Consider the following 57,671-nt stretch of genomic DNA (forward strand, 5'->3'; position numbering starts at 1 on the left):
TTAAGAAGTTCAATATGAGCTGCTTCGAGTTCTTCCTGGGAATAGGTCGCTTTAATGCGAGTAATTTTGGCAGAATTGAGCAAGCGTTTGGTGTGCTCTTTAAGCTTAAAAATAGCCAGACCATTGTCCGTCATGTACGCACGAGTGCCTTCAAAAACACCATTACCATAGTGAAGTGTATGGGTCAAAATATGTATTTTTGCATCATCCCATGCAACGAGTTTGCCGTCCATCCAAATGTATTTTGCTTTATCCATTTTCTACCTTCTTAAAAGTCGTTTTCTAAAGAGATACTATGGTAGCCAAAAATTGATTAAAGATAGTTTTAGTATGAAAAGTTGCGTTATACTTCAATTTGAATACGTCTTCAAAGCAAAGCTCTAAAGACTACGTTAACACTGGGCTCTCAAAGACAGAGTGCCCACGCACCCTTGGTGCTTTGAATCACAAAAGAAGGAGTAAAATTATGAAAGCAAAGCTCTATTTTGGTTCTACATGTAAGGATAAAAAAGAGTGCAAAGAGGTGTGTTCACCGTATGATGGACGCGTGGTTTCAAGCTTTTGCCTTTGCGATGCAACCGATGCCAAAGAAGTTTTAGAAATAGCACGTACGGCAGCTTTACATGTAAAACAGATTCCACTGCATCAGCGCACCAATTGGCTGTTGGATGTGGCGCAAAAGCTGGAAATTGAGCGTGAGCGAATAGCGCTTTGTATCACCGATGAGGTGGGAAAACCGATTGCTTTTTCACGCGTTGAGGTCGATCGCTGCATCGAGACGATTAAACTCTCCGCCAATGCGATGTTACATGTAAACGGCGAAACGTTTGATACCACTGCAATGCCCAGTGGTAAAAAGAGTTTATCCTTTTATAAACGCGAACCTGTAGGCGTGGTGTTAGCGATTACACCGTTTAATTTTCCGCTCAATTTAGTCGCGCACAAAATCGCCCCAGCATTGGTTGCGGGTAATGCCGTCATCTTGAAACCGACTTCACAAGCGCCACGAACGGCGTATGAACTGGTCAAACTTTTCATCGAAAGTCCGTATGCGCCAAAAGATGCGCTCAGTCTCCTTTACAGTGGTGAAGGAGTGAATGAAACACTGATCACCAGCGAAATTCCTCGCGTCATCAGTTTTACAGGCAGTGTGAGCGTTGGACGTGAGATCACGCAAAAAGCGGGGATCAAAAAAGTGGCTTTGGAGCTGGGTGGGAATGCCGCGACGTATATTGATGCTTCAGCTGATCTTGTCCTTGCGGCTAAACGATGTGCGGTGGGTGCATTTATTAATTCGGGGCAAGTATGTATTTCATTGCAACGTATTTACGTGCATGAAAGCATTTATGAATCGTTTGCACAAGCGCTGGTTAACGAGAGCAAAAGTTTACATGTAGGCTCACCGTATGATGAAAAAACTTTCATTGGACCGATGGTCAATGAAGTTGCGGTGCTCAAGGCAAAACGATGGATTCAAAGTGCCATAGACGAGGGGGCAAAACCTTTGTGTGGTTTTACATATAAAGCTCTTTTGTTTGAGCCAACGATTATGGCAGATGTAAGTGAAGCAATGGCGATTGTGTGTGAAGAGGTTTTTGCGCCGATTGTTTCACTCATTAAAGTGAAGGATTACGAAGAGGCAAAAACCAAAATGAACGCTTCAGATTATGGACTTCAATATTCCATTTTTTGTAATGATCTCTCCATAGTTCAAAGAGCAATTGATGAGCTTGAAGCGGGTGGTATTGTTATCAATGACATTCCCACATTGCGGTTTGATCTTCAGCCTTATGGTGGCATCAAACAAAGTGGCGTTGGAAAAGAAGGTCCTTATTTTGCGCTTTTGGATGACTATACTCAGATCAAATCTGTGGTAATATGCTAAAAAATATCAACAAAGGAATTTAGATGATAAAAATAGGTGATAAAGCCCCCGCTCTTAGTCTTCCCAATCAAGACAATGTAGAAATATCCCTGCGAGATTTAGAGGGCAAATGGATCGTGCTTTACTTCTACCCTAAAGACAGTACGCCTGGATGTACCACTGAGGCGTGTGATTTTACAGCAGCACTTCCAAGTTTTGAAGGTTTAAATGCTGTTGTTTTAGGTATTAGTCCTGATAGTACAGCATCGCATCAAAAGTTCATTGCCAAACAAAAACTAGAGATAACACTGCTCTCTGATGTGAGCACTGAAGTAGCGCAAAATTACGGTGTGTGGCAGTTGAAAAAGTTTTGTGGTAAAGAGTATATGGGCATTGTGCGCTCAACCTTTTTAATCGACCCAAGTGGTAAAATCGCTAAATTGTGGTCAAATGTTAAAGTCAAAGATCACGCCAGTGAAGTGAAAAAAGTTTTGGAAACATTGAGTTAAATAACAATAGTGGAGCGTTCTAGACAATATAGTTTTGAACGCTCCCTTCAGCTATGTTGATTTCGATATTGTTAATGTGCAGTTTGATTTGCTTATTGGTTGAGCTTCTTCGTAATATGGCTCTAATTCTTGCTTTTAGCTCTACCATAGAAAAAGGTTTTGCAAGATAATCATCTGCTCCAGCATCTAATCCTATGACCTTGTCTTCAAGTTCATATTTAGCGGTAAGAATAAGTACGTGCACAGATGGAATTTTTCCCTTTCGGATTTTTTCTAAAATATCAATCCCATCCATATCGGGTAAATTTAAATCTAACAATACAAGATCAAATACATCTTCAGTATATTTTTGCAATGCCATTTTGCCAGTTTGCGCTGTTACAACTGTGAAGCAATCCTGTTTTAAACTGTCTGTTAAATTTTTTAGAAGCTCAATATCATCCTCTATTATTAAGATTTTCATAGTTAATTTCTAACAGTGATTTCACATCCTACCCACTCATCACGAATAGCATCGCTGGCTTTAGGCTCATTTTGTATCAATCTTGCAGGTGCTATTTTATGCTTTGTAATCATTGTTTGTATGATAGTATCAGAGCGTTTAAGTGCTAGATTTTGAAGTGCTTCTGGCGCTATGATAATGTTCTCAGCAATTTTTGAAATCAAATTATCATTGACAGCACCAATATCCAAATTTTCATCTTTATAGGATTTTAGAAGTTTATTGTAATCATCACTAGAGTATTTTTGAATAAAGAGTTTTTTGATGGCTTTGCTATAACTATCATCTTCTTTACTCTTTTTAGGAGTCATTGCTTCTATGTGCAGTTACATTTTGCTCTTGAAGTGCTTTGGTATCAAGCGTTTCGTTGAAACTTGGAGTAACGATAAGATTGAGCTCACTTCTTTTTTTCCAAAATTTGTTGGTATTGCGCCATCTTTTCCTCTTCTGAGTCAATAAGCGCATATTCTCCTGCTGCAAAATCAATACTTTTAAGATTTTCAGTTTCGATGCCGAGGATAGAGCCTAAGAGTTTAAATGGAGAGGTTGCAATACTTCCGATGAGATTTCCAATGGCTTTCCACACAATGCTTCCATAACGAAATTCAGGGTCATTAAGATCACCACTGACGGGAAGATCAATGTCAATTTGCCCTTTAGAATCTTTTAAAATAGCAATGGCAAGTCCTAGAGGAAGATTGGTCGCATCTGCGCTTTCAATTTTATCACCCAGTGTGAGCGAATCTAGGTTAATCTTATTGGCGCCTTCCATCAATCCCTTTTTAATCTTATAGTTTAGATCCATAGAGAGTTTTCCCTCTTTGATCGCATAGCCTACAAATTTTCCAGAGTAGGGAGAAAGAGAAGGCATATCAATGTTTTTAAAGAGGATTTTGAGATTGGCTCTATTTTTTAAATCAAAAGGTAAAACTGATCCATCAATTTTTGCGTAGCCATATTTGTCAACTTTCCCTTCCAATTTTAGCACAGAAGGCTTGGTGTTTTTGGTATCGAGTGTTGACATTGATCCATTTAGACGGTCGGCAAAAGTCGCAAAAGGAAGCAGTAAAGAGGCATCTTTAAAATGGGTAGTTCCTCGTTTAAGTACGATATTCCCAATGAAGATAGCCATAGCTTCATTTTTTGTTGGTGATGTTTTTTTCATTTTAGAAGGTGCTTTTGATTGAGTTGACGAGGTTTTCAAGAGATTGGAAAAATTGGTCGTGCCATCTTTTTTGATATCAAGATTGATATAGGGTTTATCCAGGGCGATATTTTGAATACTTAATGTTGCAGGAGAAAGCGTGTAGGAAAAATTGGAAAAATTGAGTGTTTCCCAAGCAACAAGAGAATTTCTAAATTTATCTGCAAGTGAAAATTTAGAGACAGTTGCATCACCTTCAATTTTGAAAGTTGTTTGTTTGTCAAAAGAAGCTTTAATCTTAGAATTGAGTGATAATGCGCCATCTTGAATAAGAGTAGTTGTATAAAGTGCAATATAGGGTTGCGCTTTTTCTAAAGAGAGTTTATTAGCATTAATGGCTATATCTAACGAAGCAGTTGCGGGAATAAAAGTTCCTTTGAAGTTTAAAGTAGCAGTCGTATCCAGGGTACTGTTAAAATCATAGGTAATAGGATTGTTCATATCTTGCGTGATATTTTGAGCGGTTAATTTTAAGGGAGCAAAATGAGCAGGTGCACTTTTCACATTTTGATCACGCACATCAACAGTTGCCTCCTTAACTTCTAATGTTTTAAGGGCAAATTTCCAAGTGTTATTGGTCTCTTGTTTGGCGGATGATTGTACTTTTACTTGAGTTGATGGGCTTTTAGGCGTAAAAAGACGTACTAAATTAAGCGTGTAATCTTTTTCCAATTGAATATCTACAAAAGGCTTGGTAATCGTGGCTTTTTCGATGCTAATATTGGAGGTTTGCAAGTCAAAATCAATGGTTTCAAGATTAAAGGAAGGTACTTCAATAACGGGTTTATTCTCATTATCTACCAAGCGGACACTGTCTAAGGAGGCAGAAGCTTTTTCCAATGAAACAAGTGGTTTTTCTTTGCTAAGATCAATGGAAAAAGGAACTCTAAGTGAAAGTTCTCCTTGTGTAAGTGTTACTGGAATGGTTGGTAATGCGTATTTCCAAAAGTTTGAGAGAGGGAGATGCACAATATTGAGCTCGCCGTAAAACTTGAGTGGTTCAAAAGAAGCGCTACTTGCAATGGAGATTTTTTCTTCGTTTTGAAACATTACTTTAAGAGCATGAATGCTAAGGTCATCTTTATAAAAACTGAGGTTGTTGACCGTGTAATTTATAGGGCCTATGTCAAATTTAAAAGGAATGTTTGGACGTTCATCTGTAAATGTGGATTGAGCATTTTGGATTTCAACATGTTCAATGATAAAAGGCATGACAAGACTATTGTCGTGCGTAGTAAGGTTGTCATCCGTGCTGCTCTTTGGAAAAATACTTAAAAGTGCTAGGTTACCATTAGGGTCAATTTTTAGATCAACAAAAGGCTTGTCGAGGAGCAATGATTTGATAAAAAACTCTTTTTTGAACAAAGAGGTTGGCTCATAATTAACATACAAATGCTCTAAAGATACAACACTACTTCCATTGGTATCATGGAGCGCTAAATTATTTACATGTAATTCAAACGTGAAAGGGTTAAAGAGTACTTTTTCAATTGAAATTGAAAGACCCAGTTTTTCTTGAAGAAGAGTAGGTAGCTTTGTTTGTGCCCACCATGGAAGGATAATGAAACCGCTCAGTGTATAGAATGCGGGAAGAAAAATTAACCAGAATAGAACACTTTTAAGACACTTTTTTAGCATCATACACTCCTTTTTAAGGGCTTATTTATTATACAATAAATTGAAACATTTCTATTTAAAATCCATATTAGTTTTATAAGGATAGATGGATTATATGTTACCTATGTTATACTTTTTGAAAATTTTTACTCTATAAAGAAATACTATGCTCGTTCATATTTGTTGCTCCGTAGATAGCCACTTTTTTTTGCAAAGACTTCAAAAAAGTTATCCTGATGAGGCGTTAATTGGCTTTTTTTATGATCCTAATATTCATCCTTTCAGTGAGTATAAATTAAGGCTTTTGGATGTCAAACGTAGTTGTGACAAGTTAGGAATTGCCTTACATGTAGGCGATTACAATTACGAAGGGTGGCTTGAAGCGGTTCGAGGTCTTGAAAATGAGCCAGAAAAAGGCAAACGTTGTTCAGTGTGTTTTGATAACAGGTTAGAAGAAACTGCACAAAAAGCACTAGAAATAGGTGAAAAAACAATAACAACAACATTACTAACAAGTCCTAAAAAATCACTAGAACAGTTAGAAAAAGCTTTACGTGTCATTGCTCAGAAATATGAACTTGAAATCGTTACACCTGATTTTAGAAAAGGTGGTGGTACACAAGAACAGTTTACACAAGCAAAAGAGGCAATGCTATACCACCAAAATTATTGTGGTTGCCTGTTCGCTTTGGGTGTGCAAAGAGAGCAACAACAAAAATGGGCAGATGAATTGAGTTCACCTCTACGCCCTCAAATACTTCCTGCTTCTATTGAGGAACGTATTGTTTTGTATGAAAAAGTGATAGAGCTTGAAGCAAATGAGACTCCTTTTAAATTGGTGCGTGAAAAGTTTTTAAACTATAGATTGCTTCGCGCATGGGTAAAGAATAGTGACAAAAAGATTATTCCTAGTTATGTCTTATTTTACTCTACATGTAAAAAAGAGTTTACTAAAACAAATGTAGAGTTTGTAGCACAAGGCGTTGGATTTTTAGCAAAAGAAGAAGCACATTTTATTTCGCTTAAAACGTTTAATACGCTAGCCAATACAGACTATCAAACACTCAAAGAGATGCTACAAAATCCCCCAACGGTAGAAATAGAAATAGCTTTTAGAAACACCTACCTAAAGTCGATAGTTGCTTCATTAACTCCACTTGTTGTATTGGATGAGGTTAAAATGGACTCTTATGAACTCTTCATTCAGAGCAAAACCTATCAAGACATTAGAGAAAATTTAGTATTAATTGGCTAAAATATTAGAATTTTGTTAGAAGGTTTCAAAGATGTTAATTGATGTTGTAGAGATTCAAAAAATACTTCCCCATCGCTTTCCTTTTTTACTCGTGGATAGAATTACCGCACTTACGCCAGGCGAGTCTATTGAAGGATTTAAAAATATTACAATAGGCGAACAGATTTTTCAAGGACATTTCCCAGATCATCCCATTTACCCGGGTGTTATGATTATTGAAGGTATGGCACAAGCGGGTGGCGTTCTTGCGTTTAAAAGCATGGATGAAGAGAAGCAAGAAGATACGAAAGAAAAAGTGGTTTATTTTATGAGTATTGATAATGCGAAATTTAGAAGCCCTGTAAAGCCTGGAGATCAGTTAGTGTACAAACTTAATGTTCTAAAACACAGAGGTAATATCTGGGTTTTAGATGCCAAAGCTTATGTTGACGACAAGCTTGTCGCGGAAGCAGAGCTTAAAGCTATGATAGTGGACAAATAACATGCCAAACATTCATCCAACTGCCATTGTTGAAGAGGGAGCGAGTTTAGCAGACGATGTAAAAATCGGAGCTTATGCTTTTGTATCCAAAGATACCATACTTAAAAGTGGTGTTGAGGTGATGCAAGGAGCACAAATCTATGGTGTAACTAAAGTTGGCGAGGATACAAAAATTTGTCCTTATGCCGTTATTGGTATGCCACCACAGGATATTGGGTATAAACCAGAAGATGATGTACGCGTTGAGATAGGTCGTAATGTCATGATCCGTGAATTTGTAACGATTAATGCAGGAACCAAAAAAGGTGGCGGTGTTACACGCATTGGTAATAATTGTTTTATCATGATTTACTGCCATATCGCACATGATTGTCAAGTTGGCAATAATGTTATTATGGCCAACAATGCGACACTCGCAGGCCATGTACACATAGGTTCTTTCACTGTCATTGGTGGTATGACTCCGATTCATCAGTTTGTCCATATTGGAGAAGGTGTCATGATCGGAGGAGCAAGTGCTATTAGCCAAGATATCCCACCTTTTTGTTTAGCAGAAGGAAATCGTGCGGTTGTTCGAGGCCTTAACAGCGTTGGGTTAAAACGTCGTTTTGAGCGAGAAGATATTACCGCCATTCAAAGTGCGTATAAACAACTTTTTAGAAGTGAAAACGCTATTAAAGAGACAGCGGCTAAATTATTAGTGAGCGAAACAAACGAAAAAGTGTTGCAAATGTGCAACTTTATTATGGAATCCACACGAGGTATTCCATTCGAGAGGAAAAATAATGGTCAATAGAGAGTGTAGTTTTTGTGGCACCAAAGAGAGTAATGACACCCGTTTAATCGCAGGCGATGATGTTTTTATCTGCGAACATTGTGTTATTTCTGCCCATAAAATCTTTTTTGGAGAAATTCCAGAGCCTTCTGTGAGTAGTAGTGAAGAGGCTTTTGATCAAGAACTTTTAGCTCCAAAAGAGTTAAAAAAAGTGCTTGATGATTTTGTCATTGGGCAAGACCAAGCTAAAAAGATTTTTTCAGTCGGTGTGTATAACCACTATAAGAGAATTTTCAAGCAAAGTACCATTCAAGATGATACCGAAATTTCTAAATCTAACATTTTACTCATTGGACCAACAGGTAGTGGTAAAACATTGATGGCTCAAACTTTGGCGCGTTTTTTGGATGTACCAATCGCAATCTCAGATGCAACCAGTTTAACCGAAGCGGGTTATGTGGGCGAAGATGTTGAAAATATTCTCACAAAATTGCTTCAATGTGCCAATGGAGATATTAAGAAAGCGGAACAAGGTATTGTCTTTATCGATGAGATTGACAAAATTGCGCGTATGAGTGAGAATCGCTCGATTACCAGAGATGTTTCAGGTGAAGGCGTTCAACAAGCACTGCTTAAAATTATCGAAGGTAGCATTGTTAACATTCCACCAAAGGGTGGGCGAAAACACCCAAATCAAGATTTTATTCAGATTGATACCACCAACATTTTATTTGTCTGTGCCGGAGCCTTTGATGGCTTGGAAGAGATTATTAAACGTCGTATCGGTAAAAATGTCCTTGGCTTTGAGCAAGAAAAACGTACAAAAAGCCAAGATGCAGGACTTTTTGATCTTGCAGAACCGGATGATTTAGTCCATTATGGGTTGATTCCAGAGCTGATTGGACGTTTACATGTAACGGCAAAGCTTTCACCGATTACTAAAGAAGATATGGTGCGTATTTTGACAGAACCTAAAAATGCGATTTACAAACAATATCGAAAACTTTTTGCGATTGATAATGTTGAGCTCTCTTTCGAAAAAGAGGCATTGGATTCTGTAGCTGAGCTTGCGATCAAACGTAAGACGGGAGCGAGAGGACTTCGAAGTATTATCGAAGATATTATGGTTGATGTGATGTATGAACTTCCAGAACTAAGTGGCTATGAAGTGGTGATTACAAAAGATGTAGTGACAAAAGGTGAAAAACCACTTTATATCAAAAAAGATAAAAAAAGTGCGTAAAAAAGGAATAGAGAGATGATTTTGGACAAGATAATAGGATTCTTCTCAAGTGATATGAGTATCGACCTTGGAACGGCGAATACCTTGGTATTGGTCAAAGGTAAAGGTATTATTATCAATGAGCCTTCCGTCGTCGCTGTACAACGCAACCGCTATGGTAAACAAAATATCTTAGCAGTGGGTAAAGAGGCAAAAAATATGGTGGGTAAGACGCCAGGTGACATTGAAGCGATCCGCCCAATGCGTGATGGCGTTATCGCTGATTTTGATATGACGGAGAAAATGATTCGTTATTTCATTGAAAAGGCGCATCGAAGAAAAAGCTTTTTACGACCACGTATCATCATCTGCGTTCCTTATGGTTTGACACAAGTAGAACGTAAAGCAGTACGTGAATCTGCAATGAGCGCAGGGGCACGTGAAGTTTTCCTCATCGAAGAGCCTATGGCAGCAGCCATTGGTGCAGGACTCCCTGTCCGTGAGCCACAAGGAAGTTTGGTTGTTGACATCGGCGGTGGTACAACTGAAATCGGCGTTGTATCTTTAGGAGGGTTGGTTATCAGTAAATCCATTCGCGTTGCGGGTGATAAGATTGATATGGCTATTGTCGATTACGTTAAGAAAAAATATAACTTATTAATTGGTGAGCGAACGGGGGAAGAGATCAAAATTGCCATTGGTACAGCTGTTCCTATGGATGAGCCTATCTCTATGGTGGTTAAAGGGCGCGATCAAGTGAGCGGACTTTTGAGCCGTATTGAACTGACCAGTGAAGATGTAAGAGATGCCATTAAAGAACCACTCAAAGAAATTGCCGACGCGCTTAAAGATGTCCTTGAAGTGATGCCTCCAGACCTTGCAGGGGATATTGTTGAAAACGGTGTAGTTTTAACCGGTGGTGGAGCTTTGATTCGAGGCTTCGATAAATACCTTTCAGACATCGTGAAGTTACCTGTTTTTGTTGCCGATGAACCACTTTTAGCGGTTGCAAAAGGTACAGGAAAAGCACTCGAAGAGATTGAACTTTTACAACAATTGTCGAATGAGTAAATTTAAAATCATTATTTTGCTTTGCATCTTTGTGTTTGTATCGTTTCGGTACAGCACAGATGCAAGGCACATTATAGGTGGCATTAATACAAAAATTCTTGCTTCTTATGGTGATATGAAAATGCAAATTGAAGCTAAGATCAATGAACATTTTGCTCAACAAGAAGAGATTCAGCGATTACGTACCGAAAATCAATCATTACAAAAATCAGCCGTTCTTTCCATTGCTTTTGCAAGTAAACTGAGCGATATGCTTAAGGAACACAATGTTACAGCATACAATCCTCGTGTGAGTATGATTCAATCCATTGGGTATACCAATTTGAATGATTATGGCAAAGTATGGTTAAAGTTCGATGACTTTAATCAAAGTAAAATTTATGGACTCTTACAACAAGGATACGCAGCAGGCATTGTTGTCTCGAACGATGGGCACCCTCAAGGGTTACTTTTAAGTGATCCAAAATCCATATTTGCTGTCTATATTGGAAATCAAAAAATGCAAGGTATTGCGCAAGGTAACCGCAAAGAAGTGCTAGTCAAATATATTTCTCAGTGGTTACAGCCACAAGTGGGAGATGAAGTTATCACCAGCGGGCTGGATGGAATTTTCTTTGAAGGTATAAAAGTGGGAGTTGTGACGGAAGTCATTGATGAAGAGTCTTCAAAAACGGTGGTCGTAAAACCCTATGCAGCACCACATGTACCAGCGTATATGCATGTCATTATGCAAAACTAGTCTTGAATCCACTGCCTTTGAGGCATTGGGTTGAATACTACATGTAGATTAAAGGAAAGAGATGCCAAAACGTCAAGATATTAAAACCATATTATTAATCGGATCAGGTCCTATTGTAATCGGACAGGCATGTGAATTTGACTATTCAGGAACGCAAGCAGCAAAAACTTTAAAAGAGCTTGGATACAGAGTTGTGCTTGTTAACTCCAATCCAGCGACCATTATGACAGACCCTGAATTTGCAGATCGCACTTATATTGAACCTATTACACCTGAAGTGATTGCCCGTATTATTGAAAAAGAGAGAGTCGATGCTATTCTTCCAACGATGGGTGGACAAACGGCACTGAATGTCGCAATGACGATGCATGACCAAGGAATGCTCAAAGATATTATATTTTTAGGTGCCAATCCCGCAGCGATTAAAAAAGGTGAAGACAGGCAAGCTTTTAAAGAAGCGATGCTTAAAATTGGGATGGATTTACCAATCAGTGCCTATGCCTATAATTTAGAAGATGCGTATGCGGCAGCAGATAAAATTGGATTCCCACTGATTATTCGTGCCTCTTATACCTTAGCAGGTGGTGGTAGCGGTGTTGCCTATAACATTGATGAGTTCAAAGAACTTGCCATGGCAGGGCTTGATGCCAGCCCGATTAATGAGATTTTGATTGAAGAGTCTCTGCTGGGTTGGAAAGAGTACGAGATGGAAGTCATCCGTGATCATGCCGATAACTGCATCATCGTCTGCTCCATCGAGAACTTTGATCCGATGGGTGTTCACACGGGGGATTCCATTACCATTGCACCAGCTCTAACGTTGACTGATAAAGAGTACCAACGTATGCGAAATGCTTCATTTGCGATTCTTCGTGAAATTGGTGTGGATACGGGTGGTAGTAATGTTCAGTTTTCCATCTGTCCGCAAACAGGAAGAATGACCGTTATTGAGATGAATCCTCGAGTCAGTCGTAGTTCCGCCCTTGCATCTAAAGCGACAGGTTACCCGATTGCCAAAGTGGCAACGCTTTTAGCGGTTGGCTTTACACTGGATGAGATTAAAAATGACATTACAGGAACGGCGGCAAGCTTTGAGCCAGTCATTGACTACATCGTGACGAAGATTCCTCGTTTTACGTTTGAAAAATTTCCATTGGCAGATTCAACGCTGACCACTTCAATGAAGAGTGTGGGCGAGGTTATGGCGATTGGTCGTACGTTTAAAGAGTCATTCCAAAAAGCGCTTTGCTCTCTTGAAACCAATTTAAGTGGATTTGAGAGCCTTAAAGTAGACGAAGATAAACTCAAAAATGAGATCAGAAGACCAAACTGCGATAGAGTGCTCTATGTAGGTGAAGCATTCCGTCGAGGTTATAGCGTTGAAGATGTATTTAATCTAAGTAAAATTGATCCATGGTTCTTAGGTCAAATTAAAGAAATTATTGATTTTGAGACAAAAATTGATATGTTTATTCTCAACGATGAAGAACTGTTACGTAAAGCTAAAACAATGGGTTTCTCAGACAAAATGATCGCAAAACTGATCAACAAAGAAGACAACTTAGAGCTCACAACCAATGACATTTATTTTGCACGTAACAAACTCGGCATCGACTTTGAATACAATGAAGTTGACACGTGTGCGGCGGAATTTAAAGCTCTGACACCGTACCTTTACTCCACGACCAATGTGACCAAATTACCTTTACATGTAAAAGAGAAAGAGACACAGAAAAAAGTCATGATCATCGGTGGAGGACCAAACAGAATTGGTCAAGGCATTGAGTTTGACTACTGTTGTGTTCACGCGGCATATGCCTTAAATGACATGGGTGTTAAAACCATTATGTACAACTGTAACCCGGAAACCGTTTCGACTGACTATGATACGAGCGATATTCTCTACTTTGAACCGATTGATTTTGAACATGTTAGAAGTGTGGTGGAAAAAGAGAATCCAGATGGCGTTATCGTTCATTTTGGTGGACAAACACCTCTTAAATTGGCTAAAAAACTCACTGTTATGGGTGCAAAAATCATTGGCACAACAGCACGTGTGATCGATATGGCAGAAGATAGAGAAAAATTTTCGAAATTTATCACTGAAAATAATATCAAACAACCTCATAATGCAACCGCAACGAGTGAAGAAGAGGCGATTGAAAAAGCAAAAGAGATTGGATACCCTGTTCTTGTGCGCCCAAGCTACGTTCTAGGCGGGCGTGCAATGCGTATCGTTTACAATGAGAGTGAACTACGTACCTATATGAATGAAGCGGTGAGCGTGAGCCATAATTCACCTGTATTAATTGACCAATTCTTAGATCGTGCTATTGAAATGGATGTTGATGCTATTTGTGATGGCAAAGAGGTTTATATCGGCGGTATTATGCAACACATCGAAGAAGCTGGAATTCACAGTGGAGATAGTGCTTGTTCATTGCCTTCTATCAGCCTTAGCGATGCACTTTTAAGTAAAATTGAATCCCAAACCAAGCAAATTGCGCTAAACCTTGGTGTTGTAGGTTTGATGAACATTCAATACGCGATCTACCAAGATGATGTTTATATGATCGAAGTCAATCCTCGTGCTAGTCGTACTGTCCCCTTTGTCAGCAAAGCGACGGGTATTCCAATGGCAAAAGTGGCAACACGTGTTATGTTCCAAGGAAACCTTCGAGAAGCACTTTCTTTTTATGACAAATTTGATGTGGTGCGTGAAGGCAATGGCATCTTAAAACCTAAAAAATTTGATCATGTTGCAGTGAAAGAAGCGGTATTCCCATTCAATAAACTTCAAGGCGCTGACCTTATCTTAGGACCTGAGATGAAATCAACCGGTGAAGTTATGGGCATTAGCCGCAACTTCCCTGCTTCATTTGCTAAAAGCCAAATCGCTTCAGCGAACGTACTACCCAAAAGCGGTTCAGTCTTTATCTCGTTGGTAGACATCGACAAATCCTTTGCCAAAGAGATCGGGACGAAATTTGAAGCGCTTGGCTTTAAGGTCATCGCAACAGGTGGAACGCACAAAGCCTTGCAAGAAGCAGGTGTGAATGCAGAGTTTGTTTATAAAATCTCTGAAGGTCGCCCTAATATCGAAGATAAACTCAAAAATGGTGACATTGCCCTTGTGATTAACACGAGCGATAATAAATCCAGCAAAGACGATGCAAAGAAAATTCGCCAAGCCGTGCTTCGCTTTAAAATCCCTTACTTTACCACTGTCTCTGCGGCATCTGCTGCAACAACAGCGATAGAGTACATTCAAGACAAAAGTGCGCTTGAACCACGTGCTTTACAAGATTATTTAAACTAGAAAATCATGAACCCCAACCTTGTTTATCTTGCGCAAACAGAGACAACGGTGGGGTTCCTTTCCCAAAATGCTGAAGCACTCGCTCGCACAAAAAACCGCCCCAAAGGTAAACCTTTTCTCATTAGTGTTGATTCACTGAACACCCTTCGTTCCTTTACCAGAGTTCCCAAACATCATAAAAACCGTGTTCGAAGAACTCAAAAAACAACCTTTGTTTACCCATGTGGATTAGCAATTCGTGTGGTTAAGGACGAAGAGCATTTGCAGTTTTTGAAAAAATTTAAATGGAGCTACTCCACCTCGTCTAACCCTAGTGGAAAGGGCTTTGATGAAGCATTTGCAATCGAAAAAGCGGATGTCATTGTTTTTACATGTAAAGGTTTTTTTGAAGATAAACCCTCAACTATTTACAAACTTGGAAAACGAAAACTAAGGAAATTACGGTAATGAATCTGCAAAAACTCCAAGAGGCAGAAGCCTATTTTTTGGAACTCTATCCACAAGGTTTTGAAGATGTAGGACTTTTACCCATCATCAAACGACACAATACCGCCAAAATCGGCGAGCAAGTTCGTGAGCTATTTGCCAAAGAGAATTTCACACAGCCTGAAATTATTTGTGAAAACTTCGCCAAAATTGTCTCAAAATCGACCCTTATATCACTCTTTGAAAAACCAAAAGTCAGAGATATGATCAAGTCGATGCGCATGGAGCGAAGAGACATGTTTTCTATCGGTCTGTATGAAATGCTTTTCGGTGACAAAAAAGAGGGCTTTGACATCGTGGTAGAGATATTGTCCTTTTACACCTTAGCAAAATGGTCGATCGTAACGCTCATTCCTTATTATTTTTACAGAGATAAAGAGTTTTTCATCAAACCTACAACTACCAAAAATATCCTCTCTTTTTTTGAGATCGAAGGGTTAGTCTACAAACCACGACCAAGTTATGAATTTTACGTGCAGTATACAAAAATCTTAGAGCGTATGAGAGCAAAAGTCAGTGAGAAGATAAGCCCTCATGACAATGCTGGATTTACAGGCTTTTTGATGATGGCGATGGAAGAGTGATTGTTTGATGCTACTTTTAATACTTTTATTATTTATAAGTGTAAAGTTTTGATCAATTCAAATACATATACTGTTGAGCTTTCTTTTCCTTGTTCTTGCATATGAACAACATACAAATTATTATCATTTAACAGTTTAATTGTATGACAGTTCAATAATAATTTAATTTTTCCCATCCAAATTAGTATATTTGTTTCATAGTATTTATAGTCAATTTTATGACCTAAGGGATTTTCAGCATGTAATATTTTTCCGCAAGCATCATACGCTTTAATGAAATCTTCTTTATTTAAATAACCCTCTTTAATATTAATTAAATCATTCTCAACACCTTCTAAATCACTTGGTTTTTCATAAATTGGGTTTGGATAAAAATCAGGGTTAAGTCTTTCAATATCTTTCAAAATTAGCTTAGCATTCCACATTTTTTTTAAATTTTGCACTTGTCTTAAAAATATTTTTTGATTAGCGACAAGTGAACTTAAAGCAATAAGTTCTAATATTTTTCTAATTTGTAAACACATTAATTCAATATTAACAGCTTGATACATTGCATTTCTTTCACCATTTAGAAATGCATAAACTACATTGGTCCTTCTTTTTATTTCATTCATAACGCTTGCATATTTTTCTCGCTCTTTATCCTTCATCGTTATCCTCAATAAGTACAGAAAAATTATATAGAATGACTTAATTATTTTTTAATCTAAATAGATCTTTTACCTTTACATGTAAATTCTACATTTTCCCCGTAATCTTCCGAATCGCAAGCGAAGCAAGCGTCAAACCGAACGAAGCCGTTACACACATTAAACTTCCCATCTCTTTACAAATCGGTTTTTCATCGGAAAATACCGTTAAAAATGAGCCTTGAAATCCCGTTTTTTTGAGTCCTTCGCGAAAGCTTTTTGCTAATGCATCGCCATAGGTGTCCCAAATAGGGGCGTAATGAATTTTAGTAGGGTCGATTTTTTTAGCGCCACCTGCGGAGCTGAGCAGTTTGGTGTGGGCTTTGTGGGCTACGGCGATTTTGGCTTCCATATCATCGATAGCGTCGATAACGATGTCATAGGGTTCAAAGTTAAAACTCTCAACCCATTCAGGGGTGACTTTTGCCTCAATAGGGGTGACGCCTTTATAAAGGCTTGCCATATGCAAAACTTTGACTTCTCCCACGGCTTCTGAGCCCAGTTGTCTGTTTTGATTGGTTACGTCGTAGCGGTCAAAATCGACGATGGTGATGTCGCTAATGCCCGTGCGGTATAAGGCATCTAAACATGGACTTCCGACTCCACCAATACCTAAAAGAAGGACTTTTGCCTTTTGGAGTTTTTTAAAGTCTTCACCAAAAACTCTTCTGACACGTGAGTAACGATCTTCCATTATTGTATCCATTGTTTTAAATTTTCAAGTTCATCATGAGCGGTCATGTCGAGTTTGATTGGGGTGATGGAGACATAGCCTTCATCAATGGCACTGAGGTCACAGTCATCTATTTCACCTTTTTTCCACTCCAGCGTATGAACACCAAGCCAGTAGTACTCTTCACCTCGTGGATTGCGGTGCAGATGCGCGTCATTGCCGTACATGCGATACCCTGCACGGGTGATCTTATAGCCCTTGCACTCTTCAGGTTTGAGGGCTGGGATATTGACATTTAAAAAGCGACGTTCCGCGAGAGGGAAAGAGCCCTCTAAGATGCGTTTGGCAAGGTCGTACACGGTTTGCTCTGCAAGATCATAGCCGTGCGTGAGTTCAATGTTTTGAGGTCCACCCGTGTAAACTTGCGAGATCGCAATGGCAGGAACACCATGCAAGGCTGCTTCCATTGCCGCACTCGCTGTGCCACTGTACGTGATGTCTTCGCCTAAATTGGAACCTTTGTTGATGCCACTCACGACCAAATCAGGTTTTGAATCACCTTCAAAAAGAGCGTTGAGTGAGAGATAAATACAATCCGTGGGTGTGCCATCATCGAGTTTGTAAAAATCATCGCCAATCGCAACAAAGCGAAGGGGTCGTGTGAGTGTGAGTGAGTGTCCGCAGGCGGATTTTTCAGAAGTAGGTGCTACAATGGTGACTTGTCCTAAAGGGCGAAGTGCACGAGCAAGAGCGTGAAGTCCTGTGCTTTCAAAGCCGTCGTCATTGGTAATTAAAATACGTTTCATTGAAATGCCTATTTTTTATTTACATTATAACGAAAGAGGCTTATAGTAGACTTCCTTTTTAGCTCATAAACGAAGTCTATTTTTAAGAGATTTTTGTATAGACTTCGTTTTAAAGAATAGACTTTTTTGATAACCTACTATAAAAGGTACGATTTTGAAATTACTTGTTTCCGCTCTAGAGCCATCCGCCAATTTACACTTAGAACCTATTTTAAGTGCGCTGGAGCAGTGTGAATTGTATGGTATCTTTGATGAGCGTTTTGGAAAGCCGTTGCTACCAAGCAAAGCTTTTTCAATTATGGGGTTTTTAGATGCATTGCCCAAAATTCGTAAAGCCAAAAGAGCCATTAAGGTGATGGCACGAATGAGCTTTTTTGTGGATAAAGTGCTACTTATCGACTCGCCAGCGTTCAATATTCCTTTGGCAAAAGCCATTAAAACGATCAATCCCAATGTCGAAATTATCTACTATATCTTGCCACAAGTCTGGGCATGGAAGCCTAAACGTGTTGCAAAAGTGGAAAAATATTGTGATGTACTGGCGTCTATTTTGCCTTTTGAACAGCAATTTTATACGAAGGCAACCTATGTTGGGAATCCTCTGTTGGATGAAATTCCACTTTTTAAACTCAGAGCGGAAGAGACTGGGGTGATCGCCTTTTTGCCCGGTAGTCGCAAAAGTGAGATCCGAAGTCTCTTTCCTATCTATAAAGAGGTTGCTTCTCGCATAGAAGGCAAAGAGAAGTTACTGGTGATTCCTCCACATTTTGACTATCGTGAAATTGTGGATATTTATGGTGATATTCATGACTTTAAAATTTGTCGCAATACCTATGAAGCGTTTGAAAAAAGTGAGTTTGCATTTGTATGTTCTGGAACGGCAACGCTGGAAGCGGCACTTGTCGGTGTGCCTTTTGTATTGGCGTATAAAGCAAAAGCGTTTGATTATTGGGTTGCTCAGCAATTTGTAAAACTCAAACATGTAGGACTTGCCAATATTATTTTCGATTTTGAAAAGATGGAACCGTTACATGTAGAGTTATTACAAGAAGATGTTTTTGCCGATAATCTACTCAAAGCCTATGAAAATATGGACAAAGAGGCATTTTTTAACCATGCCAAAAAACTTCGAACAATGCTAAGCCACGGTAGTCAGAGAGGCAATGATAAGCATAATGAAGGTATAATGTAAAGATATAAGGAGTTAAAAATGAGTACTAAAGAGCCGATGACCGAATACGGTTATCAAAAATTAACGAATGAATTATCTGACTTAAAAAAACGCCAACGACCTGAAACAGTCATCGAACTTGATATTGCACGAAGTCATGGTGATCTCAAAGAGAACTCAGAATACCATGCTGCGAAAGACCATTTGGCATTTTTAGATGGGCGCATTGGAGAGCTAAGCGATCTTGTCTCTCGTGCACAAGTTATTAATCCGAATTCCTATGAACATGATAAAATCCGTTTTGGCTCAACCATTAAATTAGAAAATACGGAGACGGGCGATGAACTGACCTATACCATCGTTGGGAGCACAGAGAGCAATCCTGATCGTGGGCTTATCTCTTATCATACGCCTTTATCTCAACAGCTTTTAGGGCATGGTGAGGGTGAAGAAGTTACCATTAAGTTACCTTCCGGTCAACAGATTTTTGAGATTTTAGAAGTTATTTATATCGAGATTCAATTCGAGGAATAAAGTATGGCAAAAATAGATGTAGCAATCATTGGTGCAAGCGGTTACACGGGCTTAGAGCTGATGAAAATTTTGATCAATCATCCTCATTTTAACATTACTTACATCGCAACGACGGAAGGTGGAATGAAAGCGACAGAACTACATCCTAGTTTATTGGGTGTTTTTGAGCAAGAGGTGTTAAAAGCCGATGCGAGAGATGTTGCCAAGCATGCCAAACTTGCTTTTTTAGCGCTTCCCCATAAAGCGGCGATGGGTTTTGCGAAGGAGCTTTTAGCGTTACATGTAAAGGTAGTTGACCTTTCAGCGGATTACCGTTTAGAGCTTGAGGCATATGAGGAGCACTACTGTGAACATGAAGATAAAGAAAATTTAAAAGAGGCTGTTTATGGGCTTCCTGAAATCAATCGTGCCAAAATAAAACAAGCGAAGTTGATTGCCAATCCAGGATGTTATCCTACGGCTTCGATTTTGGGGATTTTACCGTTTTTGAATTATCTTAAAAAAGATGCGCCCATCTTTATTGATGCAAAAAGTGGTGTCTCTGGTGCAGGTAAAAAACCAACACCTACAGCACATTTTGTGAGTATCAATGAAAATATCTTTGCGTACAATCCTTTGAAACATCGCCATGAGCCAGAGATCGCTGAGAAATTGCGCTTGGTAAGCGGTCATCCGTTTGAAGTGAATTTTGTACCGCATTTATTGCCTGTAAGTCGTGGTATGTTGGTGAGTTCGTATTTGCAAACGAATGAGATAATTGATGCGAAAGCCGTGCTTCAGGACTTTTATAAAAATGAGCATTTTGTCCGTATTCGTGAAGTGCCTGTCGATATTAAATCAACGGCTGGAACAAACTTTTGCGATATTTTCGTGAGTCAAAAAGGAAAGTCCCTCTTTGTTTCATCCAGCATCGACAATCTTTTACGTGGTGCTTCAGCACAAGCGGTGGTAAATGCCAATTTGATGTGTGGCTTCGAAGAGTCCGCAGGAATTCCTATTATCGCCTATGTCCCCTAATCTTATCATCCAAGAAGGAGCGCTTTTTATTGCTGACGCGCATGACTCAGCTGAGCGCTCTTTCTTTTTTGATTTCCTTTTACATGTAAAACAAGATCCTCCACCTCAACTCTTTTTAATGGGCGATATGTTCGACCTTTTAGTGGGCAGTGTTGACTATGGTGTTAAACAATATCAGCGCTATATTGACCTGATTGATGAGCTTGGAAAATGCTGTGAAGTCTACTATTTTGAGGGCAATCATGACTTTGACCTCTCCAAACTCTTTCACTATGTAAAGGTGATACCGATTGCAGAACAACCTTTTACATGTAAACTTCCTAGTGGCAAAAGCTGTCTTTTATTGCACGGCGATAAATATGGAGGCTTTATTCATCGGTGCTATACAAAGATGATTCGTAACAGAGGTGTCTTAAGCGTCCTAAATGTATTAGATGGATTACTTCAAGGTTTTATCTCTCAAAAGATTCAAAATAACCAGCGCAAAAAAATGTTGTGCAAGCCCATTGGGCATTTTGCAACGCTTATACAACGCAAGCTACATTTTTATCCAAAAGTGGATGTCATTGCAGAGGGACATTACCATCAAAACACTGATTTTATGGTAGTTGGGACACATTATATCAATTTTTCTTCTTTTGCGTGCAATCAAAGCTATTTTAGTGTACAATCTTCGCCAGAGACAGAATTTGCGCAAAAGCAACTAAGGGGCTGCAATGGCTAAAGAAAGTATTTTAAAAGTAGGCTCCAATGAGATGGAGCTGGTGGACTTCCGTATTTTTAAGAAGGAAGCGAACGGTGTTTATGAGGGAATTTATGGTGTTAACGTTGCAAAAGTGCGTGAAATCATCAAAATTCCTAATTTGACGGAACTTCCAGGTGTTCCTGAATACATCGAAGGTATTTTTGATCTTCGTGGTATCGTTATTCCTGTTATTAACCTTGCCAAATGGATGAACATCAAAGAGCCTGATGATGGATCGATTAAACCTCGTATTATCATCACGGAGTTTAGCGACATCTTGATCGGTTTTGTGGTGCATGAAGCCAAACGTATTCGCCGCATCAGCTGGAAAGATATTGAGCCAGCATCATTTGTTGCCGGTATGGGTTCACTGGATAAAAGTCAAATTACGGGTGTAACACGTATTGAAAATGATGAGGTACTTTTGATCTTGGATCTTGAAAGCGTGGTGCAAGCACTCGGTATTTATCAACCTAAAATTGATGTGGAAGACAATGCTATTATCAAAGTAGATGGTACAGCGTTGATTTTGGATGATAGTATGACCGCACGAAAGCTCGTCAGCGATGCGCTTAAAAAGATGGGTATGCGTGTAATCGAAGCGAAAGATGGTTCAGAAGGTTTAGAGCGCTTAAACGATCTTTATACAACCTATGGTGAACATCTAACCGATGAAGTCAAAATTATTATTAGCGATGTTGAAATGCCTCAGATGGATGGATTTCACTTTGCCGCTAGTGTGAAAGAAGATGCAAGGTTTAAAAATATTCCGATTGTCTTTAACTCTTCCATTAGTGACCATTTTAGTGAACTTAGGGGCAAAGAGGCGGGCGGTGAAGCCTATTTAACGAAATTTGATGCAGGTATCTTTTACAAAGAAGTTTCTAAAGTCATCAAATCACACGTGAAAACAGCACAATAGGGGTAGAACGATGGAAGATATTCAAGAAATTTTAGAAGATTTTTTGGTTGAAGCGTTCGAACTTATTGAACAACTTGATCAAAATTTAGTGGAACTAGAGGGAAATCCAGATGATTTGGAACTCCTCAATAGTATTTTTAGGGTCGCACATACGATAAAAGGGTCGTCATCCTTTTTAAATTTCGATATTTTGACTGGCTTAACCCATCACATGGAAGATGTTCTTAACAAAGCACGCCATGGTGACTTAAAACTCACACCAGAAGTTATGGATGTTGTTTTGGAATCTATTGACTTGATGAAAAGCTTGCTTCATGCCATTCGTGATAGTGGCAATGATACTTCCGCAGGTATTGACATTACAGACATTTGTCGCCGTTTAGACATTATCTCTAATGGTGATGTGGCTCCAACAGCCGTTCAAGAACTTGTAGATGAGTCCCCCGTTCCAGAGTCAGAAGAGAATGATAATACAGACTACTCAAAACTCAGCGACAAAGAAGTTGAAGACGAAATCGAACGTCTTTTGAAAATGCGTAAAGAAGAAGATCGTAAGCGAAGAGAAAACAATGGTGCACCAAAAGCAGCAGCTGCTGTTTCGACGCCATCCTTTGAAAGCTTAAAAGATCATGACGAAGACGATGACGCACCCAAAGTTATAGAACCAGTCGTTACAAAACGAGCCACTGCAGAAAATGCACCTGCTAAAAAAGAGTCTGCAAGTTCTATGGAGCAAACCATCAGGGTCGAGGTTAAACGACTGGATCACTTGATGAACTTAATCGGTGAACTTGTTTTGGGTAAAAATAGATTGCTCAAAATTTACGATGATGTTGAAGAACGCTATGAAGGTGAAAAATTCTTAGAAGAGTTAAATCAAGTGGTTTCATCTATTTCCCTTGTTACCACCGATCTTCAAATTGCGGTTATGAAAACAAGAATGCTTCCTATTGCCAAAGTCTTTAACAAATTCCCACGCATGGTACGCGATCTTTCACGAGAGCTTGGAAAACAGATTGAGCTTGAAATTTCAGGTGAAGAGACTGAGCTTGATAAATCCATTGTTGAAGAGATTGGTGATCCTCTTGTTCACATTATTCGTAACTCATGTGATCATGGTATTGAAGATGGGGCGACGAGACGTGCTCAAGGTAAATCGGAGATGGGACTTATTCAGCTCAAAGCGTACAATGAGGGAAATCACATTGTTATTGAAATTACCGATGATGGTAAAGGGCTTGATCCTGATTTACTTCGCACAAAAGCGATTGAAAAAGGCATGATTACTGAACGTGAAGCCGATGCAATGAGTGATAAAGAAGCGTATGCGTTGGTCTTTAGACCATCCTTCTCCACCGCTAAAGTTGTCACCAATGTTTCAGGTCGTGGTGTTGGTATGGATGTTGTTAAAACGAATATTGAAAAACTAAACGGTATCATTGATGTCGATAGTGAAATCGGTCATGGTACGGTTATAAAACTTAAAATTCCTCTAACGTTAGCGATCATTCAAGCCTTGTTGGTCGGTGCACAAGAAGAGTACTACGCCATTCCATTAGCATCGGTTTTAGAGACGGTTCGTATTCCTTTGGATGAAATTTATACGATTGAAGGTAAAAATGTTCTTAGACTTCGTGATGAAGTTCTTTCACTTGTCCGTCTTTCCGACATCTTTGGTGTCAAACAAGTGTATGAAGGTGGCGAGCATACGTATGTCGTTGTCATCGGACTTGCTGAGTCAAAACTGGGTGTTGTTGTGGACACGTTGGTCGGTCAGGAAGAGATTGTTATTAAATCTCTTGGTGATTATCTCCAAGGCATTGAAGGCATTGCCGGTGCAACTATCAGAGGTGATGGACGCGTAACACTCATTGTGGATGTTGCAGCTCTTATGAACCTTGCAAAAGGCATCACCGTTGATATTCGTGCGAGTGCAGAAGCAGTGGTTAAAACAAAAACAGTTCCAAGTGACTACATTGTCTTAGCGGTTGATGATAGTGCCATGGATCGCAATATCATGAAAAAATCGATGGAACCCATTGGCGTTAAAGTCCTTGAAGCCAGCAATGGTCAAGAAGCACTCAATATGCTCAAATCGGCTGAATACAGCATTGATGCGGTCTTAATTGATATTGAAATGCCACGTATGGATGGATATACCCTTGCGGGTGAAATTCGTAAATACTCGAAGTATAAAAACCTTCCATTGATTGCGGTAACATCACGTACATCCAAAGCTGATAGGCTAAGAGGCGTTGAATCAGGCATGAGTGAATACATCACCAAACCATACTCTCCCGAATACCTCGAGAGTGTCGTGCGAAAAAATATAAAACTATAAGTGGGGCAGAGCGATGAACGATAAACTAAATCAAATTCTTCAAAAACAGCAACAACAAGTTGATGAGCCACACAAAAAAGAGGATGATATTATTCAATTGGTTGGATTCATTATAGGTCAAGAAGAGTATGCCGTGCCAATTTTGAGTATTCAAGAGATTATCAAACCGATCGAATACACCAGAGTACCTAGTGTACCGACGTATATTTTGGGTGTTTTTAATCTAAGAGGGAGTGTTATTCCTTTGATTGATCTAAGAAGCAAGTTTAAGATGGATCCTTCAAAAGTAACTGAAGATACACGCTACATAGTCATGAAAGGTTCAGATAACACTGCAGGCTTTGTGATTGATCGTTTGACCGAAGCGATTCGTATTAAAAGTAGCCGCATTGGACCACCACCTGAAACGATTCACGCGGAAAAAGGGATGGTTTATGGAATTGGTATGAGAGATGAGAATATCTTAACCATTCTAAAAGTGGAGCAACTTTTAAAAAGAGATTTTTAAATCAAGAAAGAGGTAGCCAAAAAAGATTTGGCTACCTTTACATGTAATGTTAAGACTGCAATAAATCTGCGACTAACTCAAAATTGTTAGCACTCATCATATGAATTTTTGGATGTACTTTTTTAAGTGCTAAAAAAGCGTTGCGCGAAAGTTCAAATCCTACTTTTTTTTCTTCCTCTTCACTGATTTTTTTAGCCTTTGCTAGCTTTTCCATCCAAAGAGGTGGGACATAAATACCTGGCACATGAGCAGCTAAAAATTGAGCTGTACGTAGTTTTACAATCGGGAAAAATCCTAAAATAAGTTGTGTGTGACTCTGCTCTTTATTAGCGGCTGATTTGGCATCTTTTAGAAGTTCTAAAAGCATGGTTGCATTTTCAACACTGTAAACCGGTTGTGTGATAATTCCTACTGCTCCGTGCTCAATCTTTGTTGCCATTTTTTTCATCAAATTTTTAGGAGTATTGGCGTGTGCATTGCAGACGGCAAAAGGGTAGATAGGTTTAGGCTGTGTTTTAAACGGCTTTCCAGAGTAGTCTATTCCTGCATTAAAACATTGAATAATCTCCAAAAGAAGGGTGCTATTGCCTTCAAAAACACCTTTAACAGCTGGCTGATCACTAGCACTTGCAGGATCTCCTGTGAGGCATAAGATCGTTCGTAAATCATAGGCATTTGCCCCTAAAAGATCAGATTGCAAAGCAACTTTATTGCGATCTCTCATGCTCATCGTAGTAATGACAGGTTTCGTAAAACGAGTTTGAAGTTTAAGTGCACCGAAAAAAGCATTAAATTTAAGCCGCGCGAGAGGGTTATCTGTAGTACTAAAACCATCTACTTTTTTATCCAGTCCAAACTGAGCTATCTTTTCAATAATAGGTTCGAATGTCGGCTCGTGCATAGGTGTTGTTTCAAGTGTTAAGAACGTGTCGTATTTGAGTTTTTCAATAAAAGAATCAATCATTTTTTTTCCATAGGTATGAGCTTTTGTGTATTATAACTTAAACAGGGTGCAAAATACTACACTAGTTTACAATCCATTAATCTCTCTGGAGTACAATTTTTCTTTGAAACAGCCATCTTTTACAAAGAAAAAGGTTTGTTTTAAAATTTAAAAGAGGAGTATTCCTGTGAAAAAAATAGTGCTTATGCTAGGTGGTTTATCGATTTTAGGAGCAACGATGTTTGCTGATACCGCTACTGACTTGAAAGCTGATAAACAGAAATTAGCAGCAGATAATCAACAAATCAAAGTGGATGAAAAACAACTCAAAACGGATAAAGTGAATAAGAACAAAGAAGCCATTGAAACAGATAAACAAAAATTGGCGACGGATAAACAACAAAAACAGACAGACAAAGCAAAATTAGAAGCGGATAAAGCTCAAAAAAAAGCAGAGAAAGCTTCCGCTAAACCACCTGTAAGTAATTAATATACACTCAAGGCTAGTTTATCACTAGCCTCCCCCTCTTTCCTTCTCCTCCCCTATAAACTTCACTAAGCAAGATATTGCTATAATTGACCAAAGATAATACATTACAAAAGGATAATCGTGAAGTTGTGCGTTTTCGATTTTGACTCGACACTGATGAATGGCGAAACCATTGATTTTTTGGCAAAAGAGCACGGTGTTGAGAAAGAAGTCTCGATGATAACGGAAGCTGCCATGCGAGGAGAGCTTGATTTTTTTGAGAGTTTAACTACCCGTGTTGGGCTTTTAAAAGGTATGAATGCAAGAAAAGCTGAAGAAATTTGTGCGTCATTGCCGCTGATGAATGGTGCTAAAGAGGCGATTGTGGGGCTGAAAGCAAAAGGGTATACTGTAGTTGTTTTTAGCGGGGGCTTTCGTATTGCAACGACACCAGCAAAGGCAATATTAGGATTTGATGCGGATTTTGCCAATGTGCTACATGCTCGCGATGGTCATTTAAGTGGTCTTGTGGGTGGTGATATGATGTTTGGTTTTTCAAAAGGTGATATGCTAAAACGCGTGCAAAATCTTTTACATGTAAACTATGAAAATACCATTGCAGTAGGGGATGGGGCGAACGATATCTCCATGTTTGAGTGTGCGGCCAAAAAAGTGGCATTTTGTGCCAAACCCATTTTAAAAAATGCGGCCAACGTTGTGATCGATGAGAAAGATATGCGTCATCTTCTCCAATTTATTTAAAAGAGTGAACTAATGTATAAGAATGATATTAAATTTTCGTTATGGTGTGATTTTGTTGAGCGAAGTTTTTTAGAGGGTGAATTTGGTGATTTGATTGAGAAAAAGATTGTTAATGCGGCCACCAGTAATCCTTCAATTTTTAAGTCTGCTTTTTTAGGCTCACCTGCGTATGCGGAGGATAAGGCAAAGCTTCATGGCAAATCTGCCAAAGAAATGTATGAAGCACTAGCGATTGGAGATATTCAACGTGCAGCTAAAAAGCTCTTGCCTCTTTATGAAAAGGGTGATGATGGTTTTATCAGCATAGAGGTTGATCCTTTCTTATGTGATGATGCAGAAGCAACCATTGAAGAGGGAAAACGTCTTTTTAAAGCCATTGGATATCCGAATGTTATGATCAAAGTTCCCGCAACAGAAGAGGGTTTTATTGCGATGGAAGTACTCTTAAGCGAAGGGATTAACGTCAATGCAACATTGATTTTTTCTGACATCCAGACGAAATATTGTCTAGAGGCATTTACGCGTGCGAATGAAACTTTAGTAAAAAAAGGGACTAAAAAACTTCCTCAAGCGGTGATTAGTATCTTTGTGAGTCGATTTGATCGCAAACTGGATGAACACTTCAAAAAAATTGATTTTGTTCTTTCACGCGTGGGGATTATGAACGCAATGAGAGCATATGAGCTTATTCAAAATGCACAGTTGCCAAATGTAAGAGCATTGTTTGCTAGCACCGGTGTTAAAGGTGATGAATTAAGCCCTGATTATTATATTCGCGAATTATTGCTTCCAAATTCGATTAATACAGCACCATTAGGAACGATTAAAGCTTTTATTGGCTCTTCTAAAGAGTGTGAATCTATTGAATTACGTTCTGATTGGATTGAAAACTTTTTTCACTCACTTGCAGCAAATGGCGTTGATATGAATGCCGTATGCGATGAGTTAATGGATGAAGGGTTAAGTGCCTTTAAAGATGCTTTTGTGGAGATTTTAGACGAACTAAAATAGCAAGGAAATCCGATGCAAAACGGGGTAAATGTTAGCGAACTTACGTTTGAGATGACCAAAAAGCTCAAATTTTATTTGAGTAAATTGGTAGAGCATCGCGGAAGTGATTTACATGTAAAAACGGGAACGACGATTCGCGGGCGAATCAACGGTGAAATTGTCTCTTTTTCTAGAGAGGTTCTTGCGTATCAAGATGGTCTTACACTAGCAAAAGAGCTTCTTCGAAGTCGTTTCCCTGAATTGGTAGAGAAAAAAAATATTGACTTTACGTTTAAACTCAACGATGAGTACCGATTTCGTGTCAATATGTTTTTTCAAGTAGATGGTGTCTCAGCGGTTTTTAGAACAATTCCGATGGTACTTCCAACCATAGAATCCCTTCATTTACCTACTATTATTAATACACTTTGTGATCTTCCTCGTGGACTTATCTTGGTGACAGGTCCTACGGGATCAGGTAAAACAACCACGCTGGCTTCCATGATTAATCGCATCAATAAAACACAAAAAAAACATATTATTACGATTGAAGATCCTGTGGAGTTTATTTATAAAGACGAACTATGTGTGGTGAACCAACGTGCGATTGGTCAAGATGCTATTTCGTTTTCAGATGCTTTACGTGCAGCATTGCGTGAAGACCCCGATGTGATTTTAGTCGGTGAGATGAGAGACCTTGAAACGATTGAAACAGCGATGCATGCGGCAGAAACAGGTCACTTAGTGCTCTCCACGTTGCATACGGTGGATGCAAAAGAGACTATAGGACGTATTATTGGTATGTTTCCGGGAAGTGAACAAAACCGCATTAAGATGTCATTAGCATCTGTTTTACAAGGGGTTATTGCACAACGGTTGGTCAAAACAGTCGATCATGGACGAACTGCTGCCGTTGAGATCTTGGTCAAAAATGCAAGAATTGAAGCACTGATTTTAGAAGATCGAGAAGGTGAAATCCCTGATGCCATTAAAGAGGGGAAAGATGTTTATAAAACACAAACATTTGATCAAGCTCTTTTAGGATTATATGCAGAAGGCAAAATTGCGCGTGAAGAAGCCATCCAAAGTTCTACCAGCCGCAATGATATTACAATGGCTTTGGATTTTTACGATGCTGATAAAAGTCAAAAAGAGACACGCAAAGAAACTGTAAGGGTCAGTCTTAAAGAGCTTAAAGAAAATGACAAAGACATTATTGGTTTAAAACAATAAAAGATTTATACATCTTTTAGGTTCAATTTTGTACAATTAGCCCCTTATTTTTTATAAAGGAAAACTATGTTAGAAGGCATCATTAGAGATAGTATCGAAAAAAAGGCTACTAAAGCGCTTCGTAGAGATGGATATCTAATTGCTAATATTTACGGTAAGGGTGAACAAAACATCAATGCTGCATTTAAAGCAAACGAATTCATCAAAGCAGCAAAGAACAAAGAGACTCTTATTTTCCCAGTAAAAGTTGCTGGTAAAGAGTACAATGTTGTGATCCAAGATTACCAAAGAGACCCTGTAAATAGCAACCTTTTACATGTCGATTTACGTATTGCACTCCCAGGTGTTTTAAGTAAATATTTAGTCCCTGTTCTTCTTGAAGGTATTCCCGTAGGTACAAAAAACAAAGGTGTTTTAATCCAATCTAAAAAACGTTTAGCCGTTAAATGTACAGCTGAAAACTTACCAAATAGTTTTATTATTGATGTAAGTAATCTTGATGTGGGGCGCAACTGTTTTAGTCCGTGATATTCCTGTTCCAGCAAACGTCACCATTATGGATGAGACACGTGTTTCTGTTGCCGGAGTTATTAAAGCGAAGTAACGCGAACTCATGACACTGATCGTAGGGCTTGGGAATCCAGACTTACAGTATAAAAATAATCGACATAACGTCGGTTTTATGGTCATCGATGCATTGCTCGATGACCAGTCTTCATGCGAAAAAATCACCAAAGCCAATTTCAAAGGCGAGCTTTTTAAAGTCCCCTCCATGCTTCTTCTTAAACCAGCAACGTATATGAATCTTTCTGGAGAGAGTGTACGTGCCGTGGATGACTACTTTAAGCCCGATCAAATTATTGTTATTCATGATGATTTAGACTTACCCTTTGGAACACTTCGCTTTAAGATAGGTGGTGGGCATGGTGGACACAATGGACTTCGCTCTATTGATGCTCATATAGGACCTGAATACATTAGGGTACGTATTGGTATTGGGAAGCCCTCTTTAAAAAGCGATGTAGCCAAATATGTCCTCTCTGATTTTTCAGCGTGTCAAAGAGAATTTTTACCCGGAATTATTTTACATGTAAAAAAAAGCGTTAAAGCATTACTCACCGGGGATTTAAAAGAAGTTTCGCTACAATACTCGCTTAAACAAACTCTATGTAATGAGGATAAGGCATGAAACTTTTTGAGAAATATATTATTCAAAATTATCTCAAAAATTTCTTCGTTATATTCATTGCACTCGATCTTTTTTATGTGGGCGTTGATCTTCTAACCAACTACAATAACATTCCTGATTCTGCAAATTTACAGATTCTTTATGCACTTTTTCAAGGCATGAATGCTGTCAATTACGTGCTTCCTCTTTCTATCGTTTTTGGTATGATTGTAACTTATTTTGGCATGATTAAGTCAAATGAACTTATCTGTATGTATGCTTCAAGTATTAGTAAACGTTCTCTTGTTAAACCGTTTTTTATTACTTCCCTAGTCTTGACACTTTCTTATATTGGACTCAATTGTACAGAATTTGCATACGCTTATGAGTATAGCTCTAATCTTAAAAAATACAACAGTATTTCCAATAGCGCCGAAGATCTGTTCTTAAAAAACAACAATCAATATATTTATTTCAAAAAACTTGATCCTCTAAAGCAAGTAGCGTATGATGTGACTATCTTTGAAGTTGATAACGTTGATTTAACGAAAGTAATTCGCGCTTCTGTAGCTACTTTTGTTGATAATCATTGGATTTTGGAACATGTGAGCATTACCCATAAGCCCAAAGTTTCTTCATTAGATGACGAAGGTTTTCGTATTGAAAATGTTGAAAAATTGAAAATGATGGAAAATTTTAAACCTAAAATTATGGATAATGTATACCAAAGCGAATATGCCCTTTCTATTAGCGATGGTATAGATGCCTTACGTTTTTTTGATAACCAAAATGTCAATACAAGTAAAATCAAAGCAACACTTTTTTATCAGCTTTTCTTCCCATTTTTTGCTCCTTTCTTAATCGTTGTTTTGTATTATAAAGCGCCAATGATGGGGCGTTATTTTAATATGGCACTTGTTGCTTCTTCTTTCGCTTTTGTAACTCTCGTTGTCTGGAGTGGACTCTTCTTATTAAGTCGTTTAGCGGCTAATGGCGTTATACTCTCCGAAATTGCTATTTTATTTCCTATAATACTTCTTGTTGGTATTGCCGCTTATTTTTATTCCAAACGCTAAAAAGGTTTAATTATTTTTTGTTAAACTTTTTGATAGAATAGATAAATAGTGTTATCTAATGGGTCTTCTTTTGCAATACCCTCATTTAAGGTTTAAAATGACGAAATTCTCTGCATTAGCACAAAAATATGGTACTCCTTTATACGTTTATGATTTTGACACAATTGCTCAAAAATTTTTATTACTAAAAGAGTCCTTTAAAGCACGCAAATCTCTCATCTGTTTTGCTGTAAAATCAAACTCTAATCTCTCTGTGTTGAAACATATAGCAAGCCTAGGTGCAGGATGTGATTGTGTTTCTATAGGCGAAGTTAAGCGCGCTTTAGTTGCCGGTATCCCAAAATATAAAATTATTTTTAGTGGCGTGGGTAAACGAGACGATGAAATCGAAGAGGCACTTCAAAATGATATTTTGATGCTGAATCTTGAGAGTGAAGAAGAGATGAATCGTGTTGAGATGATTGCATCCAAACTAGGGGTGGTTGCACGCATTAGTATCCGCGTCAATCCTAATATTGACCCAAAAACACATCCGTATATTTCAACGGGTCTTCATGAAAATAAATTTGGTGTTGATTTGGAAAGTGCAAAACGGATGTATATTTATGCCAAAAATAGTAGTTCACTTGACCCTGTCGGCATCCATTTTCACATTGGAAGTCAAATAACAGAAGTGGAGCCATTTAAAGAAGCAGCTCTTGTTCTGGCTAACTTGCTTCGTAACCTTAAAGCGCTTAAGATTGATATTAAGTTTTTTGATGTGGGTGGTGGAATTGGTATTCAGTACAAAGATGAAACAACGGTTCCACTTTATGAGTATGCGCAGTCAATTTTTAGTGCGCTGAGTGGTTTAGATGTGACACTTGTATGCGAACCAGGACGTTATTTGGTTGGAGAAAGTGGTTACTTCTTAACACGCGTACTGTATGAAAAAAACAATGGCTTTAAACGCTTTGTCATTGTAGATGGTGCGATGAATGATCTGATTCGCCCTAGCCTTTACCATGCCTATCATGCGATTGAAGTGGAAGGGAAAGAAAACCAAGCCACAACAAAGTGTGATGTAGTTGGGCCTATTTGTGAAAGTGGTGACTTTCTTGCTAAGGATATTGAATTACCTGCTCTTGAGCATGATGATCTCTTAATTGTTAAAAGTGCGGGAGCGTATGGCTTTACGATGAGCAGTAATTATAATACACGCTCACGTGTTGCAGAAATTGCACTTCAAAATGGTGAAGATCGCTTAATTCGCCAACGTGAAAGCTTTGAAGATGTGATTGCTCTGGAGAGAGCATATTTATGAATGATTTAAGATTTGCCATTTTTCAAAATAACTCGTTTAAGTTGTTGAAGGCATCAGAAAAAGCTTTACATGTAAAAGTATTTAGTGCCAACCATTGGGCATAGAAAAGGCAAATTATGCAAACAATAGAACACTATAGAAAAAAGATTGATCATATTGACGATCAGATCTTAAAATTGCTCAATGAACGTATGGAACTGGTCAAAGAGATTGGTCGTGCCAAACAAACGAGTGGAACAGCGATTTATCGACCTGAGCGCGAAAAAGAGATATTAGATCGTCTTAAAGGACTCAATGAAGGTGCTCTCAATCCTAAAGCGATTGATGCCATCTTTTTAGAAGTTTTTGCGGTCAGTCGCAACCTTGAATTTCCTGAGAAAATTGCGTTTATGGGACCAGAGGGAAGTTACACACATCAAGCTGCAGAGAGCCGTTTTGGTGCAATGGGCAGTTATATTGAGCTAAGCTCCATTGAAGCAGTCTTTCACGTCTTGGAAAATGGTGAAGCCAAATACGGTGTCGTTCCCGTAGAAAACAATACGGCCGGTGCGGTAGGGACAACACTGGATTGTTTAGGAAAATTTAACTCAAAAATTGTGGCAGAACTTTACATGGATATTCATCACTCTTTTGCTACGGTATGTGAAGATATTAAAAAAGTGAAACGTATCTATTCACATCCGCAAGGTTATAATCAGTGTCGAAAATTTTTAGAAGAACATATGCTTTTAGGGGTGGAATTTATTCCAACCAAGTCAACGGCAGAAGCAGCTAAAAAAGCAAGTGAAGATTATGATGCTGCGGCAATTTGTTCTCATATTGCTGCTAAATTATCGAATCTGCCCGTCTTATTTGAAAAAATTGAAGACAATATGGCGAACCAAACACGCTTTTTGATTTTGAGTGATTTTAAAAATAAAAAAGGGATTCATAATAAAACCTCCATTCTAGCAAAAACGGATGATAAACCAGGTGGGTTGGTTGAGTTCTTGCAAACGTTTCAAGACCAGAAGGTCAATCTTACCAAGATTGAATCACGCCCAACGAAAGAGAAAGGGTTTCAGTCCATTTTTTATATGGATTTTGAAGGACATATTGATGATGACAATGTCCAAAAAGTGATCGAAGAAAATAGAGATAGATACGATATTAAATGGCTTGGAAGCTATATTTGTGGAGGATGAGAGATGCAATTTAACGGTGTTTTAGACAATTTGAAAACGTATGAAGCGGGCAAACCTATTGAACTTGTGGTACGAGAGTATGGTATTGAACCCCAAGATGTTATTAAACTTGCAAGCAATGAAAATCCAAGAGGCTGTAGCCCTAAAGTAATTGAAGCTGTACGTGCGGAAGCCATCCACATGAACCGTTATCCTGATGATAGTATGTATGAACTCAAAGAGGCTTTAGCGCGCAAGTATCATGTCGAAGATAAAAATATTATTATAGGCTCAGGAAGTGATCAAGTCATCGAGATGGCGATTCATGCCAAAGCGAACGCTAACAGCAAAGTTTTGATGGCAGGCATTACGTTTGCAATGTATGAGATTTATGCGCTTCAAACCGGTGCAAAAGTACTCAGGACTCCCTCCTCTCAACACAATCTTAAAGAGATGCTTGAAATATATAAAGCGAATAAAGATATCTCCATTATTGTTCTTTGTATTCCCAATAACCCACTTGGTGAATGTTTGGATGCCAAAGAAGTGTATGCCTTTTTAGAGCAGATTGACAAAGAGACATTGGTGATCGTTGATGCTGCTTATTTGGAATATGCGCGCGTTAAAGATCCTGCTAAAAATATCGATGCACATGATTTGATCACGAAATATCCAAATGCCATTTACACAGGAACATTTTCTAAAGCCTATGGATTGGGCGGTATGCGTTGTGGATATGGCATTGCTCAACCTGCGATCATTCAAACCTTTTTGAAACTACGTGCACCTTTTAATATTACAAATTTGACTTTGAAAGCTGCGATTGTGGCTCTTAGTGATCAAGCCTTTGTGGATGCTTCTGTGAAAGAAAATTTTGAAGAAATGAAAGTGTATGAGGCGTTTGCAAAAGAGCTTGGATTTAACATTATTGAGAGTTATACGAACTTTATTGTTTTAGCATTTGATGCCAGTAAAAACTCAGGAGTCATTGCACAAAAGTTGATGGAAAAGGGTATAATCGTTAGAAATTTAGGATCGTATGGTATGAATGCTATTCGCGTTACGATAGGAACACCTGAGCAAAACGTACGCTTTTTTGAACTCTTTAAAACAATTTATAAGTAAGAGAAAATAAATGGAGCTTAGAACACTTTTAAATCAAATAGCGACACTGATACAAAACTTGACACTACGTCAAAGGATTGTAGCAGCAGTTTCGATTTGTTGTTCTCATCGGTTTTTTTAGTGTTCCTGACGCTCTACAAGAATTCAACTTCTACTAAAGGCAGTGGTTATAGTGTTCTTTTTGAAAATACAACCGCTGGTGATTCTGCTCTGATTATTCAGCAACTCGAAAAAGAGAAAATCCCATATAAGGTAGTTAATGAAGGTACGATTGCCGTACCGAGTGATGTTGTCCATAAAGAGCGTATAGCTATTGCTGCCCTAGGAATTCCCAAAAACAGTAAAGTTGGTTTTGAAATTTTTGATAAAGCTGAATTTGGTGCCACTGATTTTGAGCAAAAGATAAAATATGTTCGAGCTCTTGAGGGGGAATTGGCGCGTACAATTGAAAGCCTTGGACCCATTGCCAATGCGAGTGTGCATATTGCCATTCCTAAAGAAACTGTATTTGCACAAAAACAAGCCACCCCTACAGCTTCGATTGTTTTAAATATTCGCCCAAGTATGAATCTCTCCGCTAAACAAATTATTGGTATTAAAAATCTTGTTGCAGCTTCTATTTCCAATTTGACTGCTGAAAATGTCTCTATCGTGAATCAAGACGGTGAACCTTTGGGAGATGATCAGAATAACATATTCCAAGGCGAATTGGTTAAAAGTCAAATGCGCTATAAAAAAGAGTTTGAACATAATGTTGAGCAAAAAATTATCAATGTTTTAGCACCTGTTATTGGTGGAGTTGATAAAGTGAATGCAAAAGTAACCATTGATTTTGATTTTTCACAACAAGATTATGTCAGCGAAACGTATGATCCCAATTCTGTACCTCGAAGCGAGCAGAGTGTTGAAGAAAAACGTGAAGGGAAAGAACCGCAAGACGTTGGCGGAGTACCAGGTGCTATAAGTAACATCGGTCCCGTGCAAGGATTAGAGAGTACTAAAAAGGCTGAAACGTATCAAAAAAGCTCTACTACAACGAATTATGAGATTTCTAAAAAAGTCGTTAATTCTAAAGATGAGTTTGCTAAAATTAAACGTTTAACAGCGGCTGTCGTTGTAGATGGCGCCTATAAATATGGTGTAGATAGTAACGGAAAAAAGAAAAGCGAATTAGAATATGCTGCACTTAGCAAAGAACAAATGGATGCTATTCGTGATGTTGTGAAACAAACGGTAGGATATAATCAAACAAGGGGTGATGAGGTTACAGTGAGTAACTTTGAGTTTAAACCACTCTCCAGTGATGGTACTCGCGCTCCTACGAAAGATTTGATGGATAAGGTTTCTAATTATATGGGACCATTGGTTCCATTGCTTAAATATATCATCGTTGGTATCTTACTCTTTGTATTTTACAAGAAAGTCATTATTCCTTTCAGTCACAAAATGGTGGAAACAAAACTGGATGATTTTGAAGATGAAATTGAGCCAATGGCTGCACCAGAAGAAGAGGGCGCTGAGGATACTTTAGAGAAATTTAGACAAGCACGTAAGAAAGTTGAAGATCAATTGGGTATTGGCCAAGACTTTAATGAAGAAGCTTTGAAGTATGATGTTTTATTAGAAAAACTAAAACATTTAGCAGAACAAAAAAGTGAAGAATTTGCATCGCTTTTACAGTCTATGATTCGCAATGAAGGCGATTATGATGGCGGTAAAAATAGCTCTAAGGATCTATCATAATGAAACTTACCGAAGAACAAAAAACCCTTTACAATGAACTTACGATGGCTGAGAAGGCAGCAATTTTGCTCATTCAGTTGGGTGAGGATTCCACGGCTAATCTTTTTTCTCATATGGAGATAGACGTTGTAACCGATATTTCTAAATTTATAGCAACCGCAAAAAATATTGATAAAGCTGTAGCCAATGCGGTACTTGAAGAGTTCTATGTTATTTTACAATCTAACCAGTATATTAGAAGTGGCGGTATGGAGTATGCGAAAGAGATTTTGTACCGTACCTTTGGTGCTGAGGGGGCTCAAAAAATTCTCGATAAACTCTCTAAATCCATGGAAAATTCTCAAAGTTTTGGTTATCTCTCTCAAATTAAGCCTCAGCAGTTAGGTGATTTTATTATTAATGAGCACCCACAAACAGTTGCTCTTATTTTAGCGCATATGGACGCAACCAGTGCGGCTGAAACACTCTCTTTCTTCCCCGATCAACTCAGAAGTGAAGTGACAATTAGAATGGCAAACCTAGGTGAAATCTCACCTTCGGTTGTCAAAAGAGTATCGGCTGTTTTGGAAAATAAACTTGAATCGCTAACGTCTTATAAAGTTGAAGTAGGCGGTCCTCGTGCTGTGGCTGAAATCCTCAACCGTTTAGGTCAAAAAGCTTCTAAAACCACTATTGCGTATATTGAGCAAGCAGATGAGAAACTAGCCTCTGTCATTAAAGATATGATGTTTACGTTTGAAGATATTATGAAACTCGATGGTAATGCAGTCCGTGAAATTCTCAAAGTTGCCGATAAGCGTGATTTGATGGTCGCGCTCAAAGGTTCAGCAGAGGAGTTAAGGAAAAAATTCTTTGAAAATATGTCACAACGTGCACAAGAAGCTTTTGTGGAAGAGATGAATTTCTTGGGAGCTGTACGCGTTAAGGATGTGGAAGAGTCTCAACGAAAGATTGTTGAGGAAGTTCAAAAACTAGCAGAACAAGGCATTCTCCAAATCGGTGAAGCGGAAGAGATGATAGGTTAACATGGTAACAGAAAATATTATCGATAAAGATAGAGTGGATGACCATTCCGTCAAGCCGTATCGATTTAAGGTATTAGGTTCAACACCAGAAGCTTCTGCTGTTCCTTTACATGTAAACGAAGAATATACACAAGAAAGTATGTATGACCCAGAGTCAATGCCTGTGAGTGATGAAATAATCAATATTGCACGCATCGAAGAAGGAACCCAAAATCAGTTTATTGAAGAGTTACTCAAAAAGACAGATGAGTTAACCACAAATGTGGTTAAACTTCAAATTCAGATTGAAAAACAAGAACAAGATTTTAACAACAGACTCAACGAAGAGCTTACACGAGAACGTGAAAATGCTTATGCACAGGGATATCAAAAAGCTAAAGATGAGGCTGAAGTTGCTGTTGCAGAAATGAAGACACGTTATTTGAAATCAATTGGCCATTTGGATACACTCTATAAGAGTCTAGAAGAGCGATTAGCTAAGGTTGAGACAGATATGAGTGTTACCGCTTTTGAAATTGCCAAAGAAGTCATAAAAAAAGAGGTGAGTATATCAAGTTCTAAAATTGCAGCTTCACTTTCAAAAGCACTCCTTCAAGAGGTAAAAGATGCAGTCAAAATTGAACTTAGGGTAAATCCAAAAGACCTAGAGGCGCTTAAAGAGCTTTATGCAGAAGATGAAAAGATAAAAATAACTGCAGATGATGCCATAACCTTAGGTGGTGTAGTCATCTTAAGCGATGTAGGCAATTTGGATGGCAATTTAGCAATGCGCTTAGAAAAAGTAAAATATCTATTACAAGAAAATTAAAAAGTACTGGAAGCCATGAAACAATTAAGAGAATGCTCTATTGAAGAATTAAATGAATATTGTGAACAAATTAGGCAAAAAATTATTCAAACAGTTAGTAAAAATGGGGGACATCTCAGCAGTAATGTGGGAGCCGTTGAGCTCATTGTTGCGATGCATTATGTATTTGATGTAAAAAATGATCCTTTCATTTTTGATGTCAGTCATCAAGCCTATACCCATAAATTAATTACAGATCGTTGGGATCGTTTTGATACACTTCGCGAATTGGATGGTATTAGTGGCTATACACGACCTGATGAATCACCTTATGACTATTTTGTTGCAGGTCACAGCTCAACTTCAATTTCGCTGGCTGTAGGTGCAGCAAAGGCAATAGCGCTTAAAGGTGAACAATACAAACGTGTGCCAGTGGCATTAATTGGGGATGGATCTCTCAGTGCAGGAATGGTTTATGAAGCACTTAATGAGTTGGGAGATCGCAGATACCCCGTTATCATTATTTTGAACGATAATAAAATGAGTATTTCAAAACCCATTGGCGCCATTAGTAAATTTTTATCCAGTGCCATGGCAGGTGATTTTTATCAAAAGATTAAAAAAACAACCGAACAGATTTTACAGTATTTACCAGAGAGTGCGACGTATATGGCGAAGAAGTTCGAAGAGAGTTTTAAATTGATTACGCCAGGTATTTTGTTTGAAGAACTGGGGATTGACTATATTGGTCCCATTGATGGGCACAATTTAGAGAGTCTTATTCGTGCAATGCAATCGGCAAAAAGCTTAAAAAAACCCGTCATTATTCATGCGCAAACACTTAAAGGGAAAGGCTATGAAATGGCCGAAGGATACTATGAAAAATGGCATGGTGTCGGCCCTTTTGATGTAGCCAGCGGAGAAGCTCTCAAAAAAGGTGTGAGTAAAAATGCGACCACGATGTACTCAGAGGCGCTTATGGATTTAGCCAAACAACATGAGAATGTTGTAGGCGTTACGGCTGCTATGCCAAGTGGAACAGGACTAAGCCCACTCATTCAAGCCTATCCTAATCGTTTTTGGGATGTAGCCATTGCGGAACAGCATGCAGTAACATCTATGTGTGCAATGGCAAAAGAAGGATTTAAACCTTACATTACGATTTATTCTACTTTTTTACAAAGAGCTTACGATCAAGTCATTCATGATGCATCTATTTTAAATTTAAACGTTGTTTTTGCGATTGATAGAGCAGGTATTGTAGGCGAAGATGGTGAAACACATCAGGGCGCTTTTGATATCTCCTATTTGAGTGTAATTCCTCATATGACACTGATGGCACCCAGAGATGAAAAAGCAATGCATGCAGCAATTCGATATTCTTATAGTCATCAAGGACCTTTGGCCATTCGTTACCCTAGAGGAAGCTTCTTATCATGTGACGCATTTGAATCCAAACCTTTTGAATATGGCAAGGCACAGCTTCTCAAAGAGGGAAAAAGTAAAATACTGCTTTTAGGCTATGGTAGTGGTGTTGGTAAAGCTGTTGCTACATCAAAAATTTTATCTGAACAAGGGATAGATGTAGCTATCGTCGATTTACGCTTTGCAAAACCTTTGGATGAATCTTTGTTGCTTTCATTGGCTCTTAAATATGATATATGGTATGTCTTTAGTGATAGTGCAAAAATAGGTGGTGTTGGCTCCCTTTTGATGGCATTAAAAGAGAAAAATACTTTACATGTAAAGATCAAAACATTTGAGTACGATGATGCTTTTATTACACATGGGGCAACACATTTAGTCGAAGATAGATTGGGTATTACCATCGAACAATTAGCAGAAAAAATCTTGGAAGAGATGAAGAGATAAAGTAATTAATAAAAAATATTAGTTAATTTATTTTCGGGAAAATTGATCTATAATATGGAATCATTCAAAAAAGATTATAAAGGGAAGGGGGAATAGAGTATGAATGATTTTATCAATCTTCTTAAAACCAAAGAGCTTAAAGCAACACCCCAAAGAATATCTGTTCTCAAAGAGTTAGATAAAAAGGGACATCCAACCATTGATGATCTCTATAATGCACTTAAAAAAGAGAATCCATCTATGTCTTTAGCGACAGTGTATAAAAACCTTGCAACGCTTAAAGAAAAAGGTGTGGTCATTGAGGTGAATACTGCTGAGGGGAAAATGCGTTATGACATCTATTCTAAGCCGCATATTCATCTTGTTTGCCAACAGTGTGGTTCCATTGAAGATGTTGATTATGACCAAAGTTTATTTGAATATCAAACGATATTAGAAACTAATAAGCATGTTAAAATTGATCGAATGGATGTGATTGCAACAGTAAAAGAGTGTTCTGTTTGTAAAAAGAAGTAGTTATCAAAGAAAATAAAGAGAGGAGAGATAATCTCTCTTCTCTTTATCGATTAAAGTTTATCAGAGTTATGAGCTAAATAATCAGCAACACCTGCCGTGCTGGCTGTCATTCCTTTGTCGCCTTTTTGCCAACCCGCTGGGCATACTTCACCATATTCATTGGTAAAGAGCATAGTATCAATCATTCTTAACATCTCATCAATGTTTCTTCCAAGAGGTAAGTCATTGATAACAGCATGTCTTACAGTACCATCTTTGTCGATAAGAAAAGAACCGCGTAACGCAACACTGCCATTTAATAAAACATCATAATCACGAGAAATTTGTTTGGTAATATCAGCCACTAAAGGAAATCTTACTTGACCAATTCCGCCTTGATTAATAGGAGTGTTTTTCCATGCAAAATGTGAAAATTGTGAGTCGATAGATGCACCAATAACATTAATGCCACGGTTTTTAAACTCTTCTAGTCTTTTATCAAATGCAATGATTTCAGAAGGACATACAAATGTAAAATCAAGTGGATAGAAGAAGAGAACAGTCCCTTTTGATCCAAAGTTTTCATAGAGATTAAAATTATCGACAATTTGATTGTCACCTAAAACAGCAGTTGCGGTAAAGTCAGGAGCTTTATTAGTTACTAACATAATTATCCTTTTATTGAGAATTTTTATTGATACAGAAATTATACAATTAAATAGAAAAAAATATTTTAATTAATAAGACTAATTTTACCCAGTAAGCTTTTATCCAAATTAAGTTCGAAATTCTCCTAGCTTATGATTAAGGTTCTCAGTCATTTTACTGAGATGTTCAGCAGCGCCTGCAATTTCTTCAACGCTACGGCTATTTTCCATTGAAATTTTGTTAATTTCTCCTATCTTATGAATCATGATTTCAATCTCTTCTCCTGTTTGAAGATAACTATTAACAGTATTCTCTGTAATTTTAGTCACTTCATTAATAATGACAAAACTTTCTTGGAGACTATTTTCAACTTGTTGAGCGGTATTGGCTAATTCTTCTATCTTTTCTGAATTATGACTCATTTGCTCACTGGAATTAACGATTGATTGTACAATAACATTAATGGTTGCATTGATCTCTATAAGACTTTTTTGAGTGCGTTCTGCAAGTTTACGTACTTCATCTGCAACAACTGCAAAGCCACGCCCATGTTCACCAGCACGTGCTGCTTCAATAGCGGCATTTAGTGCTAAAAGATTCGTCTGATCCGCAATGTCACTAATCACTGTTAAAATACTTCTAACCTGCTCTGCATCGGTACTCAGTTGATTAAGTTTTTGTGCAAGTTCAATCTCTGTTACGGAACTTTTTTGTATCTCTTCTGTTAGGGCAATAACAGCATTACTAGCTGTTTTAAGTGCACCATTCGCTTTTGTCATATCCTCTTTACTGTTCTTGGCTTGATCAATAGAAATAGTCATATCTTCACGTACTCGATTAGCTTGGTTTGTTGTATCCAAAACAATAGTCGTTGATTTTTCAACAAGTTTTTCAACTTGTAAGGAAGTTGTGGATAATTCATGTGAAATGGAAGAATTTTCGCTAGAAAGTGATTTAGCATTACAAATGAGAATACGCACTTTTTCAATAAAATGATTAATTTGTTCGCTTGCTTGTGCTATTTCATCATTGCCTTTAATTTCTAAATGGCGTGTAAGATCACCATCGCCACTAGAAAGATCTCTTGCTTTTTCTATGAGATTATTAAGAGGTTTTGTAATGATTTGATTAATAAGTGTCCAGATAATAAACACAATAATAAGTGTCATAATAAAAGAAGTGATAATAAGATTGTTTCTTAGCTTGTCATTAGCAGCTTGAAAATCTTTTTCGTTCGCTTTAGCAACCAATATCCAATTCCATTTATTAAAGGGTTGGAAGCTGACAATTTTTGCTTCATCATCTTCTTGAATGTGTAGCATGCCCTGTTTTTGTCCTAAAATTTGTTTATCAAGGTCAGAAGTAATCTTGGAACTATCAACTTTTGGATGAATATCATATGACTCACTTTTGGTATTGATCGCATAAAAATAACCATTTTCTCCAATTTTCATACCATTGATTTGTTGTTTCAATGCTTTAAGGCCTTCTGTGAAGTTATAGCCAATAAATAAAATTCCTACAATTTTATCATTTTCAATAATCGGTGAATAAACGGTGATATAATTTTGACCAAAAAGCCTTGCGCTTCCAATATATTTTTGCTTTTTCATAATAGGTTCATATGCTGGGCTTGTTTTCCCTAACATGGTTCCCATAGCGCGTGATCCATCTTCTTTTTTTAGTGAAGTGGAAACACGAACAAAATCATCACCATGAAAAGCGAAAATAGTAGCAACAGCGCCCGTGAGGTTCGTAAATGTATCTACTTTTACGAAATTATTATTTAATGTATGACCATCAGCTGCAATTAAAGGTGTTTCAACACCATGAACCATGATTTTTTCACTCGCATTTATATGAAAATTACTAAATTCTGATTCAAAAACAGTAAAAAGCTTGATAGCAGTATCCTCAAGTGCACTATTATAAACGTTTACAGTTTGCTCTAATCCCGTAAGATTTGCAGTAATCTTTTGTTCAGTTTCTTGTTTAATATAGCTACTCAAATAAATATTGATGTAAAAGATAAAAGCAAAAATTGCAAAAGAAACAATTAATACCTGTAAAATAGTTACTTTTTTAGCTAATGAATTCATTTATATCTCCATATATAATGTATATTTAAATATATAGTATGAAAAAAACCCTTTGGAAAAGTTAAATAAGAAACATAAAAGTTAAATATTTGTTTACCTTTTAATAAAATAAACATCGATGAATGATTCAATAAGTTAGATCTATCTAGAAATTTTTATTTAACCTGATTTTTTTAATCTAAGCTATTTTCATGCTACGAACTTAATGTAAGATTTCTTTGATAAAAGATTTTGATACAAGGCGTCTTGGTTAGAAAGAAGGTTCCAGTTCAAACTGGCTAAATTAAACCGTTTGTTAGTTTTTAACTAGTAATTTGGGTTTAATATCAATTTTAATTTAGTTTGGATATAGTTTTTCGTTAGTATAAAAACCAATTGAGGAGAAATTATGGCAGTAAAAATTACTGATATTTGTATTGCATGTGGCGCCTGTATTGATGAGTGCCCGGTAGAAGCAATTGTGGACGATAGTGATAACCCAACAGGTGCAGATATCTATTATGTCTATGCTGACAAATGTGTTGAGTGTGTAGGACATCATGATGCCCCAGCGTGTGCTGAAGCTTGCCCAACTGAAGGTTGTATTGTATGGGATGCTCCATATGCAGGACAACCAAGTCGTGACGAGATCAGTGCAGATATGCGAAAAGGTACAACGCCTTGCGCTGAATAATAACTACAAAGAGGGGAAACCCTCTTTGTCTTTCTATATTTAAAAATAGTATTTAATTGATATTAAAAAAAAATTCTGCTATACTCCCACGTTCTAATTCCCTACAAAGTTATGAAATTCAATTATATATAGGAGAGGATTGTGGAGAACACATTATCCATTATTAAACCAGATGCAGTAGCAAAAAATGTTATTGGTAAAATTGTTGACAGATTTGAATCAAATGGGTTAAAAATTGCAGCGATGAAAAAAGTCCAACTTAGTCAAGCAGATGCTGAGGCTTTTTATGCAGTTCATGCAAGTAGACCATTTTTTGGTGATCTTGTTAAATTTATGATTAGTGGACCTGTTGTGGTTATGGTTCTAGAAGGCGAAAATGCCGTTCTTAAAAATCGTGATCTTATGGGTGCAACGAATCCTAAAGAAGCAGCAAAAGGTACTATTAGAGCTGATTTTGCTGATAGTATTGATGCAAATGCAGTTCATGGTAGCGATAGCTTAGAGAATGCAAAAATCGAAATCGATTTCTTTTTTGCCAGAAGAGAAATTCTCTAATTTCAATGAAAATTGAATTCAAAAAAGTTCCCACAACTGGGATTCATTTTGAAACATCTTTGGATGAAATTAGATTTTTTGGTGAGGCATTAAAAATAGGCAAGACAATGGTGAAATGCACAGGTCAATTGGAAGGGACACTTCCTCATCTGTGCGACCGATGTGGCGAAAATTTTGAGTTAACGGTTAATGAGCGTGTTGAAGTCTTTGCACAAGAAGGTCTTTACGAAGATCAAGAAGGTGAAGAGCTTTTAAATATAATAGAATTTTTTGATGGTTCGATTGATCTTGATTCAATACTTCAAAGTGAAATTGAAGCTTTCAAAAGCGATTACCACTATTGTGGACAATGTGAACAACTAAAAGGAGAATAAAATGGCTGTACCTAAGAGAAGAGTGAGTAAAACCAGAGGCGCAAAAAGAAGAACACACTACAAAGTAACACTTCCTATGCCAGTTAAAGACAGTGATGGAACATGGAAAATGCCTCATAGAGTGAACAAAACAACAGGCGAATATAAAAACTAAATGCTAACCATAGCAATTGACGCGATGGGCGGAGACTTCGGTCCCGCTCCTATTGTTGAAGGTACGCTTCAGGCGCTTAAAGAGCGTCAATTTAAAGCACTGCTTGTCGGGGACATTAATGTTCTCAAACCTCTTATCCCTCAAGAATACTTAGCTAAAATCTCTTTTGTTGAAGCATCAGATATTTTAGATATGCATGAAGCAGCCACAAATGCTCTCAAACGCAAAGAAACATCTATTTATAAAGCTGTTGATCTTGTCAAAGATAAAGTAGCCGATGCTGTTGTTTCGATGGGGCATAGTGGTGCAACAATGAGCTTAGCAACGCTTCGTATTGGAAGGCTCAAAGGTGTTTTACGTCCTGCCATTGCTACAATTATGCCAACAGCAGTGCCTGGAAAGCTTAGTCTTGTATTAGATGTTGGCGCCAATGTTGACTGCAAAGCAGAGCATTTAGCACAATTTGCTATTATGGGTGAAACCTATGCTAAAGATGTTTTGAAAATTGCTAAGCCAAAAGTTGGACTCCTTTCTAATGGTGAAGAAGAGAGTAAAGGCAATGAGATAACAAAAGAGGCATTTGCAATCCTGAAAAAAATTGAGAGTTTTGTCGGCAATGTTGAAGGGAATAATGTTTTTGATGGTTCCGTAGATGTCATTGTTTGTGATGGTTTTGTAGGAAATATTTTGCTGAAAGCGAGTGAAGGCGTGGCAGATTCTATTACAAAAATTATCAAACAAAATGTACGTCGCTCACCATTAGCAATTGCAGGGGCAGTGCTTATGCGTAAAGTTTTTAAAGTGCTTAAAAAGCAAGTTGACTATGCAGAGTACGGCGGTGCTCCACTTATTGGAATTAATGGGTGTGCCATTATTGGACATGGTAAGAGTAATGCAAAAGCAGTCAAAAATGCTATTTATCAGGCGATTAATTTCTCAAGCTCTGGTATTAACACAGATATTGAACAAAAACTAGTGCTATTAGAGCAATAAAGGATTAATGTGTATGCATCTTTAAAATCCATCGGAGGCTATGCCCCTTCTCGTGTTTTGAGTAATTTAGACCTTGAGAAGATGGTTGAAACAAGTGACGAATGGATTGAGAAACGTACAGGTATTAAAGAGAGACGTATTGCCTCAGTGGAAGAAGCAACGAGTGATCTAGGGGTGAAGGCAGCTGAGAAGGCTATTGAACGCGCAGGCATAACTAAAGAAGAGATTGATCTGATCATCTGCGCGACACTCTCCCCTGATTATTTTTGTATGCCTTCTACTGCATGTGTTATTGCTGGAAAACTAGGTATTAATGATGTCATGGCATTTGACATTAGTGCTGCATGCAGTGGATTTGTCTATATGCTTTCAATGGCCAAAGCTTTTATTGAATCAGGTGCAAAGAAAAATATTTTATTGATTGGTGCCGAAAAAATTAGTAGCGTGGTTGATTATACCGATCGTGGTACATGTATTCTTTTTGGTGATGGTGCGGGTGCTGCTATTATTGGTGCAACTGAAAATAAAAACGAAGCTATTTTAGATATTCACGCTTCGGCTGATGGTCGTTATGGCGACCTTTTAATTACTCCAGGGTGTGGCTCAAAATACCCTTGCTCTCAAGAAACACTGGATAATAAACTGAATTACATCAAAATGCAGGGTAACGATGTTTATAAAGTAGCAGTAAAAACACTCACAAACGATGTGATTGAGATTTTAGAAAAAAACAATATCACTTCTTCACAGATTGATCATTTTATACCCCATCAAGCGAATATGAGAATTATTGAAGCTGTCCGTGCAAAGCTTGATTTCCCTCTTGAAAAAACTATTTTAACCGTTGCAAAATATGGCAACACCTCGGCAGCCTCAATACCGATGGCAATTAATGACGCCTATGAAGAGGGACGTATCAAGAAAGGCGATTTAATGCTTTTAGATACCTTTGGTGGTGGTTTTACATGGGCTAGTGGTCTTGTAAGGTTTGGTGGTAACTAATATTCTTTGATACCTTCATAAAGGTTAACGATTATGGAAGTCTTACACGCATTAAAGTCTGAAATTTCAAAGGTAATCGTTGGTCATTCGAAGCTCATTGACTCGCTGATTATTGCACTGCTCTGTGATGGGCATGTTCTGATTGAAGGTGTTCCAGGACTTGCGAAAACAACAACGATCAATACGCTTGCAAAAGCATTAGGACTCTCCTTTGGCAGAGTTCAATTTACGCCCGATCTTCTTCCGAGTGATATTATAGGCGCCGAAATTTATAACCCAAAAAGTGGTGAATTTGTGGTCAAAAAAGGGCCTATTTTTACGAATCTTCTCTTAGCCGATGAGATCAATCGTGCCCCTGCAAAAGTGCAATCAGCTCTTTTAGAGGCGATGCAAGAGTATCAAGTTACGATTGGAGATCAGAGCCTTAAGCTTCCACGTCCTTTTTTCGTGCTAGCTACCCAAAATCCTATCGAATCAACAGGAACGTATAGTTTACCAGAAGCGCAACTCGATCGCTTTATGATGAAACTACTGGTGGGTTACAATACCAAAGAAGAAGAGATACGCATGGCACGCAATGTGGCACTTGGAATACACGAGTCTATTGCGACTGTTTTAAAAAGTACAGAACTTCTATCACTTCAAAATCAACTCAAATCAATTCACATTGATCCACAGATTGAAAACTATATTGCCGATCTTATTTTTGCTTCACGTAAGCCAAAAATGTATGGATTGGTCAAATTAGAAAATTTCATTCGTTTTGGAGCAAGTCCTCGTGCCACGATTGATTTACATAAAGCATCACGAGCCCATGCACTGCTTTTAGGCAGAGATTTTGTAACGCCTGTTGATGTGGCAAGTGTGGGTAAAGAAGTCATGCGTCATCGTATTATTCTCAGTTATGAAGCAGAAGCACAAGGCATCAGTACCGATTCGGTTATTGATACACTGATAGAGACAATTCCTCTTCCTTGATCCGTGCAAACACTCAGCTATAACACCATTATTGCGCGCAGTAAAAAGCATCTCTTTGGCGAGATGGTTGGTTCTAACCCTTCTTCTAAAGAGGGGGATGGGTACGATTTTTCACAAATTCGTCCTTACATGTACGGTGACAATGTCAAACGTATTGATTGGAAACAAAGTACCAAAACGGGGCAGATTCAACTTCGTAGTTTTTTTGAAGAAAAAGAGATCACTGTTTATGCGCTAGGCTTAATGAGTGGAAGTATATATTTTGGCATTGACCGTATGAAGCAAGAAGTAATGGCAGAAGTAGTTGCTCTTTTAGGGTTTAGTGCGATTAAAAATAGCGATTTCTTTTCACTAGCTCTTCTGTCAGACAAACTTTTGTATGAGCGTTTACTCTCCAAAAAAGAAGCAATGGTCAGAGAAGCGATCTATAAAACACTTCAAAGTCCCGTAATTGCTCAACAACTGAATTGGAATTTCATCCAACATTACGCACTTTATAGGATTAAAAAACCTTCTTTACTTTTTATCCTCAGTGACTTTTTTGAAATGCCTATCTTGGATGCCATAGCCAAAAAACATTCAGTTGTGGTTATAAAAATACGAGATCATTTTGAAGAAAAACCTACTGCTTTAGGCTCGTTTTACATTAAAGACCCGACAAGTTTACGTGAAGAAAAAGTTATGCTTGATGCAGCAATAATCAAAGCATATAGGGTAAGACAAGAACAATTTGATCAGCACTTACAGGGCTATTTTAAAAAACAAGGTATTGCGCAAATAAGTCTCTATACAAACGAAGACCCCTACATTAAGCTTTCCTCCATTTTAAGGGAAATGTGATGGAATCACTCAAAGATATTAAAGGCTTAGTTTCCATCCCTGATTTTTCATGGATGGTATTGTTGATTATCATACTGTGCATTTTAGGAATTTTTGGTTGGTTTCTGTGGAAAATGAGATCTCCTCAAAAAATGTTGACACCCAAAGAGGAAGCCTTAATATTTTTGAAAACAGTGAGTATGGAAGATGCAAAGGAGTGCGCGTATGCCTTGAGTCAATGGGGAGCTTTGATAGTTGATGATACCAATAGAGCACAGTTTGAAATTTTGCAAGACGAACTTTCCTACTATAAATATCGCTCTTATGAAGCACCCTTAAAGGTGAAAGAAAAAGTGTTGTGGCAAGCGTTTTTAGGGATGAATGATGTTCACGTTTGAGTATCCTTATCTCTTTCTAGGGCTTCTTGTTTTTATCGTTTGTGCCTTTACATGTAAAGAAAAACACAGCACTATTTATATGCCTCATTTACTTTCATTGCCTTTACATGTAAAGACCAATCTCTTACACACTATCCTTAAATGGTTAGGAATAAGTATGCTTTTTACGGCACTTGCTTCACCGGTCATTCAAAGTAAAGAGGAACAATTACGCTTGTCACATTCAATTTTGCTTCTGTTGGATGTGAGTGAATCCATGCATAAAGAGATGTTTGATCGAACAATGATGAAGAGTAAATTTGTTCTCTCTAAGGAATTGGCAGCATCTTTTATTGAAAAGCGAAAGATGGATAACATCGGGGTTATTGTCTTTGGTGATTTTGCCTATGTTGCAACACCTTTGACATACGATTATGAGAGCGCCTCAATGATTGTTCAAAATCTAGAAGAAGGGATTGCAGGAAAAAAAACGGCCATGTATGATGCGCTTTTTTTGGCGACAAGGCTGCTTCAAAACAACAGTGCCAAAGAAAAAGTGGTGGTATTGTTAACCGATGGCTTTAACACGACGGGAAACATCCCTCTTGATGCTGCCTTAAGAGCACTTGAGAGTGAAAAGATCAAAGTGTATGCCATTGGAATTGGACGAGAAGGTGAGTTTGATGAAGGTGTATTGAGCTTACTCGCACAAAAAAGTGAGGGTGCTTTCTTTAAAGCCAATAATGCCAAAACGCTTGAAGAGATTTATACAAAAATTGATGTAATGGAGCAAAGTTTACAACATTCATCAGGAAAATACCACTATCAGTATCTTTACATGTATCCCCTTTTAATAGCTTTTTTGGCACTTTTGGGTTACGGTAAACTTGCATTTAGGCAGAATGTATGCAATTAGAATCACCGTATTTTTTACTTCTTTTGCCACTGTTAGTGTTCTGGTGGAAAATACTTCACAGTCCAAAAGAACATACCATCTTTTCACAAGAAATTTTTGAGAAGCTATTGGTCGAAAAAAAGAGTGCCTCTCAACAACCTAAAATGTTTTTGGCAGCCCTTATTTTGATGGTAATTGCGCTTGCTCGTCCGACTTTACATGTAAACAAAGAAGCAGCGATTCAAACGCATGTTACGAGTACTTTAGCCATTGCAATCGATATTTCAAATTCGATGCTAGCGCGTGATATTTATCCTTCTCGCTTAGACTTTTCCAAGGTTGCTGTTCAAAAGATTTTTGAGAAACTGGATGGTTTTAAATTTGCACTTCTTGCCTTCTCGAATGATGGTTTTTTAGTTGCACCATTCAGTGAAGATAGAGTAAGTTTAAATTTTTTGCTCAAACATCTCAGCACCGAAACATTGAGTAGCGAAGGTAGTTCCATTCCTTCGGCGATCCTTTCTGCACAAAAAATATTTGCTCCTTTAAAAGAGGGCAACAAAGAGCTTTTGATCATCACGGATGGTGCAGATGGAGATAAAATTGAAGAGGCGATTGCGCTTGCCAACGATGAGCAGATACATGTTTATCTTCTGCTCGTTGGTACAACCCAAGGTACCATGATTTACACGGCAAAAGGTGAAGCACTCAAGGATCAAAAAGGCAATATTGTCATCACCAAGCGCGCAGACAGTATGAAAGAATTGGCGCTAAAGACAGGAGGCGCTTACGTGACAACCAGTGGTGATCTGAGCGAAATACCATGGTTGTCTGAGAAAATTGCACTGAAAGCTTCCAAACAAAGCGTTCAAAAAGAGCAACCTTATGAAGCGATTGAGCTTTTTTATTACTTTTTGGGGATGGCGTTAATGTTGCTTTTTTTTGCATTTCACGCTTTACATGTAAAACGCTTAATGCCTCTTATTATGCTATTGTTAGGTACTTCTCCTGCATACAGTGGTATTTTGGATTGGTGGGAAATTGAACAAGCTAAAAATGCCTATGAAAAAGGCTCTTACGATAAATCTGTACGTTTGTATGAAAATGTGAAAGCTTCCAAACAGAGTGATGCTTCTGCTTACAATCTTGCCAATGCTCTGTATAAAGCGAAACAATATGAGCAGGCGCTACATCTTTATGAAGGGATTCAGGACGAGACACTGCAACGCCAAGTATTACACAACCAAGGCAATTCCTTGGCTCAATTAGGACGAATTGATGATGCGATAAAGGTTTATGAAAAAGCGTTAAGTATAGAAGAAGATGAAGATACACGCTATAATTTAGAGTACCTCAAGCAACAAAAAGATCAAAAGTCGCAAGAACAAAATCAGCTAGAAGAGTCACCGCAACACGAACAACAAGAGCCTCAAAAAGAGAATCTTAATAGCAAAAAAAGCAAAGATAAAATTTCATCTAAACCTATGGATGAGCAAGAAGCCAAAAAATGGGAACGAGCACTGATGCAAAAAGAGCCTGTAACCAAACCAGTCATACTGTATAAAAGCAATAAAATGGAGAACAATAATAATGCGATTACGTGGTAGTTTAGGGCTGTTTTTTATCTTAACACTTGAGCTTTTTGGAGCACATGCTTTTTTACTGCAACCTTCTATTGAACAAGGAGAAAGTGCCACATTGGTATTAAGCGCTAAGGGGGAGAGTATTAAATTTCCTACGATAGATCAGATTGATGGTTTTACAGTCGTTTCGCATCAAAATCGCCAAAGTATCGAACTGAATAATGGAGTTGTTACGAAACAGCTTGATCACTACGTGACATTTTATCCAGATCGCAATGTTACAATTCCTGCATATGAGGTTATCGTAGATGGCAAAAAAGAGTTGACAGAGTCACTCCACTTACCGTTCGTACAAAAAGTTGTCACAAGCGCGCACAAAGAACCTTTTTCTTTCGAAATGAAAGTTTCCAATACAACACCTATGCGTCATGAAGGGGTGAAACTCTCTTTTATTTTCAAGCGTAACAAAAATGAAAATTTAGTGGATATGCGCTTTTTAAAGCCGACATTGGAAGGATTTTGGGTCAAAGAGGTGGGCAAAGATAATCCACACGTTGAAGGTGATGATGTCGTACATACCGTTCAATATATGATTTATCCGCAAAAGAGTGGAGAGCAACACATTGTCCCAGCAAAAATTGAGATTGCAAGGCAGGTTGCTTCACGTGAGATGTTTATCAATCAACTTCAATGGAAGAGCATTAGCTCAAACGATCTTACATTACATGTAAAGCCTCTGGATGGTGTGGATCTTTTGGGTGAATTCGCGATGGATATGCAAGTTGATAAAGAAGAAATTGCTCCCAATGAAGCGGTAAATATGACTGTCAAAATTACAGGTGAGGGTAATTTTGATGATATTGAACCTTTTAAACTTACTCTTCCCAATGCAACAGTTTTTAGCGATAGCCCAAAGGTAACGACATGGATGGAAGGTGAAAAACTCAAAGGTGAATTTGTCCAAAAATTTGCCATTAATGCACAGAAATCTTTCGAAATTTCACCATTACAATTACGTTTTTATCATCTTTCAACAAAGCATATTGAAAGTGTTACTACAGATGCTAAAATTATTAAAGTTCTTGGAAAAACGGTTTCTTCTCCATCAGAAAAAGGTGTTGCTGAAGAAGAAAAAATTCATACGGAGATGCCTATAAAATGGCAATTTGATATACGTAGCTTTGCTTTTGGTCTAGGAGGCGCTACATTAGTGGTTCTATTGGTAGGAGTTTTATATCGGTTTAAAAAAATTAAAATTATTCCACGCAGGATACAGCAAAGAGATATATTGCAAAAATTATTGAAATATCAAAGTCAAAATGAGGCAGTCGATTGTTGGATAGAAAAACTTGAAGCCAATCTTTACAGGGGTGGGAAACACCCCATTAATCGTAAAGCTATTGATACGTTATTAGAGGATCTTGTGTAGGGTCGTGGCTTTACTCATCCACGCCTCAAGCCCTTTCCAGTCCTCTTCTTCAATCATTTTTTTTGACTTTTCGAGCTCTTGTTCAAAGACCTCAATAGAACTTAAAAGGTTGGTTTTGTTTTGTCTAAAAATATCAGACCACATTTGAGGCGAGCTTTTTGCCACACGACTCATGTCACGAAAACCACCAGCGGCGAGGGCTAAAATACTCTTAGGATCTTCTTGTCCCATAACACTATTTGCCAAAGCATAACTAATAACATGGGGAAGATGCGATATAAATGAAGCATGCGCATCATGTGAAATAGGATCCATAAAGACAATTTTCATGCCAATGTGTGAGAACATCTGAATGGCTCGGTTTTTATGCAGGTCATTGCTGTTATCCGTGTCGCATAAAACAACGACTTTATCATGATAGAGATTTTGAATAGCAGCGCTTGGACCAAACTTCTCCGTTCCTGTCATGGGGTGTGCAGCAATAAAATTGGAGCGAATAGACTCAGGAACAGAAGCTACAATTTCCGCCTTGGTGCTTCCTAAATCGATAATCGTTGTTGTATCCTGCACATCTTTTAAGTCTTGAAGTGCTTTGATAATCCCTCCAACAGGAATAGCAAGAAAAATAACATCGCAGGTTTTAATTTCTGCAAAAGAGACAATATCGTGAACGAGTCCTAGTTTTAATGCCTCTTCACAGTGACTCAAGTTATGGTCAAATCCGACAATTTTAGAGACCAGTTTTGTATTTTGAAGTGCTAATCCTAAAGAGCCTCCCATTAACCCTAATCCAACAATTCCAACAACCATTTTTAATCCTTATTTTAGACATCTTGATGTATCAAAGAATAGCCTTATTATGGGTTTAATAGGCACTTAATTCTAGAGATGGTATTATATTCAAAATATCTAAAAAAATAAATTTTAGGGCTAATCAGTATGAAAAAAATAACTGCGTTGTCTCTTGTCGTTGCGACTTCATTGTTCGCGGCTCCGTTAAAAAGCCTCCAATTTGATGGTTTGATCCACCTCTCTCCTGAGATGGCTTCAGAAATGATCGACATGAGAGCAGGTGATTCTGTCGACATGGAAAAGATCGATAAAGCGGTTAAAACGCTTTATAAACAAAATTATTTCGAAGATGTTTGGATTGAAGAGGTAGGCGAAGGCGCTCTTGTTGTTCACGTCAAAGAAAAACCTGTCATTGCAAAAATTGATCTTGTAGGTATTAGTGATAGTGATAAAGATGAAATAAATAAACTTATTGGTATCAAAAAAGGTGAAGTATATGATGTTGAGCGTGCAGAAGCTTCAAAACTAAAAATTATCAAGTTTTACGAAGATAAAGGCTATTTTGATACTGTTGTTGAATCTAAAACAACACCACTTACTGAAAAACTTTCGATTTCCCTTGACTTTATTATTAATCGTGGTGAAAATGTAGTGATTAAAAAAGTAACTTTATGCGGTTCAAAAGCTCTTAGTTATAACGATGTTGAGCCAAATATTGCCAATAAATCTGAAGAGTGGCTACCTTGGATGTGGGGCTTTAATGATGGAAAACTTAGAACAAGTGATATAGAGCATGATTCCGCACGTATTAAAGATACCTATATGCAAAAAGGTTATCTTGACTGTGATGTAAGCCAACCGTTCTTAAAAACATATTTGGATAGTTATACGGCTGATTTGGTTTACAATGTTAATGAGGGTGAACAGTATAAAGTGGGTACGATTGGTATTGAAATTCCGGAAGGATTTATTGATGTCCAAGCGGTCATTGCAGAGATGAATCTTCAAAATGGTAAAGTCTTTAATGTATCAAAATTACGTAAAGATATGACGTTGATTGAAACTAAGGTAGCAGACCTTGGTTATGCCTTTGTAAAAATTGTTCCTGATGTCAAAAATGACAAGCAAAACCATATTGCTAATATTACCTATCGTGTTATGCCTGGTGAAAAAGTTTATATCAATAACGTCAGAATTTCAGGAAATAGTAGAACAATCGATAGAGTTGTTCGACGTGAAATTTATTTAGCGAATGGTGATATGTACAGCCGAACAGATGTCGATGATACAAAAAAAGCACTCAAACGTACAGGCTATTTTGAAGATGTAGAGATTAAAGAAGAGCGTATTAGCAAAGATAGAATGGATATCGTTGTTAATGTTAAAGAAGCTTCCACAGGATCGATTGGTGGTGGTATTGGTTATGGTTCATCCGATGGACTTCTTTTAAGTGCAAGTGTTTCTGATGGTAATATTTTTGGATCAGGCTTAAGAGCTGGTATTGATGTAGAACGATCTGATAGTGAGCTTAACGGTGCAATTTCTTTAGCCAATCCACGTCTATTTGATTCCGTCTATAGCCTTAGTGGAAAGATTTACGGTGCGGACAATAGCTATTACTATTACGATCAAAAGAAATATGGTATCAATGTTGTTTTAGGTCGCAAAATCGCTCGTAACTGGGGAGTATCACTCGGCTACATCATAGAACAGGATAAACTTTCAAATCTTACCAATGAACTTCAACCCTACAAAAATATTTTATGGACAGATGAAACAACGATTAAAAGTTCTGTTGTCCCTGGTATCTCTTTTAACAATACGGATGATTATTATCTTCCACGTAGTGGTATATCAGCAAGTTCAAGTTTAGAGATTGCTGGACTTGGTGGAGATGAAAAGTTTATGAGCAGTGTTAATAAATTTGCAACCTATTATGGTTTACAAGATCTGATTGATTATGACCTTATTTTACGTTATAAAGCGCAGTTTAAATACCTTGCTATTAACGCAGCGGATGAAAAATACTCTTATGGTGAAAAATACTATATGGGTGGTATCCGAACAGTTCGTGGATACGAGTCAAATTCACTTTCGCCAAAACTGAGTGGTACAGATATCTTAATTGGTGGTAATACGATGTTAGTCAATACCGTAGAAGCCAGCTTCCCTTTGGTTGAGAGACTAAAAATGCGTGGAGCAATTTTCTTTGACTATGGTATGATTGGTGAAGATAATCTCGATATCAAGCGCGGTGGTACAGGTGTAGCATTAGAGTGGATTTCACCACTAGGTCCTATTGGATTGGTATTCTCCCAACCCGTTATGGATGAGACAGGTGATAAAAAAGCTTCCTTTGAATTTACAATCGGACAAAAATTTTAATCTAATAATATAACGGGAGTTCAAAACTCCCGTTAATCTTCATAACTACTTCAAATACTTTTTTCTACTTAATAATGATTGCAAAAGAGGCAGGTTTGATAAGCTGTTTGATCTGCTCATGTGCTAAGAAAAGTTTTTTTTCTGCTTGAATAGTCAGTGTATGATTTTGATAGCTAAAGACGATTTTACTACGACTCATATCGCTATTGATTGCTTTTGAAAGAGCCAGTAGAAAACTAAGCCATTGTACCGTTTGAATATCGGGTAAAAGCGCTTTATACGTATTCATATCTTCTTCACTTGGAAGTTTATTAACATGGTATTTGACAAGCATTGCAATGAGTATTTTTTGTTCGTGTGAAAAGCCATAGTTGAGATTATTGAGAATAAAATAAAAACTATGCATTTGATTTTGATAGAAACCCAATTTGATACCAATATTTAAAAGTTCTGCTGCAACACTAAGTTCCCATTTGTATTTTGCAGGTATATTATGGATAGGAGATAGCGTATCAAAAAGAAGATTTGCAACTTTTTTAATATAGAGATTCTCGTCTTCTACAATTGAAAAACGATCCTTAAAGCTTCGAAGACTGAGTTTGAAGTCAGGATTGAATTTATGCTTAGAAGAGCGTAAAAGATCACATAAATAAGCACCTTCCCTGATACCTGCACCACTTGTAATCATTTTTTGGCATCCGAGTTTTTGGAGAATGGATTGAAAAAT

The 57,671-nt window shown here is 37.8% G+C and carries 57 protein-coding genes and 1 pseudogene (2 of these 58 only partly in view); 46 read left to right on the forward strand and 12 right to left on the reverse strand.

Annotation, left to right across the window (positions count from 1 at the left end):
- Positions 1-257, reverse strand: the 5' end (the start) of a protein-coding gene (locus tag FA584_RS00975) for a branched-chain amino acid transaminase (RefSeq protein ID WP_167749995.1). It extends 658 nt beyond the left edge of the window; only the first 257 of its 915 coding nucleotides appear in the window; it begins with the start codon at positions 255-257; its stop codon lies beyond the left edge, outside the window.
- A 209-nt stretch (positions 258-466) separates the two neighbouring features.
- On the opposite strand from FA584_RS00975, the gene FA584_RS00980 reads away from it, so the two are divergent.
- Positions 467-1,885, forward strand: a complete 1,419-nt coding sequence (locus FA584_RS00980; RefSeq protein ID WP_167749996.1) for an aldehyde dehydrogenase family protein — start codon at positions 467-469, stop codon at positions 1,883-1,885.
- Positions 1,886-1,908: 23 nt separating this feature from the next.
- Positions 1,909-2,373, forward strand: coding sequence for a thioredoxin-dependent thiol peroxidase (bcp, locus tag FA584_RS00985; protein WP_167749997.1), 465 nt, complete (start codon positions 1,909-1,911; stop codon positions 2,371-2,373).
- Positions 2,374-2,392: 19 nt separating this feature from the next.
- On the opposite strand, the gene FA584_RS00990 is transcribed toward bcp, so the two are convergent.
- From FA584_RS00990 to FA584_RS00995, 3 genes are all read right to left on the reverse strand, one after another.
- Entirely contained in the window at positions 2,393-2,836 is a 444-nt protein-coding gene (locus FA584_RS00990) for a response regulator transcription factor (protein WP_167749998.1), read from the reverse strand.
- A 2-nt stretch (positions 2,837-2,838) separates the two neighbouring features.
- On the reverse strand, positions 2,839-3,186 hold the full coding sequence (locus tag FA584_RS14320; protein ID WP_228448575.1) for a hypothetical protein: 348 nt from the start codon (positions 3,184-3,186) through the stop codon (positions 2,839-2,841).
- A gap of 86 nt (positions 3,187-3,272) precedes the next feature.
- Complete coding sequence (locus FA584_RS00995) at positions 3,273-5,717, reverse strand: DUF748 domain-containing protein (protein WP_228448576.1); 2,445 nt, start codon at positions 5,715-5,717, stop codon at positions 3,273-3,275.
- 145 nt (positions 5,718-5,862) lie between these two features.
- Here FA584_RS00995 and FA584_RS01000 point away from each other — a divergent pair, with 145 nt between their 5' ends.
- The 9 genes from FA584_RS01000 (at position 5,863) to FA584_RS01040 (ending at position 15,628) form a co-directional block, all read left to right on the forward strand.
- A complete protein-coding gene (locus FA584_RS01000) occupies positions 5,863-6,951 on the forward strand; it encodes an epoxyqueuosine reductase QueH (RefSeq protein ID WP_167749999.1) in 1,089 nt (362 codons plus the stop codon).
- Positions 6,952-6,982: 31 nt separating this feature from the next.
- Entirely contained in the window at positions 6,983-7,432 is a 450-nt protein-coding gene (fabZ, locus tag FA584_RS01005; protein ID WP_096045590.1) for a 3-hydroxyacyl-ACP dehydratase FabZ, read from the forward strand.
- Between the two features lies 1 nt (position 7,433).
- Entirely contained in the window at positions 7,434-8,228 is a 795-nt protein-coding gene (gene lpxA, locus FA584_RS01010) for an acyl-ACP--UDP-N-acetylglucosamine O-acyltransferase (RefSeq protein WP_096045591.1), read from the forward strand.
- Positions 8,218-9,450, forward strand: coding sequence for an ATP-dependent Clp protease ATP-binding subunit ClpX (gene clpX, locus FA584_RS01015; protein WP_096045592.1), 1,233 nt, complete (start codon positions 8,218-8,220; stop codon positions 9,448-9,450). Before lpxA ends, clpX begins: the two co-directional genes overlap by 11 nt.
- A 15-nt stretch (positions 9,451-9,465) precedes the next feature.
- Positions 9,466-10,500, forward strand: a complete 1,035-nt coding sequence (locus FA584_RS01020; RefSeq protein ID WP_087437507.1) for a rod shape-determining protein — start codon at positions 9,466-9,468, stop codon at positions 10,498-10,500.
- Positions 10,493-11,239 (forward strand): rod shape-determining protein MreC, encoded by a 747-nt coding sequence (mreC, locus tag FA584_RS01025; protein ID WP_167750000.1) that lies wholly within the window; start codon positions 10,493-10,495, stop codon positions 11,237-11,239. The genes FA584_RS01020 and mreC overlap by 8 nt, the downstream gene beginning before the upstream one ends.
- A gap of 61 nt (positions 11,240-11,300) precedes the next feature.
- On the forward strand, positions 11,301-14,558 hold the full coding sequence (gene carB / locus FA584_RS01030) for a carbamoyl-phosphate synthase large subunit (RefSeq protein WP_096045594.1): 3,258 nt from the start codon (positions 11,301-11,303) through the stop codon (positions 14,556-14,558).
- Positions 14,559-14,564: 6 nt separating this feature from the next.
- Positions 14,565-15,005 carry a Sua5/YciO/YrdC/YwlC family protein gene (locus tag FA584_RS01035; RefSeq protein WP_167750001.1) on the forward strand — a complete coding sequence of 147 codons (441 nt, stop codon included), beginning with the start codon at positions 14,565-14,567 and terminating at the stop codon, positions 15,003-15,005.
- Positions 15,005-15,628: a hypothetical protein gene (locus FA584_RS01040; protein ID WP_167750002.1), complete on the forward strand. Its 624-nt coding sequence runs from the start codon at positions 15,005-15,007 to the stop codon at positions 15,626-15,628. The genes FA584_RS01035 and FA584_RS01040 overlap by 1 nt, the downstream gene beginning before the upstream one ends.
- Positions 15,629-15,660: 32 nt before the next feature.
- On the opposite strand, the gene FA584_RS01045 is transcribed toward FA584_RS01040, so the two are convergent.
- The 3 genes from FA584_RS01045 to surE all read right to left on the reverse strand — a co-directional run bounded on the left by FA584_RS01045 (position 15,661) and on the right by surE (position 17,796).
- On the reverse strand, positions 15,661-16,278 hold the full coding sequence (locus FA584_RS01045) for a hypothetical protein (protein ID WP_167750003.1): 618 nt from the start codon (positions 16,276-16,278) through the stop codon (positions 15,661-15,663).
- An 88-nt stretch (positions 16,279-16,366) separates the two neighbouring features.
- On the reverse strand, positions 16,367-17,011 hold the full coding sequence (locus tag FA584_RS01050) for a tRNA threonylcarbamoyladenosine dehydratase (protein ID WP_167750668.1): 645 nt from the start codon (positions 17,009-17,011) through the stop codon (positions 16,367-16,369).
- Complete coding sequence (gene surE / locus FA584_RS01055) at positions 17,011-17,796, reverse strand: 5'/3'-nucleotidase SurE (protein ID WP_167750004.1); 786 nt, start codon at positions 17,794-17,796, stop codon at positions 17,011-17,013. Before surE ends, FA584_RS01050 begins: the two co-directional genes overlap by 1 nt.
- 154 nt (positions 17,797-17,950) lie before the next feature.
- On the opposite strand from surE, the gene lpxB reads away from it, so the two are divergent.
- The 7 genes from lpxB to FA584_RS01090 are packed head-to-tail and all read left to right on the forward strand — an operon-like array spanning position 17,951 to position 25,034.
- Positions 17,951-18,988, forward strand: coding sequence for a lipid-A-disaccharide synthase (lpxB, locus tag FA584_RS01060; protein ID WP_167750005.1), 1,038 nt, complete (start codon positions 17,951-17,953; stop codon positions 18,986-18,988).
- 18 nt (positions 18,989-19,006) lie between these two features.
- Positions 19,007-19,501, forward strand: a complete 495-nt coding sequence (gene greA, locus FA584_RS01065) for a transcription elongation factor GreA (RefSeq protein ID WP_088437179.1) — start codon at positions 19,007-19,009, stop codon at positions 19,499-19,501.
- A 3-nt stretch (positions 19,502-19,504) separates the two neighbouring features.
- Positions 19,505-20,518: an N-acetyl-gamma-glutamyl-phosphate reductase gene (argC, locus tag FA584_RS01070; protein WP_191342069.1), complete on the forward strand. Its 1,014-nt coding sequence runs from the start codon at positions 19,505-19,507 to the stop codon at positions 20,516-20,518.
- A complete protein-coding gene (locus FA584_RS01075) occupies positions 20,508-21,242 on the forward strand; it encodes a UDP-2,3-diacylglucosamine diphosphatase (RefSeq protein WP_167750006.1) in 735 nt (244 codons plus the stop codon). Before argC ends, FA584_RS01075 begins: the two co-directional genes overlap by 11 nt.
- On the forward strand, positions 21,235-22,185 hold the full coding sequence (locus FA584_RS01080; protein ID WP_096045602.1) for a chemotaxis protein: 951 nt from the start codon (positions 21,235-21,237) through the stop codon (positions 22,183-22,185). Before FA584_RS01075 ends, FA584_RS01080 begins: the two co-directional genes overlap by 8 nt.
- Positions 22,186-22,195: 10 nt before the next feature.
- Positions 22,196-24,526 (forward strand): hybrid sensor histidine kinase/response regulator, encoded by a 2,331-nt coding sequence (locus FA584_RS01085; protein ID WP_167750007.1) that lies wholly within the window; start codon positions 22,196-22,198, stop codon positions 24,524-24,526.
- 13 nt (positions 24,527-24,539) lie between these two features.
- On the forward strand, positions 24,540-25,034 hold the full coding sequence (locus FA584_RS01090) for a chemotaxis protein CheW (RefSeq protein WP_096045603.1): 495 nt from the start codon (positions 24,540-24,542) through the stop codon (positions 25,032-25,034).
- A 49-nt stretch (positions 25,035-25,083) separates the two neighbouring features.
- On the opposite strand, the gene FA584_RS01095 is transcribed toward FA584_RS01090, so the two are convergent.
- Positions 25,084-25,998, reverse strand: coding sequence for a methylenetetrahydrofolate reductase (locus tag FA584_RS01095; protein WP_096045604.1), 915 nt, complete (start codon positions 25,996-25,998; stop codon positions 25,084-25,086).
- A 166-nt stretch (positions 25,999-26,164) separates the two neighbouring features.
- Between FA584_RS01095 and FA584_RS01100 the strand changes: the two genes are divergently transcribed.
- The 15 genes and pseudogenes from FA584_RS01100 to FA584_RS01170 all read left to right on the forward strand — a co-directional run bounded on the left by FA584_RS01100 (position 26,165) and on the right by FA584_RS01170 (position 41,209).
- Positions 26,165-26,467, forward strand: coding sequence for a hypothetical protein (locus FA584_RS01100; RefSeq protein WP_167750008.1), 303 nt, complete (start codon positions 26,165-26,167; stop codon positions 26,465-26,467).
- Positions 26,468-26,587: 120 nt separating this feature from the next.
- Positions 26,588-27,208 carry a phosphoserine phosphatase SerB gene (serB, locus tag FA584_RS01105; RefSeq protein WP_096045606.1) on the forward strand — a complete coding sequence of 207 codons (621 nt, stop codon included), beginning with the start codon at positions 26,588-26,590 and terminating at the stop codon, positions 27,206-27,208.
- A 12-nt stretch (positions 27,209-27,220) separates the two neighbouring features.
- On the forward strand, positions 27,221-28,219 hold the full coding sequence (locus tag FA584_RS01110; protein ID WP_167750009.1) for a transaldolase: 999 nt from the start codon (positions 27,221-27,223) through the stop codon (positions 28,217-28,219).
- A 12-nt stretch (positions 28,220-28,231) separates the two neighbouring features.
- A complete protein-coding gene (locus tag FA584_RS01115) occupies positions 28,232-29,431 on the forward strand; it encodes a type IV pilus twitching motility protein PilT (protein ID WP_096045609.1) in 1,200 nt (399 codons plus the stop codon).
- Positions 29,432-29,497: 66 nt separating this feature from the next.
- A pseudogene (locus tag FA584_RS01120) lies at positions 29,498-30,035 on the forward strand (50S ribosomal protein L25/general stress protein Ctc).
- Positions 30,036-30,044: 9 nt separating this feature from the next.
- A complete protein-coding gene (gene pth, locus FA584_RS01125) occupies positions 30,045-30,620 on the forward strand; it encodes an aminoacyl-tRNA hydrolase (RefSeq protein ID WP_167750010.1) in 576 nt (191 codons plus the stop codon).
- Positions 30,617-31,675 carry an LptF/LptG family permease gene (locus tag FA584_RS01130; protein WP_096045612.1) on the forward strand — a complete coding sequence of 353 codons (1,059 nt, stop codon included), beginning with the start codon at positions 30,617-30,619 and terminating at the stop codon, positions 31,673-31,675. The genes pth and FA584_RS01130 overlap by 4 nt, the downstream gene beginning before the upstream one ends.
- 97 nt (positions 31,676-31,772) lie before the next feature.
- Positions 31,773-32,978: a diaminopimelate decarboxylase gene (gene lysA / locus FA584_RS01135; protein ID WP_167750011.1), complete on the forward strand. Its 1,206-nt coding sequence runs from the start codon at positions 31,773-31,775 to the stop codon at positions 32,976-32,978.
- A 116-nt stretch (positions 32,979-33,094) separates the two neighbouring features.
- The gene (gene pheA, locus FA584_RS01140) at positions 33,095-34,162 is read left to right on the forward strand and encodes a prephenate dehydratase (protein ID WP_167750012.1); all 1,068 of its coding nucleotides are present in this window, start codon (positions 33,095-33,097) and stop codon (positions 34,160-34,162) included.
- A 3-nt stretch (positions 34,163-34,165) separates the two neighbouring features.
- Positions 34,166-35,266, forward strand: a complete 1,101-nt coding sequence (hisC, locus tag FA584_RS01145; RefSeq protein ID WP_167750013.1) for a histidinol-phosphate transaminase — start codon at positions 34,166-34,168, stop codon at positions 35,264-35,266.
- Between the two features lie 99 nt (positions 35,267-35,365).
- Entirely contained in the window at positions 35,366-37,009 is a 1,644-nt protein-coding gene (gene fliF, locus FA584_RS01150; protein ID WP_369806283.1) for a flagellar basal-body MS-ring/collar protein FliF, read from the forward strand.
- Positions 37,006-38,034: a flagellar motor switch protein FliG gene (gene fliG, locus FA584_RS01155; protein WP_226372275.1), complete on the forward strand. Its 1,029-nt coding sequence runs from the start codon at positions 37,006-37,008 to the stop codon at positions 38,032-38,034. Before fliF ends, fliG begins: the two co-directional genes overlap by 4 nt.
- Position 38,035: 1 nt before the next feature.
- On the forward strand, positions 38,036-38,842 hold the full coding sequence (gene fliH / locus FA584_RS01160) for a flagellar assembly protein FliH (protein WP_096045617.1): 807 nt from the start codon (positions 38,036-38,038) through the stop codon (positions 38,840-38,842).
- A 15-nt stretch (positions 38,843-38,857) separates the two neighbouring features.
- Positions 38,858-40,693, forward strand: a complete 1,836-nt coding sequence (gene dxs, locus FA584_RS01165; RefSeq protein ID WP_167750014.1) for a 1-deoxy-D-xylulose-5-phosphate synthase — start codon at positions 38,858-38,860, stop codon at positions 40,691-40,693.
- Between the two features lie 99 nt (positions 40,694-40,792).
- Positions 40,793-41,209 carry a Fur family transcriptional regulator gene (locus tag FA584_RS01170; protein WP_096045618.1) on the forward strand — a complete coding sequence of 139 codons (417 nt, stop codon included), beginning with the start codon at positions 40,793-40,795 and terminating at the stop codon, positions 41,207-41,209.
- Positions 41,210-41,259: 50 nt separating this feature from the next.
- Here the strand turns inward: FA584_RS01170 and FA584_RS01175 are convergent, their stop codons facing one another.
- Positions 41,260-41,856 (reverse strand): peroxiredoxin, encoded by a 597-nt coding sequence (locus FA584_RS01175; protein WP_087437535.1) that lies wholly within the window; start codon positions 41,854-41,856, stop codon positions 41,260-41,262.
- A 108-nt stretch (positions 41,857-41,964) separates the two neighbouring features.
- Positions 41,965-43,935, reverse strand: coding sequence for a methyl-accepting chemotaxis protein (locus tag FA584_RS01180; protein ID WP_167750015.1), 1,971 nt, complete (start codon positions 43,933-43,935; stop codon positions 41,965-41,967).
- 388 nt (positions 43,936-44,323) lie between these two features.
- Here FA584_RS01180 and FA584_RS01185 point away from each other — a divergent pair, with 388 nt between their 5' ends.
- From FA584_RS01185 to FA584_RS01240, 12 genes are all read left to right on the forward strand, one after another.
- The gene (locus FA584_RS01185) at positions 44,324-44,608 is read left to right on the forward strand and encodes a DUF362 domain-containing protein (protein ID WP_041956163.1); all 285 of its coding nucleotides are present in this window, start codon (positions 44,324-44,326) and stop codon (positions 44,606-44,608) included.
- Between the two features lie 141 nt (positions 44,609-44,749).
- Positions 44,750-45,163: a nucleoside-diphosphate kinase gene (gene ndk / locus FA584_RS01190; protein ID WP_096045620.1), complete on the forward strand. Its 414-nt coding sequence runs from the start codon at positions 44,750-44,752 to the stop codon at positions 45,161-45,163.
- Between the two features lie 5 nt (positions 45,164-45,168).
- Positions 45,169-45,537, forward strand: coding sequence for a DUF177 domain-containing protein (locus tag FA584_RS01195; protein ID WP_167750016.1), 369 nt, complete (start codon positions 45,169-45,171; stop codon positions 45,535-45,537).
- A 1-nt stretch (position 45,538) separates the two neighbouring features.
- The gene (gene rpmF, locus FA584_RS01200) at positions 45,539-45,691 is read left to right on the forward strand and encodes a 50S ribosomal protein L32 (RefSeq protein WP_041956166.1); all 153 of its coding nucleotides are present in this window, start codon (positions 45,539-45,541) and stop codon (positions 45,689-45,691) included.
- Positions 45,692-46,684: a phosphate acyltransferase PlsX gene (gene plsX / locus FA584_RS01205; RefSeq protein ID WP_096045622.1), complete on the forward strand. Its 993-nt coding sequence runs from the start codon at positions 45,692-45,694 to the stop codon at positions 46,682-46,684.
- Between the two features lie 9 nt (positions 46,685-46,693).
- A complete protein-coding gene (locus tag FA584_RS01210) occupies positions 46,694-47,686 on the forward strand; it encodes a beta-ketoacyl-ACP synthase III (RefSeq protein ID WP_167750017.1) in 993 nt (330 codons plus the stop codon).
- Positions 47,687-47,716: 30 nt separating this feature from the next.
- Positions 47,717-48,664, forward strand: coding sequence for an AAA family ATPase (locus FA584_RS01215; RefSeq protein ID WP_167750670.1), 948 nt, complete (start codon positions 47,717-47,719; stop codon positions 48,662-48,664).
- A gap of 3 nt (positions 48,665-48,667) precedes the next feature.
- Positions 48,668-49,504 carry a DUF58 domain-containing protein gene (locus FA584_RS01220; RefSeq protein WP_167750018.1) on the forward strand — a complete coding sequence of 279 codons (837 nt, stop codon included), beginning with the start codon at positions 48,668-48,670 and terminating at the stop codon, positions 49,502-49,504.
- Positions 49,504-49,881: a hypothetical protein gene (locus tag FA584_RS01225; RefSeq protein ID WP_167750019.1), complete on the forward strand. Its 378-nt coding sequence runs from the start codon at positions 49,504-49,506 to the stop codon at positions 49,879-49,881. Before FA584_RS01220 ends, FA584_RS01225 begins: the two co-directional genes overlap by 1 nt.
- Positions 49,868-50,776: a VWA domain-containing protein gene (locus FA584_RS01230; protein ID WP_167750020.1), complete on the forward strand. Its 909-nt coding sequence runs from the start codon at positions 49,868-49,870 to the stop codon at positions 50,774-50,776. Before FA584_RS01225 ends, FA584_RS01230 begins: the two co-directional genes overlap by 14 nt.
- Positions 50,767-52,362 carry a VWA domain-containing protein gene (locus FA584_RS01235; RefSeq protein WP_167750021.1) on the forward strand — a complete coding sequence of 532 codons (1,596 nt, stop codon included), beginning with the start codon at positions 50,767-50,769 and terminating at the stop codon, positions 52,360-52,362. The genes FA584_RS01230 and FA584_RS01235 overlap by 10 nt, the downstream gene beginning before the upstream one ends.
- Entirely contained in the window at positions 52,346-53,767 is a 1,422-nt protein-coding gene (locus tag FA584_RS01240; protein ID WP_167750022.1) for a BatD family protein, read from the forward strand. The genes FA584_RS01235 and FA584_RS01240 overlap by 17 nt, the downstream gene beginning before the upstream one ends.
- Here the strand turns inward: FA584_RS01240 and FA584_RS01245 are convergent.
- The gene (locus tag FA584_RS01245) at positions 53,750-54,577 is read right to left on the reverse strand and encodes a prephenate dehydrogenase (RefSeq protein ID WP_167750023.1); all 828 of its coding nucleotides are present in this window, start codon (positions 54,575-54,577) and stop codon (positions 53,750-53,752) included. The genes FA584_RS01240 and FA584_RS01245 overlap by 18 nt on opposite strands.
- A 129-nt stretch (positions 54,578-54,706) precedes the next feature.
- Between FA584_RS01245 and bamA the strand changes: the two genes are divergently transcribed.
- Entirely contained in the window at positions 54,707-56,944 is a 2,238-nt protein-coding gene (gene bamA, locus FA584_RS01250) for an outer membrane protein assembly factor BamA (RefSeq protein WP_167750024.1), read from the forward strand.
- A gap of 64 nt (positions 56,945-57,008) precedes the next feature.
- Here bamA and FA584_RS01255 read toward each other — a convergent pair whose 3' ends face one another.
- On the reverse strand, positions 57,009-57,671 hold the final stretch of the coding sequence (locus tag FA584_RS01255) for a Ppx/GppA phosphatase family protein (RefSeq protein WP_096045632.1). Its footprint extends 804 nt past the window's final position; only the last 663 of its 1,467 coding nucleotides appear in the window; the start codon falls outside the window, past its right edge; its stop codon occupies positions 57,009-57,011.

The organism is Sulfurospirillum diekertiae (assembly GCF_011769985.2).
Taxonomy (GTDB): domain Bacteria; phylum Campylobacterota; class Campylobacteria; order Campylobacterales; family Sulfurospirillaceae; genus Sulfurospirillum; species Sulfurospirillum diekertiae.

Excerpts from the sequence above, each read along its gene's own strand:
- FA584_RS00980 (WP_167749996.1), top strand. The coding sequence starts at position 467 with ATGAAAGCAAAGCTCTATTTTGGTTCTACATGTAAGGATAAAAAAGAG.
- bcp (WP_167749997.1), top strand. The coding sequence starts at position 1,909 with ATGATAAAAATAGGTGATAAAGCCCCCGCTCTTAGTCTTCCCAATCAA.
- FA584_RS00990 (WP_167749998.1), bottom strand. The coding sequence starts at position 2,836 with ATGAAAATCTTAATAATAGAGGATGATATTGAGCTTCTAAAAAATTTA.
- FA584_RS14320 (WP_228448575.1), bottom strand. The coding sequence starts at position 3,186 with ATGACTCCTAAAAAGAGTAAAGAAGATGATAGTTATAGCAAAGCCATC.
- FA584_RS00995 (WP_228448576.1), bottom strand. The coding sequence starts at position 5,717 with ATGCTAAAAAAGTGTCTTAAAAGTGTTCTATTCTGGTTAATTTTTCTT.
- FA584_RS01000 (WP_167749999.1), top strand. The coding sequence starts at position 5,863 with ATGCTCGTTCATATTTGTTGCTCCGTAGATAGCCACTTTTTTTTGCAA.
- fabZ (WP_096045590.1), top strand. The coding sequence starts at position 6,983 with ATGTTAATTGATGTTGTAGAGATTCAAAAAATACTTCCCCATCGCTTT.
- lpxA (WP_096045591.1), top strand. The coding sequence starts at position 7,434 with ATGCCAAACATTCATCCAACTGCCATTGTTGAAGAGGGAGCGAGTTTA.
- clpX (WP_096045592.1), top strand. The coding sequence starts at position 8,218 with ATGGTCAATAGAGAGTGTAGTTTTTGTGGCACCAAAGAGAGTAATGAC.
- FA584_RS01020 (WP_087437507.1), top strand. The coding sequence starts at position 9,466 with ATGATTTTGGACAAGATAATAGGATTCTTCTCAAGTGATATGAGTATC.
- mreC (WP_167750000.1), top strand. The coding sequence starts at position 10,493 with ATGAGTAAATTTAAAATCATTATTTTGCTTTGCATCTTTGTGTTTGTA.
- carB (WP_096045594.1), top strand. The coding sequence starts at position 11,301 with ATGCCAAAACGTCAAGATATTAAAACCATATTATTAATCGGATCAGGT.
- FA584_RS01035 (WP_167750001.1), top strand. The coding sequence starts at position 14,565 with ATGAACCCCAACCTTGTTTATCTTGCGCAAACAGAGACAACGGTGGGG.
- FA584_RS01040 (WP_167750002.1), top strand. The coding sequence starts at position 15,005 with ATGAATCTGCAAAAACTCCAAGAGGCAGAAGCCTATTTTTTGGAACTC.
- FA584_RS01045 (WP_167750003.1), bottom strand. The coding sequence starts at position 16,278 with ATGAAGGATAAAGAGCGAGAAAAATATGCAAGCGTTATGAATGAAATA.
- FA584_RS01050 (WP_167750668.1), bottom strand. The coding sequence starts at position 17,011 with ATGGAAGATCGTTACTCACGTGTCAGAAGAGTTTTTGGTGAAGACTTT.
- surE (WP_167750004.1), bottom strand. The coding sequence starts at position 17,796 with ATGAAACGTATTTTAATTACCAATGACGACGGCTTTGAAAGCACAGGA.
- greA (WP_088437179.1), top strand. The coding sequence starts at position 19,007 with ATGAGTACTAAAGAGCCGATGACCGAATACGGTTATCAAAAATTAACG.
- argC (WP_191342069.1), top strand. The coding sequence starts at position 19,505 with ATGGCAAAAATAGATGTAGCAATCATTGGTGCAAGCGGTTACACGGGC.
- FA584_RS01075 (WP_167750006.1), top strand. The coding sequence starts at position 20,508 with ATGTCCCCTAATCTTATCATCCAAGAAGGAGCGCTTTTTATTGCTGAC.
- FA584_RS01080 (WP_096045602.1), top strand. The coding sequence starts at position 21,235 with ATGGCTAAAGAAAGTATTTTAAAAGTAGGCTCCAATGAGATGGAGCTG.
- FA584_RS01085 (WP_167750007.1), top strand. The coding sequence starts at position 22,196 with ATGGAAGATATTCAAGAAATTTTAGAAGATTTTTTGGTTGAAGCGTTC.
- FA584_RS01090 (WP_096045603.1), top strand. The coding sequence starts at position 24,540 with ATGAACGATAAACTAAATCAAATTCTTCAAAAACAGCAACAACAAGTT.
- FA584_RS01095 (WP_096045604.1), bottom strand. The coding sequence starts at position 25,998 with ATGATTGATTCTTTTATTGAAAAACTCAAATACGACACGTTCTTAACA.
- FA584_RS01110 (WP_167750009.1), top strand. The coding sequence starts at position 27,221 with ATGTATAAGAATGATATTAAATTTTCGTTATGGTGTGATTTTGTTGAG.
- FA584_RS01115 (WP_096045609.1), top strand. The coding sequence starts at position 28,232 with ATGCAAAACGGGGTAAATGTTAGCGAACTTACGTTTGAGATGACCAAA.
- pth (WP_167750010.1), top strand. The coding sequence starts at position 30,045 with ATGACACTGATCGTAGGGCTTGGGAATCCAGACTTACAGTATAAAAAT.
- FA584_RS01130 (WP_096045612.1), top strand. The coding sequence starts at position 30,617 with ATGAAACTTTTTGAGAAATATATTATTCAAAATTATCTCAAAAATTTC.
- lysA (WP_167750011.1), top strand. The coding sequence starts at position 31,773 with ATGACGAAATTCTCTGCATTAGCACAAAAATATGGTACTCCTTTATAC.
- pheA (WP_167750012.1), top strand. The coding sequence starts at position 33,095 with ATGCAAACAATAGAACACTATAGAAAAAAGATTGATCATATTGACGAT.
- hisC (WP_167750013.1), top strand. The coding sequence starts at position 34,166 with ATGCAATTTAACGGTGTTTTAGACAATTTGAAAACGTATGAAGCGGGC.
- fliH (WP_096045617.1), top strand. The coding sequence starts at position 38,036 with ATGGTAACAGAAAATATTATCGATAAAGATAGAGTGGATGACCATTCC.
- dxs (WP_167750014.1), top strand. The coding sequence starts at position 38,858 with ATGAAACAATTAAGAGAATGCTCTATTGAAGAATTAAATGAATATTGT.
- FA584_RS01170 (WP_096045618.1), top strand. The coding sequence starts at position 40,793 with ATGAATGATTTTATCAATCTTCTTAAAACCAAAGAGCTTAAAGCAACA.
- FA584_RS01175 (WP_087437535.1), bottom strand. The coding sequence starts at position 41,856 with ATGTTAGTAACTAATAAAGCTCCTGACTTTACCGCAACTGCTGTTTTA.
- FA584_RS01180 (WP_167750015.1), bottom strand. The coding sequence starts at position 43,935 with ATGAATTCATTAGCTAAAAAAGTAACTATTTTACAGGTATTAATTGTT.
- FA584_RS01185 (WP_041956163.1), top strand. The coding sequence starts at position 44,324 with ATGGCAGTAAAAATTACTGATATTTGTATTGCATGTGGCGCCTGTATT.
- FA584_RS01195 (WP_167750016.1), top strand. The coding sequence starts at position 45,169 with ATGAAAATTGAATTCAAAAAAGTTCCCACAACTGGGATTCATTTTGAA.
- rpmF (WP_041956166.1), top strand. The coding sequence starts at position 45,539 with ATGGCTGTACCTAAGAGAAGAGTGAGTAAAACCAGAGGCGCAAAAAGA.
- plsX (WP_096045622.1), top strand. The coding sequence starts at position 45,692 with ATGCTAACCATAGCAATTGACGCGATGGGCGGAGACTTCGGTCCCGCT.
- FA584_RS01225 (WP_167750019.1), top strand. The coding sequence starts at position 49,504 with ATGGAATCACTCAAAGATATTAAAGGCTTAGTTTCCATCCCTGATTTT.
- FA584_RS01230 (WP_167750020.1), top strand. The coding sequence starts at position 49,868 with ATGTTCACGTTTGAGTATCCTTATCTCTTTCTAGGGCTTCTTGTTTTT.
- FA584_RS01235 (WP_167750021.1), top strand. The coding sequence starts at position 50,767 with ATGCAATTAGAATCACCGTATTTTTTACTTCTTTTGCCACTGTTAGTG.
- FA584_RS01240 (WP_167750022.1), top strand. The coding sequence starts at position 52,346 with ATGCGATTACGTGGTAGTTTAGGGCTGTTTTTTATCTTAACACTTGAG.
- FA584_RS01245 (WP_167750023.1), bottom strand. The coding sequence starts at position 54,577 with ATGGTTGTTGGAATTGTTGGATTAGGGTTAATGGGAGGCTCTTTAGGA.
- bamA (WP_167750024.1), top strand. The coding sequence starts at position 54,707 with ATGAAAAAAATAACTGCGTTGTCTCTTGTCGTTGCGACTTCATTGTTC.